This is a genomic window from Kitasatospora sp. NPDC059146, from assembly GCF_042786665.1.
In the GTDB taxonomy this organism is placed as follows: Bacteria; Actinomycetota; Actinomycetes; order Streptomycetales; family Streptomycetaceae; genus Kitasatospora.
This window is the reverse complement of sequence record NZ_JBHZCY010000059.1, coordinates 1-44,785: the sequence shown is the minus strand read 5'-3', so window position 1 is coordinate 44,785 and position 44,785 is coordinate 1. Positions and strand designations below refer to the sequence as shown.

Here is a 44,785-nt window from a genome sequence, read left to right as displayed (position 1 = left end):
CTCCCGGACGGTGTTCGGGAGGGAGCGCCGGCTCGCCTCGCCTCTCTCCGCCTCGCTAGCTCTGCTTGATCGCGGAGATGTCGAACTCCAGCACCACCTTGTCGCCGACCAGCACGCCGCCGCCCTCCAGCGCCGCGTTCCAGGTCACGCCGAACTCCTTGCGACTGATCGTCACCGAACCCTCCAGGCCCACCCGCAAGTTGCCGTACGGGTCCACCGCGTTGCCGGTGTACTCGAAGTCGATGGCCACCGGGCGGGTGGTGTCCTTGATGGTGAGGTCACCGGTGACCCGGTAGTCGGTGTCGGACTTGGCCTCGACCGAGGTCGAACGGAAGGTGATGTCCGGGAAGTTGGGGGCGTCCAGGAAGTCGTTGGTGCGCAGGTGCTGGTCGCGCTGCTCGACTCCGGAGTCGATGCTCTCGGCCTTGATCACCACCTGGCCGGTCGACCGCGTCGGATCGGCGCCGTCCAGGTGCGCGGTGCCCTCGAACTGCCCGAACGCGCCCCGCACCTTGGTCACCATGGCGTGCCGGGCGACGAAGCCGATCCGGGAGTGCGCGGGGTCGAGGACGTAGTCCCCGGTCAGCTCGGGAAGCGAAACGGTCATCAAGTACCTCCAAGGGGTGGCCCGGGGTCCGGGCGTCAGCTTGCAAGGTGTCAGCCCAATGCAGTATCACCCCGCCCGCCGCGCGGCACCACCGTGCCAAGTTCCCGCCAACGGGTGAAGCCCTCTCAGTCCCGGTACGGGACCAGCCGCGCCAGGTCCAGCTCGAAGCCGAACGGCTCGGGGATCCGGATCGTCTCGCCGAACTCCCGCTCGGTACGGGTGTGGTAGCGGTCGCGGTTCGGCTCCGAGAACAGGGTGACGGTCTTCTGACGCGGGTCGATGATCAGATAGAGCGGGAAGCCCATCCGCGGGTAGTCCCGGACCCTCCCCGTCCAGTCGTTCTCGGGGTTGGACGGGGAGACGACCTCGACCGCGATCAGCGCGAGCTCGGCCGGAATGGTGTGGCCTGCCAGGTCGATGACGCCCTCCGGCAGGTAGGTCAGGTCGGGATTGCGGACAGCACCGACTTCCGGCCACCGTACGGCAGCGGACCGAGCGGACGGGCGAGCCTCCAGCCGGACCGGGGTCAGGCGTTGGCCTGGGCGTAATGGAGGCTGCCGCCCTGCGGGAGGAGGTAGCCGACGGTGCGGTGGGCCGGTGGGCGGCCGGCGAGGGTGGCGGCGTCGGTGCTGCCGGAGACCTCCCAGCCGACCAGGGCGAGGGGGAAGGACACGGTGCGGTGGGCCTCGGTGGCGACGGAGGCGAGCCAGTCGTCGAGGACGGCCGACCGGTAGGACATCAGACCGGCCCGGGCCGGCACCCCGGCCGCGTCCAGGGCGCCGGTCGGGACGTAGAAGTCGAGCCAGTCGCTGCCGTCCTCCTCCCGGACGACCATGCACCCGCACACCACCAACTGCCCCTCCGGCAGCCGGACCCGGCCCTGGAGATGGCCGGTCCCGGCCAGCGAGGCGAGGGTGCACGGGGCCTCCGGCTGCTCCTCGGGTTCGGCGTCCCGGCCGGTGACGCAGCCCTCGACGCCCGCTGCGGTCCAGACGGCGGCGAGGGCGGCCGCCAGCCGGTCGTCGTCACCGGTGGGGCCGACCTCGATGGCCAGTTCGTAGAACCCGCCGAGCCAGTTGCCGGGCTCGCGGAAGGAGGCAGCGTTCGTCATCCCCCGATGATGCACCAGGACTGACCTGCGGCGCAGCCGCGTTCCGGGCCCCTCAGCCCTCCGGGGGCGGGGGTGGGCCCTGGGCCGGGAGGCGGCGGGCGAGGAGGGCTCCGGCGGCGACCAAGGTGGCGGTGAGGGCCAGGGCGAGCCGGTAGGGGGCGGGGTCGGCGCCGTCGCCGAGGGCGCCGATCAGGGCGGCGGTGGCGGCGATGCCGATGGCGCCGCCGAGGGTGCGCAGAATGGTGAACAGGGCCATCGCCCTGCCCATGGCGGGCGGCGGGACGTCGGCGAAGCCGGCGATCTGGACGGTGAGCACGGCAGTGCCCAGCACCAGTCCGACGGCGAACATCAACGCCCGTACGGCCCAGGGGTTCTCGGCGAGGCCGAGGGCGGCGAGGATCGCCGCGGCCAGCAGCAGGGCGGGCAGGGCGAGGCGGCGCGGGCCGAGCCTGGGCAGCAGCCGGTCGACCACCTGGGAGGCGGCCATCAGGCCGATCGCCTCGGGGAAGACGCTGAGCCCGGCGTCCAGGGCGGTGGCGCCGCGGGCGGCCTGGTAGAGCAGCGGCAGCACGAACAGGGCGCCCATCAGACCGGCCGAGGTGAGCAGCGCCAGCCAGCTCGCCGCGCCGTAGGAGCGGTCGGCGAGCAGCCGCAGGTCCACCAGCGGTTCAGGCGAGTGGAGCTGGTTGCGTACCGCGAGCCCGAGCAGGGCGGCTCCGGCGAGCCCGCTGAGCCAGACCGCGGGCGCCGTCCAGCCGTGCGCCGGGCCGAAGCCCAGGGCGTAGGTGAGCAGGCCGAGGCCCGGGGTGGCGAGCAGGAAGCCGCAGGTGTCGAAGCGGCCGGCCGGGGGTTCCGGTTCGGTCCGCAGGGCGGCCAGGCCGAGTGCCACGGCGGCGATGCCGACCGGCAGGTTGACCAGGAACAGCCAGTGCCAGGAGAGGTGTTCGGTGAGGAAGCCGCCGAGGGGCGGTCCGAGGGCGGGCATCAGGGCGGTCGGCACGATCAGGATCCGGCCCAGGCGCGGGCGCTCCTCCGGCGTGAAGGCGCGGAACAGCAGGGTCATGCCGACCGGGGTGAGCAGGCCGCCCGCCACGCCCTGGACGGCGCGGGCGGCGGCCAGGGTGCCGAGGCCGGGGGCGGCGGCGCAGAGTGCGGAGGCGAGGGTGAAGACGGCGAGCGCGCCGAGGAAGACCCGCTTCACGCCGTACCGGTCACCGAGCCAGCCCGCCACCGGCAGGCCGAGGGCGAGGCCGATCAGGAAGGCGGTCTCGACGGAGTTGGCCGCCGGGACGGGCCGGCCGAAGTCCTCGGCGATCCGGTACAGCGCGGGGTTGACGATGGTCGAGTCGAGGCCGTTCATGCACATCGCGGCGGTGTACACGACGACCACGGCGGCGCGCCCCGCGAGCAGGGGGCGCGCCGGGGACGCGACGGCGGGAGGGGTCACAGGTCGGTCCAGTGCGCGGTGATCCAGGCGAGGGCGTCGGGGCGGGCGCAGGGGCCGTGGGCGACGCCCCAGCCGGGCGGGACGGCGGCGAAGGCGGGCCACAGGGAGTGCTGGCCCTGGCCGTTGACGAGGGCCAGGAACTCGCCGTCGGCGTCGAAGGGGTTGGCGGGGGCGTCACTCATGGTCGGGGTTCTCCAGGTGGTCGGCGATCACGCTCGCGATGTGCGCGATCGGGGCGGGCAGGGTCATGTCCTTGTGCGAGCAGGCCACGTCGGTGTTGTCGATCCGGCCGGTCACGTAGGGGGCCCAGAGTTCGGGCACCAGGGTCTCGTCGATGGTGTCGACGGTGGCGCGGAAGAACCGGACGTCGCCGTGGAAGGGGCGGTGGTCGTAGCCGCGCACCAGGTGGTTGGTGTTGAGGTAGATCTCGTTGAGCGCCGTCACGGTGGACCGGTCCAGCCCGGCCAGCGGGCTGCCCTCGCGGCCCAGCAGCTCGATGACGGAGTCGAGTTCGAGCGGCTGCCCGGCGAGGTCGTCGGGCCCGAAGCCGCCCATGGTGAGCAGCGCCTCCAGGGCTTCGGCCTGGTCCGGGACGGGCAGTTCGCGGAAGCCCTCGGCCGGGTAGGCGTCCAGGATCGCGAGCAGTTCGACCCGCTGGCCGAGCTCCTGGAGCCGGACGGCGACGGCGTGGGCGATGATCCCGCCGGTGGACCAGCCGAGCAGCCGGTACGGCCCCTCGGGCTGGACCTCGCGCAGCCGGTCGGCGTAGTGCGCGGCCAGCTCCTCTATGGTCGCGGGCAGCGGTTCGCCGACGGTGGCGGCGCCGACGCCCTGGGCCTGGAGGCCGTAGAGGGGGACGTCGGCCGGGAGGTGGCGGATCAGGCCGGTGTAGCACCAGCTGAGGCCGCCGGCCGGGTGGATCGCGAACAGCGGGGCCCGGCGGCCGGGGGCGGTGGGGCGCAGCGGGAGCAGCACGTCCAGGGCGTCGGCGCCGGGGGCGCCCTCGGACAGGGCGGCGTCGAGCGCGGCCACGCTGGGGGCCTGGAACAGCGCGCCGATGCCGACCTCCAGGCCGAGCACCTCGCGGATCCGGCCGGCCAGCCGGACCACCAGCAGGGAGTGGCCGCCGAGCGCGAAGAAGTCGTCCTCGACCCCGACCGCCTCCAGGCCCAGGACCTCGGCGAAGAGCTGGCAGAGCTGCTGCTCGCGCGGGCTGCGGGGCGGGCGGCCGGCTCCGGCGGCGGGGGCCTCGGGGGCGGGCAGGGCCCGGCGGTCGAGCTTGCCGTTGGCGGTCAGCGGCAGCCGGTCGACCAGGACCACGGCGGAGGGCACCATGTGGGCGGGCAGTTCGGCGGCGGCGTGGGCGCGCAGGTCCTCGGGCGAGGCGGCGGGGGTGGTGGGGGTGGCGGGGGCGGTGGGGGCGGTGGAGGCAGTGGGGGCGGTGGGGGCCGTGGGGGAAGTGCCCACGACGTAGCCGACCAGGCGCTTGTCGCCGGGGGTGTCCTCGCGGACCACCACGGCGGCGTCGGCGACGGCCGGGTGGGCGGCCAGCACGGCCTCGATCTCGCCGAGTTCGATCCGGAAGCCGCGCAGCTTCACCTGCTGGTCGGCGCGGCCGAAGTACTCCAGCACGCCGTCCGCCCGGCGGCGGGCGAGGTCGCCGGAGCGGTACATCCGGGTGCCCCGCTCGCCGAACAGCTCGGCGTGCGGGTCGGCGACGAAGCGGGTGGCGGTGAGTTCGGGGCGGCCGAGGTAGCCGCGGGCCAGGCCGGCCCCGGCGACGTACATCTCGCCGGTGACGCCGGGCGGGACGGGCTGGAGGTGCTGGTCGAGGACGTAGACCCGCAGGTCGGGGATGTTGACGCCGATGGTGCTGCTGCTGGTCGCGGCGGCGCTCGCCCGGTCGAGGGCGATGTACGAGACGTGCACGGTGGTCTCGGTGATGCCGTACATGTTGACCAGGGTCGGGGCGTCCTGCGGGTGCCGGGAGTACCAGTCGTCGAGGCGGCCGAGTTCGAGCGCCTCGCCGCCGAACACCACGTAGCGCAGGGCGAGTTCGCTGCCGGGACGGTCGCGGTCGGCGGCGCTGAGCTGGTAGAAGGCGGACGGGGTCTGGTTGAGCACGGTGACGCGCTCGCGGGCGAGCAGGTCGAGGAAGGCCGCCGGGTCGCGGCTGACCAGGTGCGGGACGACGACCAGTCGGCCGCCGTACAGCAGCGCGCCCCACAACTCCCAGACCGAGAAGTCGAAGGCGTAGGAGTGGAAGAGCGTCCAGACGTCCTGGGCGTCGAAGCCGAACCAGTGGTCGGTGGAGCTGAACAGCCGGGCGACGTTGCGGTGGGTGACGGGCACGCCCTTGGGCCGACCGGTGGAGCCGGAGGTGTAGATGACGTACGCGGTGTCCTCGGCGCGCAGCGGACGGGTGCGTTCGTGCTGGGCGAGCGGGGTGGCCGGGTACCGCGCCGACTCCGGCCCGTCGACCAGGAGTCGGGGGACGTCGTGGACGGGCAGCCGGGGGGCGGTGGCCCGGTCGGTGAGCAGGGCGGCGGGGGTGGCGTCGGCCAGCATGTAGGCGAGGCGGTCGGCCGGGTAGTCGGGGTCGAGCGGGAGGTAGGCGGCGCCGGACTTGGCGACCGCGAGCAGGGCGACGACCAGGTCGACCGAGCGGGGCAGGGCGAGCGCGACGATGGTGCCGGGGCCGATGCCGTGGGCGGCCAGCAGGCGGGCCAGGCGGTCGGCGTGGGCGGAGAGTTCGGTGTAGTCGAGTCGGTCGTCGCCGCAACTGATCGCTACGGCACGCGGGTTGGCGGCGGCCGCGGCCTCGAAGAGCTCGGGCAGGGTGGCGGTCGGGTCGGTGGCGGTCGGGTCGGTGGCGGTCGGGTCGGTGGCCGCCGGCACGGGCGCCGTCGGCACGGCTGCGGCGGACGGGGTGAGGTTCCACTCGACCAGGGCGCGCCGGCGCTCCTCCGCGCTGATCAGCGGCAGCCGGCCGATCGGGGTGTCCGGGGCGGTGGCGGCGGCGGTGAGCAGCCGGGTGAGGCGGTCCGCGAGGGCGGTCGCGGTGGCGGGGTCGAAGAGGTCGGTGCGGTACTCCAGGAAGCCGCCGATGCCGCCGCCGGGCCGCTCCCCCGCGTTGAGGGTGAGGTCGAACTTGGCGGTGCCGCTGGGGATCGCGGCGATCTCGGGGGTCAGGCCGCCGCCGAGCGCGAGGGGTTCGTCGGCGCGGCTCTGCCAGGCGAGCATCACCTGGAACAGCGGGTGGCGGGCGAGCGAGCGGGCCGGGTTGAGCTCCTCGACCAGGCGGTCGAAGGGCAGGTCGGCGTGCTCGTGCGCGGCCAGCACGGTGCCGCGCACGCGCCGGAGCAGCTCCCGGAAGGACGGGTCGCCGGCGGTGTCGGTGCGCAGCACGGCGGAGTTGACGAAGTAGCCGACCAGGGCGGCGGTCCGCTCGTCCTCGCGCCCGGCGAGCGGGGTGCCGACGGGGATGTCGGTGCCGCAGCCGTGCCGGGTGAGCAGCGCGGCGAGGCCGGCCTGGACGGCCATGAACACGGTGCCGCCGGTGGCGCGGGCGAGCGCGGCGAGGGCGGTGTGCGCCGCGGCGCCGAGGGCGAAGGGGACGGTGGCGCCGTCGTGTCCGGCCAGCGGCGGGCGGGGGCGGTCGGTGGGCAGGTCGAGCTGGTCGGGCAGGCCGGCCAGGGCGGTGCGCCAGTGCTCGGTCTGCCGTACGGCGAGCGGGGTGGGTGCGTCCACGGTGCCGAGCAGCTGTCGCTGCCAGGCCACGTGGTCGGCGAACTGGACGTCCAGTGGGGCGAGTTCGGGCGCGCGCCCGGCCTGCCGGGCGGTGTAGGCGGCGGCGAGGTCGTGCAGCAGCGGGGTGGTGGAGGCGCCGTCGCCGGCGATGTGGTGGAGCAGCAGGAGCAGGGTGTGCCGCTCGCGCCCGTGGCCGAACAGCGTGGCGCGCAGCGGGGGTTCGGCGGTGAGGTCGAAGGCGTACCGGACGGCCTCGGACAGCTCGCCCTCGACGTCCGGGAGTTCGACCGGCGCGGGCGGCAGGATCCGCTGGTACGGCGTGCCGTCCGGCTCCTCGCCGTAGACGGTGCGCAGGACTTCGTGCCGGGCGGTGAGGTCGCCGAGGGCGAGGGTGAGGGCGGCGCGGTCGAGCGGGCCGGTGAGGGTGAGGGCGAGCGGGATGTTGTAGGTGGGGCTGGGGCCTTCGAGCCGGTGCAGGAACCAGAGGCCGCGCTGGGCGGGCGAGAGCGGCATCCGCTCGGTGCGGGGCGCGGGCACCAGGGCCGGGCGGGGTTCGGCGGGCCCGGCCTCGGGGGGCCCGTCCTGCGCTGCGGGCCGGACCAGGGCGGCGAGGGCGGCCGGGGTCGGGTGGCGGAAGACGTCGGCGAAGGCGACCGGTGCGGCGAAGGTCTCGCGCAGCCGGGCGGCCAGCCGACCGGCGAGCAGGGAGTGGCCGCCGAGGTCGAAGAAGGACTCCTCCCGGCCGGGTGCGGCGGGCAGGCCGAGGACGTCGGCGAACAGCCCGCAGACCAGTTCCTCCTGCGGGGTGGCGGCGGCCGCGCCGGGGGTGGTGGCGGCGGGCTCCGGGAGGGCGCGGTGGTCCAGCTTGTCGTGGGCGGTGCGCGGCAGTTCGTCCAGCAGCAGGACGGCGGCCGGGACCATGTGGGCGGGCAGGCGGGCGGCGAGCGCGGCGCGCAGGGCCTCGGGGTCGGGGCCGGAGACGGTACCAGTGGGGAGTTGACCGGTCGAGAGTCCACCGGTGGCGGGGACGACGTAGCCGAGCAGTCGTTTGCCCTGCGGCCCGGGCCGGGCGATCACCACGGCCTGGGCCACGCCCGGCAGTTGGGCGAGGACGGCGGCGATCTCGCCGGGTTCGACCCGGAAGCCGCGGATCTTCACCTGGTCGTCGGCGCGCCCGAGGAACTCCAGGGTGCCGTCGGGGCGGCGGCGGGCGAGGTCGCCGGTGCGGTACATCCGGTCGCCGGGCGGGCCGAAGGGGTCGGCGAGGAAGCGTTCGGCGGTGAGGTCGGGGCGGCCGAGGTAGCCGCGGGCCAGGCAGGCACCGGCCACGTACAGTTCGCCGGTCACGCCGTCGGGCGCGGGGCGCAGCGAGCCGTCCAGGACGTAGGCGCGGGAGCCGCGCACCACCCGGCCGGTCGGGGCGCCGTCCGGGCCCGGGGTCCAGGCGTAGGCGTCGACGGTGGTCTCGGTGGGGCCGTAGAGGTCGATCGGGTGCAGGCCGGGGACGGCGGCGAGCCGCTGCCAGAGGGCGGGCGGGGTCGCCTCGCCGCCGACCGCGAGCACCGAGGGGCGGTGCCGGTCCTCGTCCAGCACGCCTTCGGCGAGGAGGACTTCGAGGTAGGAGGGGGTGAGGTCGAGGTAGTCGATGCGCTCGCGGTGGAGGTGGGCGGCGAGGGCGGCCGGGTCGCGGTAGGTGGCGTCGTCGAGCAGGTGGAGCTCGTGGCCGTGGACCATCCACAGCACCGGGTCCCAGGAGGCGTCGAAGGCGAAGGAGGCGCTGTGGGCGATGCGCAGGCGCTCGCGGCCGGTGCGGCGGACGGCGGGGGCGATGTGGTCCTCGCCGTGGCCGGCGTGCAGGTTGGCGAACGAGGCGTGGGTGACGACCACGCCCTTGGGGCGGCCGGTGGAGCCAGAGGTGTGCAGCACGTAGGCGGCGTCGTGGAGGCGCGGGGCCGGCAGGGGCGCCTCGGGGCTCCCGGGGGCCTCAGGGGCCTCGGCGGTGACGGGGGCCGCGGTGGCACCGGGGGCCTCGGTGGCACCGGGGGCCTCGGCGTCGGACGGCCGTACGGTGGGCAGGCCGGGCGGCAGGTCGAGGTCGGCGAGCGCCTCGGGGGTGCCGACGGCGCAGACCGGGCGGGCGTCGGCCAGCACGGCGGCGAGCCGCTGCCGGGGGTGGGCCAGGTCGAGGCTGACGCAGGCGCCGCCGGCCTTGAGCACGGCGAGCATCGCGACCAGGGTGTCCGCGCTGCGCGGCAGGGCGAGGGCGACGGGCGCGCCGCCGTGGACGCCGAGGCCGCGCAGCCGGTGGGCGAGGCGGTCGGACCGGCTCTCCAACTCGCCGAAGGTGAGGGCGGTTTCGCCGCAGCGGACGGCGACGGCGGCCGGGGTGCGGGCGGCCTGGGCGGAGAACAGCTCGGGCACGGTCCGCTCGACCGGGGGTTCGGTGCGGCCCTCGGTGGCGCGGCGCAGGGCGTCGGCGTCCAGCAGGTCGATCCGGGCGATCGGCGTCGTCGGGTCGGTGAGCAGCAGCTCGGTGAGGGCGTCGAGGTAGCGCAGCAGGCCGTCGCGGTGGGCGGCCAGCGAGTCGGCGCCGTGGCGGGCCGGGTCGGCGTCGAGGAGCAGGCGCAGGCCGCCGTCGGGGCCGGGCGAGACGTTCACGGCGAGGTCGTCGACCGGTCCGGCGGCGAGGTTGCGGACCACGCCGGGCAGGCCGGCCAGGTCGAGGTCGGCCTCGAAGGCCTTGATGTTGACCATCGGGCCGAACAGGGCGCGGCGTCCGCCGGTGCGGCCGAGGTCGCGGCGCAGGTCCTCCAGCGGGTAGCGCTGGTGGCGGCGGGCGGTGCGCAGGGCGCGGACCACCTGGCGCAGCAGGTCCTCGGCGGTGTCGGCGGGGCGGACGGCCAGGCGCAGCGGCAGCACGTTGGCGGCGGCGACGGGCGTGCGCAGGGCGGCGGGGCCGCGGCGGTTGGCGAGCGGGAGGCCGAGCAGGACGTCCTGGGCGCCGGTCAGGCGGTGCAGGTAGCCGGCGGTGGCGGCGAGGAGGAGCTCCGCCCAGGTGGCGCGGGCCGCGGTGGCGGCACGCTCCAGGCGCTCGCGGGTTCCGGCGGGGAGGGTGGCGGTCAGCCGCAGCGGGGTCGACTCGGCCCCGGGGCGCCCGGAGCGCTCGGGCCCGGAGTGCTCGGCCCCGGGGTGCGCGGCCCCGGGGTGCGCGGCCCCGGGGTGCGCGGCGGGGGTGCCCGGCAGGACGGCCGGGGCGTCGGTGCCGGCGAGGTGGGCGGACCAGTGGGCGCGGTCGGTGCGGTAGTCCTCGCCCGCGCGGTAGGCGGCCTCCTCGGCGGCGGCCTCGGCGAGGCGGGCGAAGGGGCTGGGGCCGGGGTCGGCGCCGGTGGTGCGGGCGGTGTAGTGGGCGGCGACGCGGTCGCCGAGGAGGGTCAACGCGTAGGCGTCGACGGCGAGGTGGTGGATCCGGCGGTACCAGATCCGCTGGTCGTCGGCGAGCCGGATGAGCGCCTGGGTGAACAGCGGGCCGGTGGTGAGGTCGGCCGGGCGGGCGAGGTCGGCGCGCATCCAGGCCTCGGCCTCGGCGGACGGCTCCTCGGCGGCCCGCAGGTCGAGGCGGTGCAGCGGCCAGCGGTGACCGGGGGTCAGGCGCTGGTGCGGGGTGCCGTCCGGGCCGGTGACGACGACCGCGCCGAGGGCCTCGGCCTCGTCCACCGTCTGCCGCAGGGCCGCCTCGAAGGCCTCCTCGTCGAGCGGTCCGGTGATCTCGACGGCGTCGCCGGTGTTGTAGACCGGGCTGGCGGGGTCGAGCGACTGGGCGTACCAGACGGCGGCCTGGGCGGCGAGCAGCGGGACGTCGGCGGACCGGGCCCCGGTGGGCTGCTGATCGACGGGCTGCGTTTCGACGGCGGGCATGGTGCGGAGAGCTCCTCGGGGGGTCCGGAACGCCTTACTTAGGTTAGCCTAATCTAACTTCATACGATCTGGTCAACGGCCTCGTGCGGCCGCGCCCCTGACATCCCGGAGACGCCCATGACCCAGCCTCGGAATCAGCCCGAGAACCAGGCGCCGAGCGCGGCCAAGCAGGCCGTCCGCGAACGCGTCCACGCGCACACGGCCGACCTGCTGGCGCTCAGCCACCGCATCCACGCCCACCCCGAGACCGCCTTCGAGGAGCACCGGGCGGCCGCCTGGTGCGCCCAACTGCTGCGCTCCCACGGCTACTCGGTCACCGCACCCGCCCACGGCCTGGCCACCGCGTTCACCGCGAGCCTCGGCAGCGGGCCGGTCACCGTCGCGCTGGTCTGCGAGTACGACGCCCTCCCCGGCCTCGGGCACGCCTGCGGGCACAACCTGATCGCCGCCGCCGGCGTCGGCGCGGCGCTCGGGCTCGCCCCGTACGCGGACGAACTCGGGCTCACCGTACGGGTGATCGGCGCACCGGCCGAGGAGCGCGGGGCCGGCAAGGCCCTGCTGCTGGAGGCCGGAGCCTTCGACGGGGTGGACGCGGCGATGATGGTGCACCCCTGCCCGGTCGAGGTCGCCGACTTCCGCTCCTTCGCTCTGGGCACCCTGTCCGTCCGCTACACCGGGCGCGCCGCCCACCCCAGCCTCAACCCGCACGAGGGCCGCAACGCCGCCGACGCGCTCACCGTCGCGCAGGTCGCGCTCGGGCTGCTGCGGCAGCAACTCCCGCCCCAGTGGCGGGTGCACGGCATCACCACCGCGGCCGGGACGGCCCCGAACCTGATCCCCGACAGCGCGAGCGCCGAGTACGAGATCCGCGCCTCGGCGGCCGAGGACCTCGCCCACCTGCGGGCGCGGGTCGAGGACTGCTTCCGGGCCGGGGCGCTGGCCACCGGCTGCGAGGTGCAGCTGACCAGGCCCGAGCCGGACTACCTGGACATGCGCTCCGACCCGGCCCTGCTCACCCACTGGCGCGCCAACGCGGCGGCGCTGGGCCGGCCGGAACCGGTCGAGCGCGCGCCGTTCGCCTGCACGGACATGGGGAACGTCTCGCACGTGGTGCCCTCCATCCATCCGGTCCTGGACATCACCGGGGGCTCCTGCGCACCGCACGAGGCGGCCTTCGCCGAGGCCGCGCTCGGGGCGGAGGCCGAACGGGCCCTGCTGGACGGCGCGGTGGCGATGGCATGGACGGCGATGGACCTGGCGGCGGGGGGCGGCCGACAGCTGACGGCCAACGGCTGATGACTGACAGCTGACGGACAACAGCCGACAGATAACAGATGACAACTTTCAGCGAACAGATTTCATCTTTCATCATCTGTTCGCTGAAAGTTGTTCGCTGTCATCCGTCAGCCGCCGCCCGCCAGCACCACCGCCGCGCCCGTCCGCAGCGGCCAGAGGAAGCCCCAGTGCGGCAGCCGCAGTTGCAGCACCCGGTCGCCCGGCCCGAGCGGGTGGGCGGCCTGGAGCTCGCGCACCCGCCGGTCCGCCTCGGCGTGGGTCAGCCGGACGGCGGCCGGGCGCCCGCCCGGGCCGTACCCGACGCTGAGCAGGTGCTGCGGGGTGAGCGCGCGCGGCGGGTCGGTGTCCAGCTCGCCGGTGGTGTCGAGGCCGCCCGGTGCACCCGGTGCCCCCTCCCCCAGCACGCAGACCAGCTCGTTCTCGGCGCGCAGCCAGTCCCGCCGCCCGGGCGGGTCCGCCGGGTCCAACGACAGCCACGCCGCACCGGACTTGGCCACCGCGAGCACCGCCGTCAGCTGCTCCTCCGGACGGCCGGCGGGCGTCAGCCCGACCACCGCACCCGGCCGGGCGCCGCGCCGGGCCAGGGCCCGGGCCAGCCGGTTGGCCGAGGCGTTCAGCTCCCGGTACGTCACCACCCCGCCGTCCGCGAGCACCAGCGCCGGCGCCTGCGGCGTCCGGGCCGCCTGGGCCTCGACCGGGCCGACCACGGTGGTGGCCGGGTACTCGACCGCCGGACCGGACCGCACCGGTTCCGGCAGGACCAGCCCCTCCGCCGCGAGCAGCCCGGCCGGGCCCTCCTCCACGGAAGGGCCCCCCGCGCCGGCCGGGCCCGCGCCCGCCTCCCGTACGACCGCCTCCATCAGGCCACGCCCAGCAGTTCGGCCCAGGCCTCGACGGACGGCCGCTCCGCCAGCCGTACGAACTCCACCTCGGCGCCCTCGGCCCGCCAGCGCTCGGCCAGGGTCATCAGCCGGATCGAGTCCAGCCCCCAGTCGGCCAGGTTCTCGTCCAGCGGGATGTCCGCCGGGTCCTCGCCGAGCAGGTCGGCGACCTCGCCCCGGATCCGCTCCACCGTGAAACCGGTCGCGTCCACGCCCGTCACTTCCCGTCCGTCCCGTCCAGCGCCGCGCGTACGACGTCCGCGGTGGTGACCGCCCCGCACCGCCCGGCGATCCACTCCAGTGCGGCGCGGTGCTCGTCCGGTCCGAAGTCGGCGACCGCGTCGGCCACCACGAAGGCCCGGACGTCCCGCATCCAGGCGTCGCAGGCGGTGGCCTGCACGCCGATGTGGGCGTAGACCCCGGTGATCACCAGCTGGTCGCGGCCCTGCTCGCGCAGCAGCTGCTCCAACTCGGTGCGCACGAAGGCGCTGTACTTCCACTTGGTGAGGACGGTGTCGCCCTCGGCCGGGGCGACGGCGTCGGCGACCGCGGTGGCGCGCGGGTCGTCGGGGATGCCGGGGCCCCAGAAGTCCTGCTGGAGTCCGCGTTCGGCCGGGCTCTGCCCGCCGCGCTGCGCCGAGTAGAGGACCGGCACCCCGCTCGCGCGGGCCGCGGCGGTCAACGCGGCGACGTTGTCCAGGAGTTCGGGCAGGGGCGCGGCGTCGCCCGGGAAGGCGTCCAGGAAGTGGTTCTGCAGGTCGTGCACCAGCAGCACGGCGCGGGCCGGGTCCACCGTCCAGGAGACCCGGTTGGCGGGCAGCTCCCCGGCGGTGGGCAGCGGGTAGGAGGGAATGCGGGGCAGGCCCACGATGGTCGAACTCCTCGGATTCACGGGGGTGATGGGGGGTAGACGGGGGGCTGTCACGATGCGGGGAGGGAGGCCGCGATGGCGGCCCGCAGGTCCTTCTTGCTGACCTTGCCGATCCCGGTGGCGGGGAAGGCGTCGACGAACTCCACCCGGTCCGGCACCTTGTACTCGGCCAGTCCGCGCCCGCGCACGAAGCGCTTCAACTCCACGCCCTTCGGCGGCTGTTCGCGGTGTTCGGCACGGAGCACGACGTACGCGCAGGTGCGTTCGCCGAGGTACGGGTCGGGCATCGACACCACCGCCGCGTCGTGCACGGCCGGGTGGGCGAGCAGGTGGTTCTCGATCTCCTCGGCGGCGACCTTCTCGCCGCCCCGGTTGATCTGGTCCTTGGCCCGGCCCTCGACCACCAGGTGGCCGCTGGGGAGCCGGCGGACCAGGTCCCCGGTGCGGTAGTAGCCGTCCGCGGTGAAGGACGCCGCGTTGTGCCCGGGGGCGTTCCAGTAGCCGCGGATGGTGTACGGGCCGCGGGTGAGCAGGTGCCCGGTGGTGCCGTCGGGCAGGTCGCGGTCCTGGTCGTCGACCACCCGGACCTCGTCGTCGGCGGAGATCGGCCGGCCCTGGGTGGTGGCGATCAGCTCCTCCGGGTCGTCCAGCCGGGTGTAGTTGACCAGACCCTCGGCCATCCCGAACACCTGCTGGAGCGTGCAGCCCAGCACCGGGCCGACCCGCCGGGCCGCCTCCTCGCTGAACTTGGCGCCGCCGACCAGCAGCACCTCCAGGCTCTCGTGGCCGCGGGCGCCGCGCTCCACGGCGTCCAGCCACAGCAGCGCGAGCGGCGGGACGAGCCCGGTGACGGTGACGCCCTCGCGCGCCATCAGCGGGAAGGCCGTCTCGGGGCTGGGCTGCGGGCAGAGCACCACCCGGCCGCCGGCGTACAGCGTGCCGAGCGAACCGGGCGAGCTGAGCGGGAAGTTGTGGGCGGCGGGCAGCACGCACAGGTAGACGCTGCGCCCGTCCAGCGCGCACAGCTCGACCGAGCCGCGCAGCGAGTAGATGTAGTCGTCGTGGGTGCGCGGGATCAGCTTCGGCACCCCGGTGCTGCCGCCCGAGAGCTGGAGGAACGCGACGTCCCCGGGCTCGGGTTCGCGCGCGGGTCCGGGGCCGTCGCAGGGCACGTCCGCCAGCCGCAGGTGCTCGCCCGGGTCCTCGCCGGCCACCAGCACCAGCCGCAGGTCCGGGTTCTCCTCCCGTACCCGGGTGGCGAGTTCGCGGTGGTCGAAGCCGCCCTCGACGCCCGGGACGACGTACGCCACGGCGCCCGTGAACGCGCAGAAGTGCGAGATCTCCGCGTAGCGGTGCGCGGGCAGCGCGAAGACCGGCAGCGCACCGATCCGGAACAGGGCGAAGACCACCTCGAAGAACTCGGCGGCGTTGGGCAGTTGGACCACCACCCGGTCCCCGGCCCGGAGCCCGCGGGCGAGCAGCCCGGCGGCCATCCGGTCGGCCCGGCGGTCGAGTTCGGCGTACGTCCAGCGCCGCTCGCCCGCCGCCACCGAGTGGCCGCCGGGGTCGACCACGGCGATCCGGTCGCCGTGCGCGGCGGCGCGCTCGCGCAGCATCCGCCCGAAGGTCTCGCCGCGCCAGTGGCCGGCCGCCCGGTAGCGCTCGGCGAAGTCGGCCGGGTACGGGGTGAATCCGTCCAGCACCTCGTCCAGGGGCGTCACAGCGCCACCCCCGCGGCCTCCAGGAAGGTGCGGAACTTGGCGCTGGTCTCGGCGAGTTCGGCCTCCGGCCGGGACTGCTCGACCACCCCGGCGCCCGCGTACACCCGCAGCGTGCGGTCCTGCGCCTGCGCGCAGCGGATGGTCACCACCCACTCGCCGTCGCCGCTCTCGTCGCCCCAGCCGACCATGCCGGTGTACAGGCCCCGCTCGAAGGGCTCGATCTCGCCGATCACCCGGCGGGCGACGTCCGTCGGCGTGCCGCAGACCGCCGGGGTCGGGTGCAGCGCGCAGGCCAGCTCCAGGGCGGAGACGGCCGGGTCGGCCAGCTCACCGCTGATCGTGGTGGCCAGGTGCCACATCGCCGCCGTCCGCACCAGGGTGGGCCGCTCCGGCACGTCCAGGTTCCGGCAGTAGGGCGCCAGCGCCGCGCGGATCGCGTCCACCACCACGGCGTGCTCGTGCAGGTCCTTGGGCGACTCCAGCAGCGCGGCGGCGCGCCGGACGTCCTCGCCGAGGTCCTCGCTGCGCGGCACCGAGCCGGCCAGCGGGTTGGCCAGCACGGCCGTGCCCCGGCGGGAGAGCAGGAGTTCGGGGCTGGCGCCGATCAGGGTGCTGCCGGCGCCGGCCGGGACGGCGAAGGTGTAGCCGCCGGGGTCGCGCCGGGCCAGGCGCTGCAGCACGGCCGGCAGGTCGAGCGGCCGGTCGCTGGTCAGCTCCAGCGTGCGGGCCAGCACCACCTTGCTCAACTCCCCGCCGCGCAGCCGCTCGACGGCCGCCGCGACGCCCGCACCGTACGCCTCCGGCTCCGGGACCGAGCGGATCCGCCAACCGGCCTGCGCGGCCCGCGGCGCGGGCAGCGCGATCAGCGGGTCGTCGCGCAGCGCCCCGGCGGACCGGACCCGGGCGGGGACGGCGAGTTCGTCCCGGCCGCCGTGGTCGAAGGCCACCGCACCGACCACCAGGGGCCGTTCGACCCCGTCGCGGCGTGCCCCGGCCAGCGTCTCGGCGACCCGGACGGGCAGCGGGCGGGCGTCCTGCGGCACCCGGGCGTGCACGCCCGCGGCGAGCAGGGTGCGGGTCGGTGAGGCGAGGAACGCCTCGTCGTCGGCGGCCCGGTACTGGCCGAGCAGGCCGCTGGCCGCGCCGATGGCGGTTCGGTCGGGGCCGCCGTCGGTGGGGGTCGGCGGGGCGTGGTGCACCGTGGTCACGGTGGTCTCTCCAGTCTGGGACGGGTCTACGGTCTGCGGTCGGCGGATGCCCGGGGGTGCCTCAGGCGCGCAGGGTCGCGCCGCCGTCGACGTACAGGTCGTGCATGGTGATGTGCCGGGCCCGGTCGGAGGCCAGGAAGAGCACGGCCTCCGCGACGTCGGCGGGCTCGGCGATCCGCCCGAGCGGGATGCCGACCCGCCAGGCCGCCAGGTCGCCCTCGATCACGCGCTGTTCGGCCGCCTCGGCGTCCTCGCCCCACAGCCCGCGCTGCATCCGGGTGTCGGTCGACCCGGGCGAGACGACGTTGCAGCGCACCCCGGAGCGGGCCAGCTCCAGGCCGAGGCAGCGGGTGAACATGGTGGCCGCCGCCTTGGACGCCGCGTAGGCGGCCATCCCGGCCCGCGGCACCCCGGCGGCGTTGGAGCCCACGGTGACGACGGCGCCCCGCCCCCGCTCGGCCATCCGGCGGCCGACCGCCCGGCCGGTGTGGAACACCCCGGTGCTGTTGACGGCGAAGGTCTCCGCCCAGTCGGCGTCGGACAGTTCGACGACCGGGCCGGGTCGCAGCACTCCGGCGACGTTCACCAGTACGCCGATCGGGCCGAGTTGACGCTCCATCAATTCTACTGCGCTGTCGACCGCTCGGGCGTCGGAGACGTCCAGGGCGTACGGGTGCAGCGCCTCGGATTCCGCCGCGACCCCGGCGAGCGGGCCGGCCTCCCGGTCCACCGCCGCGACGACGGCTCCCTCGGCGACCAGCGCCCGGGCCACGGCCGCGCCGATGCCCTGTCCGGCCCCGGTGACCATCGCGACGACACCGGCGAATTCGGACCGTTCCACAGGACTTCCCCTCCGACCAGCAATGTTAGGCAAGCCTAACCTAACACATCTGTTCGCCTACGCCGATAGCCCGTTCGACAGATTCCGACACCTGGGCCGTCGTCAATCCGCCCGGCCGTCCTGCTGCGTCCCGATCCGCCCGGGCACGCGAAGAGGCCGCCCGCCCCGACGACGGGACGAGCGGCCTCAGGGGCTCCAGGGCCCGCCTTCGGACTCCCGTCTGCGGGAGTCCGAATGCGGGCCCTAAGGGGTTCGCGTCGATGCCGCCCTCGACCGGGCGTCGCAACGATGCTCTACGGGTGGTCAGTTCCAGTTGACCGCTCACCCGTTGATGTACGGACCGCCGTCTCGGTGGACGGCCGTCGCCGGTGGACGGCCGTCGTCAGTGGGCGGCCGGGGGCGGGGTGAGTCCGGCGCAGCCGCGCAGGCCGTCGCGGCGCTTGAGGGCGGCCTCGGCGGCGGCGCCGGTGACCGGCTGGGGGATGCCCTTGTCGTCGATGGTGGCCGGGGCGAAGGCCTCGCCCTTGACCTTGCCGTCGGCGGCGAGGGTGAGGGTGGTGACGCCGGTCTCGTTGGAGAAGGCGTAGTTGGAGGTGCCGTACCAGAGGAAGTTGCCGAAGCCGTACCCGATGTAGGTGTTGCCGAGCATGCCCGAGCCGACCATGGTGTGGGCATGGGTGCCGACCACCGCGGAGGCGCCGACGGCGGCGAGCTTCTTGGCCACGGCGGTCTGGGCGGCGGTCGGGCAGGCCTTGCCCTCCTCGCCCCAGTGCAGGTAGACGAGGACGACCGGGGCCTGCTGCTTGGCCGCCTGCACGGCCGCGACCAGCGCGGGGACGTCCAGGGCGGAGGCGATGCCGGGCTTGTTGGCGCCGGCCCGCCACTTCTGGTTGGTGATGTCCTCGACCTGGCTGGCGGCGACCACCGCGACCTTCACCCCGCGCACGGTGGTCACGTACGGGGCGTACGCCTCCTTGGCGTTGTGCCCGACGCCGATCACCGGGACGGGCGAGGAGTCCTTGGCGGCCAGGGTGTCGGTGAGGCCGTCGGCGCCGAAATCGACGGCGTGGTTGTTGGCCATCGAGACGACGTCCACGCCGGAGTCCTTGAGCACGGACAGCGCCTTGGGCGTGGTGCGGAAGGTGTAGGTCTTCGGTTCGGGTGCGCCGCGCCCGGTGATCGCGGTCTCCAGGTTGAGCACGGAGAGGTCGGCGTCGGCGAGGGTGCGGGAGATCGGGCCGAGGGCCTGCTCGGGCGGCTGGACGGACAGCCGGGGCTCGGTCCGGCCCTCGAAGTGGACGTCTCCGGCGAAGGCGACGGTGATGGTGCCGTCCGGGCGGGGCGCGCCGCCCTTGGTGGGGGCGGCTGCGGGGGCCGTACCGGTGGTCGCGGCGGCGGAGGCCGGGGGCGCCGCGGCGGACGGGGCGGTCGACGCCGAACCGGGTGCCGGGTCGTCCGGCCCGCAGGCGGTGGCGACGGTCAGGCCGACGAGCACGGCGACGGCAGCCGCGGCACGGCGCATGAGTGGTTCCCCCCGAGGTCGATGCAAGCGGTCAGCCTACGCCACCGAATCGGCACCGCTTGTGCCCGCATCCACAACATTCCGGACACAGGAGGACACCAGCGGGCCGACAAGCGACGACCCCGCGCGAACGCGCGCGACGCGTGGGCGCCCGCCGCCTGCGGTAGGACATGCTGGACCCGCCCACCCTCACCCCCGCCGGAGCCACCCCGCCGATGACGACGCCCGAGCCCACCCCAGCGCCAGCCCCAACCCCCGGCGCGACCCCCGCACCCGACTTCACCCCCGCCGAGCGCGCCCGCGGCCGCGCGCTGCGCCGCGCCCAGCTGCCGTGGGCGCTCGGCGGCCGCCTGGCGGGCCTGGCGCTGACCCTGGTGCTGGGCCTGACCCCGGCCGGTGCCGCGCTGGTGACCGCCACCGGCCGCTGGTTCGGCGGTTCCCGGACGGCCGGGGTGCTGGCGGGCGCGGCTGCCCTGGTGGTGCTGGGCCAGGCGCTGCAACTGCCGTTCGGGGCGGGGGCGCGGGCCGTCCGGGCCCGGTTCGGCCTGGTGACCCAGGGCTGGGCGGGCTGGGCGCTGGACGCCGTGCGCTCGCTCGGGCTGACCCTGCTGCTGGTCCTGCCGCTGGTGCTCGGGCTGTTCGCGCTGACCGGGTGGTCCCCGCGGCACTGGTGGCTCCCGGCGGCGGGGGCGGCGGCGCTGCTGACGGCCGCGCTGTCCTTCCTCCACCCGCTGCTGATCGAGCCGGTGTTCAACCGCTTCACCCCGATGCCGCCGGGCGAGCTGCGGACGGCACTGCTGGCGCTGGCCGAGCGGGACGGCGTGCGGGTGCGGGACGTCCTGGTGGCGGACGCCTCCCGGCGGACCACCGCACTGAACGCGTACGTCTCCGGGTTCGGCGCGACCCGTCGGATCGTCGCGTACGACACCCTGCTGACGGCGGCCGAGCCGCGCGAGGTGGAGCTGGTGGTGGCGCACGAACTGGGGCACGTCAAGCACCGGGACGTGCCGGTCGGTACGGCGCTCGGGGCGCTGGGTGCCGCAGTGGCGGTGGTACTGCTGGGCCTGCTGGCGAACTGGCGGCCGCTGCTGGCGGCGGCCGGGGCCGCGGACGCGGCGGATCCCCGGGCGCTGCCCCTGCTGGCCGCGTCGGCGGCGCTGATCGGCGCGCTGTCGGGGCCGGTGCAGTGTGCGGTGAGCCGCCGGATCGAGGCCAGGGCGGACCGGCACGCCCTCGAACTGACCGGGGACGCCGAGCAGTTCGTGGCGATGCAGCGCAGACTGGCGGTGGTGAACGTCTCGGATGTCGACCCGCCGAGGCTGCTTGAGCTACTGTTCGCCACTCACCCGAGTGCGACCCGCCGGATCGCGGCGGCCCGCGCCTGGCAGGCAGGGCGGGTAGGGCAGGACCCGCCGGACCCCGCGAACGGCGGCCCGGCGGCGGAGAGACGCGCGACCCCGGGGTAAATCCGTTGTATAGTGCAACAAATCCCGAGGAGGTAGGAACGCCGTGCCCGGCCGCGAGTCGTCCATCGACACCATCCAGCGCGAGCTGACCGCCTTCGCCCGCCGTGCCCGGCACAAGGCCTCCCAGCTGCACCCCGACCTCTCCCTGGTCACGTACAGCATCCTCGACCTGATCACCGAGCGCGGCGGCTGCCGGGCCGCCGACGTGGCCGCGTACTTCATGCTCGACAAGTCCACCGTCAGCCGCCAGGTCACCGCGCTGGAGAAGCTCGGCCTGCTGCGCCGCGAGACCGACCCGGACGACCAGCGCGGCCAGATCCTGCGCGCCACCGAGGGCGGCCTCACCCTGCTGCGGGACGCCAACGAGCAGCGCCGGACGGCCTTCACCGCCCGCTTCACCGAATGGTCCGACGAGGACGTCGCCCGCTTCGCCGCGTACCTGGCCCGCTACGGCCAGGAGGACTGACCGGGCCCGCACCCGCGCCCCGGCCCCCCTCGCCGGCCCCCCTCTCCGGCCTCTCGCCGGCCCCTCCTCACCAGCGCCTCCGCCCCCGGCCCCGCCCGCCCCGGGGTGCGCCCCACCGCCCCCACGGTGTACAGAGGAGAGGTGCCCCTCCGGCAGCGTCCCGATGACCCCCGTCCCCGCGCCCGCCGCCGCTCCTGGCGACCCGACCGCCGAGTGATGACGGCACTGCCGCTCGCACTGATCGTCGTGATCACCGTCGTCGACATCCTCTCCCCGCCGTCGATCCACCTCGGCCCGCTGCTGATCGTCGCCCCGGCCCTCACCGCCTCCTTCGCCGGCCCGCGGGCCACCGCCGGGGTCGCCCTGCTGGCCCTCGCCGCGCTCACCGCCATCGGCGCCGTCCGGGACGGCCTGACCAGCGCCAACATCGAGACCCAGCTGAGCGCCCAGGTGGTCGTCTCGGCGCTGATCGTCGGCCTGCGGGTGCTGCGCGACCGGCACGAACGCGAGCTCGCCCGGGTGCGCTCGGTCTCCGAGGCCGCCCAGCGGGTCCTGCTGCGCCCGCTGCCGGAGCGGATCGGACCACTGCACCTGGCCTCCTTCTACCTGGCCGCCGAGGCCGAGGCCCAGGTCGGCGGCGACCTGTACGCGGCCGCCCGGACCACCGACGGCACCCGGCTGCTGGTCGGCGACGTCCGCGGCAAGGGGCTGTCCTCGCTCGGCGACGCGGCCCTGCTGCTCGGCGCCTTCCGCGCCGCCGCCCACCTGCACGCCGACCTGCCGGGCCTGGCCGAGTACCTGGACGGCAGCGTCTGCTGGGACCTCGCCCAGCTGGCCGAGGCCCGGCGGGCCGAACGCTCCCGGCACCAGCGCCCGGCCGAGGAGGCGCCGGACGAGGGCGGCGAGTCCTTCATCACCGCCGTGCTGATCGACATCCCCGACGACGGCTCGCACGTCCACCTCATCGACTGCGGCCACCCGCCCCCGCTGCTGCTGCGCCCGGACGGCGTCACCACGCTCACCACCCGCAACCCGGCACCGCCGCTCGGCCTCGGCGAACTCGCCCCGGTCTCGTACCAGGTGCAGACCTTCCCGTTCCACCCGGGCGACCGGCTGCTGATCTACACCGACGGGGTGATCGAGGCCCGGGACGCCCAGCGCCGCTTCTACCCGCTGACCGAACGGGTCACCGCCTGGCAGGCCGAGCGCCCCGGCGTCCTGCTGAGCCGCCTGCGCCGCGACCTGCTGGCACACGTCGGCCGCCGGCTGGACGACGACGCGGCGATGGTGATGGTGGAGCGGCTCCCTTAGGACGCGTCCGCCCCTCGCCGGGACCCGTCTTCGGCCACGGGCCCCGCCGTCGGCCACGGGACCCGCCGTCGGTCACGGCCGGTACGGCAGCTGCGGCACGTCGAAGCAGTCCGTGGTCATGGCCGGCACCTGGGTGACCCAGCCGCCCCGCCCGCCCCCGGCGGAGTCCTGCCAGCGGGCGACGTTCAGACAGGCCCGGGTGGGCCCGCTCGGCGGCGGCTGCGGCACGAAGGACGCGGGCAGGATCAGCCCGTGCGCGTCGTAGGGCTCGGCGCGGTTCAGGAAGGCCTCGACGCAGACCCGGGTCGGTGCGGCGCCGCAGGAGTCCAGGGCGTCGGCGAGCCACTGGGCGCCCGCCCAGCCCTCCAGCTCCCACGCGGACAGCCGGTCGGCCCGGTCCGGGTAGGAGCGGGCCATCGCGGCGCGGAAGTCGTGCACGGCCGGGTGCCGCTCGTCCTCGTAGTTCTGGCTGGAGGACGTCGCCCAGAGCGCGTTGCGGCAGTTCGGCGAGGCGGCGTAGTCGGTGCGCACCGACTCCGACCAGTTCTGCACCGTGGTCACCTTCGCCGCGACCGACACCCCGGCCTCGTCCAGCGCCCGGCAGAGCGCCGCGTTCCCGCGCGAGTCCATCGCGTCGAACAGCAGCTGCGAGCCGTCGGCGCGCACGGCCGCGGCCACCGCCTGGAAGTTCGGCAGCGCGAAGTCCACCGTCTGGAGCAGCACCCGGTAGCCCTCCGCCTCCAGCCCCGCCTTGAGCTGTCCGGCGTAGCGGGCCGAGTCGGCCTGGTTGTAGGCGACCACGGCGGCGCTGTCGGCGCCCAGGCGCTGCTTGAAGAAACGGAACACCTCGGTGCTCTGGTACAGGGTGCCGTTCCAGCCGACCGCCCGGCCGTCGCGCGGGGCGGCGCTGCCGTAGATCCCGTACAGGTGCGGCCAGCGGTCGTACGCCGTGCCGATCGGCTGGCCGCCGACGTCCGGCACCGCCTTGCCGCTCACGTACGGCGCGCCCGCGTAGTCCAGGACGCTGCCGCTGACGAGGGCGAAGACGTGCGCCTGGTCGACCAGCCGGTGCACGCAGTCCTGGTTGCCGATGCCGCTGCCGCCGTCGTCGCAGGTCACCACCTCGACCGTGCGCCCGTGCAGGCCGCCGCGGTCGTTGAGGGCCTGGAAGAACGCCTGGGCGCCGTACCGGGGGCCGCTGAACACCTCGCTGCCGACCGGGCTGGTCAGGGAGGTGACGATGCCGATCCGGATCCCGGTCGCGGACACGCCGGTGTCGGAGGGCGGGTTGCCGCCGGCCCCCGGGGCGGGCGTGGCGCGGGCGGTGAAGGCGCCGTCCGGCAGCCGGGTGCCGCAGCCGGCGAGCACCGTCACCAGGGCCAGGAGCAGGGCCAGGACCGGGACCAGGACCGGACGCAGGACGGGCGTCGGCCCGCGGCCGTGCGGCAGTGCGGTCAGGTGCCGCCGAGGTGCGGTCAGCCGCATCCGGGGACCGGGGTGGCACTGGCCCCGCCGGCCTGGGTGAGCAGCCCGCACAGGGTCGAGCGGGAGACCTTCCAGGTGCCGTTGTCGAGGACGGCCTGCCCGGTCGCGGCCGGCGCGACCACGGTGCCCTGGAGGGAGAGCGCGTAGGTGACGGTCGCGTCGGCGGCGTCGGTGAACGCGACCCCGCCCACCGTGGCCTTCACCTGGCCCACCCGGGGGTCCTGGGAGAAGCCCTGGAGCACCGGGAGCAGCGTGTCGCCGCCCTGGAGCAGCTTGGCCTTGTCGGCGATCGGGGTGGCCGGGTCGAAGAACTTCTCCCAGTTGGCGGTGACCTCCGCCTGGGCGGCGGCCGGGTCGGCGGGGGCGGTGGCACTGGCGCCGGCGCCGGCGCCGGTGGTGACACTCGCACCGGCGGTGACGCTCGCGGTCGCGGCCGGGGAGGAGGCCGAGGACCCGGACCCGGACTTGGTGCTGCCGCACCCGGCCGCGGTGCCCGCCAGCAGCAGGGCGAGCAGCCCGCCCGCCGTCCGCAGGAGGGCGCTGCCGCCCCGGGAGGTGCCGCTTCGCGTCACGCGCATGGTGTTCCCTCTCGACCGCGCCGCCCGGACTGCGCCCGGCCGGTCGCGGATCCCCGGATGCTGTTCCAGGCCGATCCTGGAAACGTCTCAGGTGACACCATGAAGGCGGATCCATGGACGCATCGCAATCCGACGGAGAAATCACCCGTACCGCCCCGAGGGTTTCCCCCGTCCGGCGCGGTGCCCGCCTGCCGCAGAGCCTCCGGAGCGCGCGCGAGCGGGCCGGGCGCGAGCGGGCCGGGCGTGACCGGGCCGGCTGGCTGCTCCTCGCGGTCGGGGCCGTGCTGTGCGTGCTCGGCTGGTACGGGGTCTCCGGCGAACGCTTCGTCGAGCAGCAGGTCCCCTACCTGGCCTCCGCCACCGTCCCCGGCGCGGCCCTGATCGTGGCCGGCGCCGTCCTGGTCGCGCTGCGGCCGCCGCCCCCGCGCGGGCGCCTGGGGGAACTGACCGACCGGCGGGTCGAGCGCCTGTACGACCTGCTGGTGGAGCCCGGGGCCGAGCCGGGGCCGGGGCCTGATCCGGCCCCGGCGCACCGGTCGGGGCCACTCGCCGTCCCCGAGGGCACCCGCTACCACCGGCCGGACTGCCCACTGGTCACCGGCAAGGCGACGGCCGCACCGGTGGACGCGGCCGCCGTACGGGAGCGGGGTTTGACGCCCTGCCCGCTCTGCTCGCCGGACGCCCCCGGGGCCCCGGACGCCCTGGGGCTCCCGGAGACCCCGAACACCCCGAACACCCCGGACGCCCCGAACACCCCGGACGCCCCGAGCAGGCCCGCCACCCGTCCGGGCGAAGCCGCCCCGCCGAGCGGCTGAACCGATGACCGTCCTGCTCGCCGCGCCCGACTCGTTCGGCCTCACCCTCGACCTCGCCCTCGCCGGGCTCACCGTCGGCAGTGCCGCCGCGCTCAGCGGCATCGGACTGGTCGTCTGCCACCGCGCCACCGGCGTGCTCAACATCGCCCAGGGCGCCCAGGCCATGGCCGTCGCCTACCTGCTGCGCGACCTCGTGGTCGTCCGGCACTGGCCGGTCTGGCCGACCCTCGCCTGCTGCCTGCTGGTGGTCGCGCCCGCCCTCGGCGTGCTCCTCGACGTCCTCGTGCACCGCCCGCTGCAACGGCGCGGCGCCGGACCGGCCGAGACCATGGTCGCCGGGCTCGGCGTGTTCGTGCTGCTCATCGGAGTCGCCGTCCTGCTGTGGGGACCGGCCCCGCTGGCCGGCGCGCCCAGCCCGTTCGGCGGCGCCCCGATCCGGCTGCCCGGCGGCCACACCCTGCGCCCCGACACCGTCGCCCAGCTCGCCGCGATCCTGGTCCTCGGCCTCGCCGTCGCCGCCACCACCCGCTGGACCCGCCTCGGCCTCCACCTGCGCGCCGTCGTCGACGACCGCCGGCTCGCCGCCCTCACCGGCGTCGACGCCGACCGGGTCTCCGCCCTCGGCTGGGCCTTCGGCACCTTCACCGCCGGACTCGTCGGCGTCGCCCTCGCGCCCTACCTGCTGCTCGACCCGTACGGGCTGCCGCTGCTGGTCATGGAGACCATGGCCGTCGCCGTCGCCGCCCGGCTGCGCAGCATCCCCGTCGCCGTCGCCACCGGACTCGGACTCGGCATCGCCCAGTCCGAACTCACCCGGCTCCGCCCGTCCGGCCAACTGCTGCCGCTGGTCCAGGCGGTGCAGTCCAACCTGTTCGTGATCGCGCTGCTCGCCGCCGCCCTGCTCGCGGGGCCCGGCATCACCGGGGGCCGGGCCCCGGACGGCGGGGCGCCGCTCACCTCCCGGAGCCACCGACCCGGAGGAGGACGAGGAGGAGGGCGAGGAGGAGGAGGCGGCGGCGGGCGGTCGGCCGGCGCGGTCTGCCTGGTGCTGCTCCTGTTGCCCTTCGGCTTCCGCGGCAACGACCTGCGCAGCGCCCTGCTCGTCCCCGCCCTCGCCCTGGTGCTGCTGTCCGTCGTCGTCGTCACCGGCTACGGCGGGCAGACCTCCCTCGGCCAGGCCGGGTACGCGGGCCTCGGCGCGCTCGGCACCGCCCTGCTGATGAGCGGTCGCGTCCCCGGCCTGCCGGCCCTCCCGGCCGTCCCCGCACTGCTGCTCGCCGTCCTCGCCACCGCCCCGCTCGGCCTGCTCACCGGCCGGCCCGCGATCCGCCGCCGCGGACTCGCCCTCGCCCTCGTCACCTTCGCCTTCGGCACCGCGCTGAGCCGCTTCGTCTTCCAGCAGCCCTACGCCACCACCGGACTCACCCTCGACCGCCCCGCCCTCCTCGATGGCGACCGCGCCTTCTACCTCGCCGAACTCCTCCTGCTCGGCCTCGGTCTGCTCGCCGTCCGCGCCCTCCACCGCGGCCGCCTCGGCCGCGCCCTCACCGCCATGCGCGACCACGAGGCCGGTGCGGTCGCGGCGGGCGTCGACGTACCGGGCCTCAAACTCCTCGCCTTCGTGGTCGGCGCCGCGCTCGCCGCCCTCGGCGGCGGCCTGATGGGCCTCGCGGGCCGCGCCTTCGACGCGGCGTCCTTCGACCCGGTCCGCGGCCTGCTCTGGTTCGCCGCCGTGGTCGTCGCCGGCGCCGACAGCGCCCTCGGCGCCGTCCTCGCCGCCGCCCTGCTGATCGGCCTCGACGCGGGCACCGTCACCGGCGTCTCGGCCGTCGCGGTCGGCGTCCTCGCCGCCGCCATCGGCCGCCTCCCCGGCGGCCTCGCCGCCCTCCCCACCGCACGGCGCGACCCCCCGCCAGACCTCCCGCCCGGCCGCCTCACCCCCACCGGCCGACGCCTCCGCGCCACCCTGAACCGCCGCCCGTGAACGGAGCACCGGCGCCACCCGAACTCCCTGCGAAGGAAGGCCCGTTGAACAGATCCTCGCCCCCCGCCCGACACTGCGGCCGGATCCACCACCGACTCCCCCGCGCCACCACCCTGCCGGGTGCGGCCCGACCCGACGCCCTACGACCGCGGGCAGGAGCCGAGGCCCCTGCCGGCCGGAGACGGCGGACGACGAGCCACCTCACCTTCCCCGTAGGCCTGTTCAGCTGGACGACGCCCCCCGGTGGGGCGTCGTGACGGCGGCGCGGTTGACCGTGCGGGGGGTGGTGCGGCGGTACGGGGGGATCGTGGCGGTGGGCGGGGTGGACCTGGTGGCTCCGGGTGGGCGGATCACGGCGTTGATCGGGCCGAACGGGGCGGGGAAGAGCACCCTGTTCGACTGTCTGGCGGGGACGGTGCGGCCGGATGCCGGGCAGGTGCTGCTGGGCGGGCGGGACGTGACCGCCGTGGCCGCGCACCGGCGGGTGCGGCTCGGGTTGGCGCGGACGTTCCAGCAGATCGCCGTCTTCCCGACCCTCTCGGTGGCCGACAACGTGCGGGTGGGCGCGGAGCAGCGAGGGGGCAGGGGGGCGGCGGAGCGGACGGAGCGGGCGCTGGGGTTGCTCGGGTTGCGGGGTGTCGCGGACGAGCCGGCGGGGGTGCAGCCCACCGGGGTGCTGCGGCTGGTGGAGTTGGCGCGGGCGCTGGCGGGCGAGCCCCGGGTGCTGTTGCTGGACGAGCCGGCGGCGGGGCTCGATGCCGCCCAGACGGGCCGTCTGGTGGCGGTACTGCGCGCTCTCGCGGGGCGTGGGATGGCGCTGCTGCTGGTCGAGCACGATGCCGAGCTGGTGGCCGAACTCGCCGATGCCGTCTACGCGATGGCGCAGGGCCGGGTGGTGGCGGCCGGGCCGACGGCGGCGGTGCTGGCGGACGCCCGGGTGGCCGAGGCCTGGGGTGGCCGCCCGTGAGTGCCGAACTCCCGTACGGGAAGCCCTGCTTGGACGCCGCCGGGGTGATCGCATGCCGGTAGCCGCGGCCCTGTGCGGCGTCCGGGTCCGGTACGGGCCGCTGGAGGCGCTGCACGGTGTGGACCTCGCCTTTCCGGCCGCCGCCGTCACCGTCCTGCTGGGCCGCAACGGTTCGGGGCGCACCAGTGCGCTGCACGCCCTGGCGGGGGTGGTGCCGCTGTCCGGTGGGCGGGTGTGCTGGCGGGGGCGGGACGTCACCGGGCTGTCGGTGCACCGGCGGGTGCGGCTGGGGTTGGCGCTGGCGCCGGCCGAGCGCGGGGTGTTCGGTTCGCTCACCGTGGCGGAGAACCTGGGCCTGGGCGGTGCGGGGCGGGCGGAGGTGCCGGCGGAGGTGCTGGAGGCGTTCCCGGAGCTGTCCGCGCTGCTGCCCCGCCGGGCGGGCACGCTGTCCGGCGGTCAGCGCCAACTGGTGGCGGTGGGGCGGGCGTTGGGGGCGCGGCCCGATCTGCTGCTGCTGGACGAGCCGGAGCGCGGGCTGGCGCCGGCGGTGGCGGCGCGGCTGCACGCGGTGCTGCTGGCCGGGGCGGCCGGGGGCCGTACGGTGGTGCTGGCCGCGCAGTCCCTGCCCCGCTCGCTGGCGGGGGCGGCGGCGGTGCACGTGCTGCACCGGGGTGAGGTGGTGTTCTCGGGCGAGCCGGGGGAGGCACTGCCGGGGCGGTTCACGCCCACGCCGTGACGCCCCCGGCGCCCGGGCCCTACGGCTGGTACACGTACGGCGTGGTGGTGCTGAGCCGCGCGAAGCCGAGCCGCTCCAGGATGGGGCGGCTCTGGTCGCTCGCGTCGACCTGGAGGTACTCGTAGCCGAGTGCGGCGGCCTGGCGGGCGCGGTGGGCGACCAGGGCGCGGTAGATGCCGCGCCCGCGCCAGCCGGGGACGGTGCCGCCGCCCCACAGGCCGGCGAAGCCGGTGCCCGGGGTGAGCTCCGTCCGGGCGGCGCTCACCGGCTGGTCGCCGGCCATCGCGACGACCAGGAGCAGCGTCTCCGAGTCGTGCCGGAGGTGGTCGAGCAGGCGCCCGCGCAGGGTCGGGGATGCGGCCCCGAAGGCCAGATCGTGGGCGGTCACCATGAGGTCCACCCCGGCCTCGTCGGTCACCGGCTCCAGCCGGACGCCCTCGGGCAGGGCCGCGTCGGTGGGCAGGTCCGCGATCCGGGCGATCATCAGCGCCTCGTCGGGTTCGGCGGTGAACCCGGCCGCGAGCAGCCGCCGGCCGAGGTCGGCGGGGCGGTCGTGGCTGTAGGTCTTCCACTCGAACTCCAGGCCCAGCCCGGTGAAGTGGGCGACCTGCGCGGCGATCGCGGCGTCCGCCCCGGCCTCGTCCAGTCCGGACCAGACGATGCCGTTCCAGGCGTGCTCGCCCCCCACCTGGCGCACCACGGCGCCGTCGCGCTCGACCCGGACGTCGGGGCCGTCCGGCCGCGCGTCGCGCCGGATCCGCTGGTCGAACAGGGCGAGTACATGATCACGATCCATCCGACCACTCCAGCACGCCGCGACGGCCGGGCGCCACCGCTTTTACGGCCCGCCCACGAACGCCCCCGCCCGGCGCGGGCGGGCGCGGGGGCTGGGATACTGCCGCCATGCCCTTGCTCACGTGGATCGCCGAACTCGCGGACGACCCACTGGTACTGGACCCGGACGACCGTCCGGCGGAGCAGCGGACCAACACCTGGTGGATGACCGCCGAGGAGGAGGACCGGCGGACGCTGACCGTCCAGCAGGTGGTGGACGCCTTCGAGCGCACCGCCGCCCTGCTCCGGGAGCGGGTCCGGGCACTCGGCCACCACGGGCCGGCCACCTTCTACGTCTGGCACGACGTGCTGGCCGGGCAACTGCGCTGCTCGACCGGCTCGGTCGGGCCGCGGGACCTGCCGTTCCGCGGGAACTACCTGCCGACCACGGACCTCGGCCCGATCGTCGCGGACCACCTCGCCGACGACGAGCCCGGCACGGTCCTGCGCACCGAACTGGTGGACATCGGCGACCTCGACGAACCCCCGAACGACGGGGACGTCCTGGACGCGGACGGGAACTGGGTCCCGGGGCCGCCCCTCCCGCCGTTGCCCGTCTGGGTCCGCGACGTCGGAACGGCGGGCGGCGCCTGATCGGCCCCGCGCCCCGCCCGCTACTGCGCCAGGTAGCCGCCGTCGACCGGCAGGACGGCGCCGGTGATGAACGAGGCCTCCTCGGAGGCGAGGAAGAGGACGGCGGCGGCGACCTCGGCCGGGTCGCCGAGACGGCCCATCGGGTGCAGCTTCTCGATCGCCGCCAGGTACTCGGGCCCGCCGGGCTCGTCCCGCAGCCGGGCGACCCGCTCGGTGCCGATGGTGCCGGGGGCGACGGCGTTGACCCGGATGCCGCGGTCCGCCCATTCGACGGCGAGGTGCTTGGTCAGCCCGGAGGCGACGAACTTGGCGGGCCCGTACACCGCCTGGCCGCGCTGGCCGGCCTCGCCCGAGATGGAGGACAGGCAGACGATCGAGCCGCCCGGCCGTTCCTGGGCGAGCATCGCCTCGATCGCGTACTTGCAGGTGAGGAACATGCCGCGGCCGTCGACGGCCATCACCCGGTCCCAGTCCTGGGCGCTCGCCTCGGTGATGTCCATCAGCGGGATCACCCCGGCGTTGGCCACCAGCACGTCGATCCGCCCGTGCCGTTCGACGGCCGCCGCGACCATCCGGCGGGCGTCCGCGTCGACGGACACGTCACCGACCACCGTGCTGACGGCCTCCGGGAACCGCCCGGCCAGCCGGTCCAGCCCCTCGGCGTCCAGGTCGGTGGCCACCACCGACGCGCCCTCCCGGACGAAGCGTTCCGCGACGGCCCGGCCGATGCCGCTGGCCGCGCCGGTCACCACGCAGGAACGGCCGGCCAGCCGCCCCGCCGCGTTCAGAGTCACCATGGCGGGACTCTACCGAGCGCGGCGGCGCGGGGCCGGACTTCCGCCCGACGGGCCCGGGTCGACAGCGGACCGGCCCGGACGGCGGCAGCGCTCGGACGGCGGCAGCGCTCGGACCACTCGGACCACTCAGGCCACTCAGGCCGCTCAGACCGTGAGGACGATCTTCCCCCGCACGTGCCCGTCCTCGCTGATCCGGTGCGCCTGCGCCGCCTCCGCCAGCGGGAGCACCCGGTGCAGCGGCAGCCGCAGGGTGCCCGCCCGGTGCAGGGCGAGGGCGGCCGCGAAGGCGCGCCCGTGGTACGACTCGCCGCCCTCGGCTCCGCCGCTGAAACGGATGCCGTGCTCCTGCGCGCCGGGGATGTCGGCGATCGTCAGCACCCGCTCGGCGCTGCCCGCCAGTTCGACGGAGAGCGGCAGCACTCCCTTGCCCGCCGCGTCCAGGACGCGGTCGACCCCGCCCGGCGCGGCCGCCCGCACCCGCTCGGCCAGGCCCTCGCCGTACGTCACCGGGATCGCGCCCAGCTCCCGCAGGTAGGCGTGGTTGGCCTCGCTCGCGGTGCCGATCACGGTGATGCCGCGGGCCCGGGCGAACTGGAGCAGCAGGGTGCCGACGGCCCCGGCGGCGCCGTGCACCAGCAGCGTCTCCCCGGAGCGCACGCCCAGGATGTCGAGGACCCGCTCGGCGGTCTCGGCGGCGACCGGGATCGCCGCGGCCTCCTCCCAGCTCAAGGTGGCGGGCTTGGCCACCACCTGGTCGGCGTCGAGCAGCGCGTGCTCGGCGTAGCCGCCGCCCATCAGGGCGCCGAACACCTCGTCGCCGGGGGCGAAGGCGGTGACCTCCGCGCCGACCGCCTCCACCACCCCGGCGACCTCGTAGCCGGGCACGGCGGGGAAGGTGACCGGGATGATGCCGTCGAACGCGCCGCTGCGCACCTTGTGGTCCAGCGGGTTGACGCCGACCGCGCGGACCGCGACCCGCACCTGGCCGGGCCCGGGGGCGGGCAGGTCGAGCTCGATCGGGCGCAGCACGTCCGCGTCGCCGTACCGGGGGAAAGCGATGGCCTTGGTCATGGAAGATCCTCGGTTCGTCCGGGCGTTGTCCGTCCGGGGGTTGTTCGTTCCGACGGCTCCATCCTGCGGCGCCGGCCGCAGGCCCCCGGCCGGCCGTTCGGACAGTTCCACCTGGCCGAAGGGAGGGGCGGCCGGGGGCGGCCCCGGAACTAGGGTGAAGGGCATGGACGCAGGCATGGAGTCGCACGAAGGCATGGACGCGGTGGACGGCCCCGGCCCCGACGAGGCCTGGCGGGAGTACTGGGGCCGCCCCGAGGACGCGCTGGCGCGGGCCGTCGAGGTGCTGCGCGCGCCCCGGCCCGAGGTGGTGCCGCGGCTGTCGGCGGTGGTCCGCACGCTCGTCCCGCACGTCGCGATCGCCCACCTGAGCGGTGTCTGCGCCTACTCCCCCGCCAACGCCCACGGCCCGCGCGAGCTGGTCGGCGGCCTCTCCGGGCTGGAGCTGGCCCGGCTCGCCGAGCAGGCCGCCGGGACGACCTCGGCCGGCCGCCCCTGGCAGGGCGAGGCCGAACTGGCGGGCCGGACCCGGCCGGTGGTGGTGATCGCCGCTCCGGCCGACGACAAGGAGGTGCTGCTGGTCCTGGTCCGCGGCGACGCCGCGCCGGTGCCGGCCGGTGCGCTCGCCGTCCTCCAGCAGGTGTGCGAGCTGGTGATCGCCCACTCCGAGCACCGCGCCACCGACGCCGCGCCCGGTCAGGCGATGATCTCCCGTACCGCGGCCGTCACCCGGGCCCGGACCATCGCCGAGTTCACCGGCACCCACAGTGCCGCGCTGACCGCCGTCCTGGCGCCGCTGCGTTCGGCCGACCTGGACGACCGCGCCGCCCGCCGGGCCGCCACCGACCTGGCCGTCACCGCCCTGCTCGACCTGCGCCGGGCCGCGGACCTGGACCGCGAGCTCAGCGAGGAGCCCGCCGACGCCGCGTTCGCCCGGCTCGCCCGCGAACTGCGCCCGCTGCTGCGGCACACCGGGGTCCGGCTCGACCTCGCGCCGCCGTCCGACGCCACCCGGTCCATCCCCGCGGACACCGCGCACACCGCCCGGGCCGCCGTGCAGTGCGCCGTCATGCTGATGATGGAGCAGGAGAAGCCCGGTCGGCTGCACCTGAGTTGGCAGTTCACGGCGGACGGCGCGCTGCGCACCGTGGTGCGCGACGACGGCCTCGGGGTGCTCGCCGCGGACGCCCTCGCCGTCCACCGCACCGCCGACCGGATCACCGCCCTCGGCGGCCGCTACGAGGTCGAGTCCGTCCCCAACTGGGGCACCACCGTGACGGTGGAGCTGCCGCTCGGCATGCCCTCGCCGACCGCCGTCACCGACCCGCTGGACGGGCTCCAGCCGCGCGAACTGGAGGTGCTCGACCAGCTCGCCCAGGGCCGCCGCAACCGGGACATCGCCGCGGAGCTGCACATCAGCGAGTCCACGGTGAAGTTCCACGTCGCCAACATCCTGGCCAAGTTGGGTGTCGGCTCGCGCGGCGAGGCGGCCGCCCTCGCCCACCGCGCCGGGATGCCCGGCGGCGCGCGGCTGCACGTGGCATCCTGAACCGGATCCGCCGCCACACCCGTTGACAGGAGTCCCGATGACCACGCCCACCCCACCGCGGACCGTTCTCATCACCGGCTCCACCGACGGCCTCGGCCGCGCCCTCGCCCACCGCCTGGCCGCCGAGGGCGCCACCCTCCTGCTGCACGGCCGCGACCGGGACCGGCTCGACCGCACCGCCCGGGAGGTGGCCGAGGCCCACGGGACGGCCCGCCCGGCCACCCTGCTCGCCGACCTCGCCGAGCTGGAGCAGGTCCGCGCCCTCGCGGCCGAGGTCCGCGCCACCACCGGCCGGCTCGACGTCCTCGTCAACAACGCGGGCATAGGCGCCGGCGAACCTGACGGCCGCACCCGCCGCACCAGCGCCGACGGCCACGAACTGCGCTTCGCCGTGAACCACTTGGCCGGCTTCCTGCTCAGCCTCGAACTGCTGCCGCTGCTGCGCGCCTGCGCGCCCGCCCGGATCGTCAACGTCGCCTCCGCCGGACAGCAGGAGATCGACTTCGACGACCTCATGCTGGAGAACGGCTACGACGGCACCAGCGCGTACTGCCGCAGCAAGCTCGCCCAGATCGCCTGCGGCATGGAGCTCGCCGCCCGGGTGCCGGCCGCCGAAGTGACCGTCAACAGCCTCCACCCGTCGACGTACATGCCCACCAAGATGGTGCTCCGGGAGATCGGCCACAGCATCGACAGCCTGGAGGACGGCGTCACCGCCACCCACCGGCTGGTCACCGACCCGGCCCTGGCCGGCACCACCGGCCGCTACTACGACCGGCTGCGCGAGGCCCGCGCCAACCGCCAGGCCTACGACCTGCGGGCCCGGGCCGAGCTGTGGGAGCGCTGCTTGAAGCTCGTCGGGCACGCCGACCTCTGAAAGGCGACATCAACGACATGACCGAGCACCCCCGCACGAGTTGGGCCCCCGACGCCCCGGGCGTGCTGCGCCTGCCCTCCGGGCGGCTGCTGCGCGGCCGCGGCGTCCTCAACCCGCTGCCGCCGGGCCCGCGCCCCGACTTCGGCATCTACCTGCTGGGGCGCGAACCGAAGCCGCTCCCCTGGGAGAGCCGCTGGGTGCGCTGGCCCGACTTCCGGCTGCCCGCCGACCGCACGGACGCCGCCGACGCCTTCCGGGAGGCCTGGGAGCGCTGCACCGGCGAGCGGGTCGAACTCGCCTGCGCGGGCGGCCGCGGGCGCACCGGCACGGCCCTGGCCTGCATCGCCGTGCTGGACGGCGTGCCGGCGGCGGAGGCGGTCGGGTACGTGCGGGAGCACTACGGCCGGCACGCCGTGGAGACGCCCTGGCAGCGGAAGTTCGTGGAGCGCTGGGCCCGGCCCTCGACCGACTGACCGGTCCTGCGGCGACTGACCGGTCCTCAGCTGCGCGGGTACGCCTTCACGACCGTGCCGTCGAAGTCCGCCCTGAGGTAGGCGGCGCCGTAGGCGTCCGCGACGTACACCAGCAGCGACGGTTCGGTGTCGCCCATCCCCTGGGCGTCGTGCAGGAACACGTAGTGGCTGGTCGGGTGGGTGATGCCGAGTTCGGCGTCGGCCCGTTGCAGCAGCGCGGGGAGGGCGTCCCAGTTGACGGACCGGAGGTCCAGCGGCTTCTCGCCGAAGGCCACGGTGCCGGAGCGGATGCCGGGCGTGGACTTGCCGTCGCGGTAGGAGAGGCTGTCGTAGAGGTTCGGGTTGGCGGCGGTCGCGACGAGGGCGTCGCCAGAGTCCTGCCGGAGCGTGAACTCCAGGAAGGGGCGGCCGCCCGACTTCTGGCTCATGGACTGGACGGCGCCGCGCGCGCCCGTCGGCGTCAGCAGGCCCGGGTAGGCCGCCGGCGGGGTGGCGGTGCTGTCGCCGCCCCGGGCCGCGAAGTGCTGGACGGCGAAGCCGATGCTCACCATCAGCACCGGGACCAGCACCAGGTAGCCGGTGCGCAGCGCGCCGCGCAGCCTGCCGGGCCGGGGCGGGGGCATCGCGTCGCGCGGCTCCTGGCCGAGGGTCTGCGGCGGGCCGTAGGCCTGCCCGGTGGGGTGCCCCGTGGCGTACCCGGTCGGCGGCGGGGCGGTGGCCGTGGCCGTCGGGCCGGTGGCCGTGGCGGCCGCGGGCGGGAGCAGGCGGACCGTGCCGACCGCCCCGGCCTGGGCCTCGGCCGCCGCCGCGACCTCGGCGTCGGCGAGCTGCCGGTCGAGCTGCCAGGCGTCGGGGCGCGCGGCCGTGTCCCGCACCAGCAGGGCGGCGAGCACCGGGCCCAGCGGCCCGGACCGCACCGGGGCCGGTACCGGCTCGTCCAGCACGGCGGCCAGCGTGGCGAGGGTGGTGGCGCGCCGCAGCGGGTGCTGCCCCTCCACCGCGACGTACAGCATCAGGCCGAGCGACCACAGGTCGGAGGCCGGGTTGCCCTCCTCGCCGCGGACCCGCTCGGGGGCTATGTACTCGGGCGAGCCGATCAGGGCGCCGGTGGTGGTCAGGCTGGGCGCCTCCGACAGCGCGGCGATGCCGAAGTCGGTGAGGACCGGGGTGCCGTCCGGGCGCAGCAGGACGTTGCCGGGCTTGACGTCGCGGTGCTGGATGCCGGCCGCGTGCGCGGCGCTCAGGGCGGACAGCACGCCGCGGCCGAGGCGGGCCGCCTCCAGGGGCGTCATCGGGCCGCGTGCGAGCCGCTCGTGCAGCGAGCCGCCGGTCACCAGCTCCATGACCAGCCAGGGGTGCGGGTACTCGGGCCGGTCGACGATGTGGTGGATCGTCACCACATGGGGGTGGTTGAGCCGGGCCAGCGACCGGGCCTCCCGCAGGACCCGCTCGCGCAGCACCGCCGCCGCGCCCGGGTCGCCGGCGAGGTCGGCCGGGTCGGGCGGGCGCACCTCCTTCAAGGCCACCTCGCGCTCCAGGAGGGTGTCGCGTGCCCGCCACACCAGTCCCATGCCGCCGCCGCCCAGCCGCTCCACCAGTTCGAAGCGTCCGTCGATGAGTTGGAGCCCCGGCCCCCCAGAATTCATGACGGTCATCGTAGGGGCGCGGTCCGTCATCGGTGACACCGGCAGTCCCGCACCGGCCTGGCCGACGGGGCGGGCCGGCGCCGCCGGGGCGGAGCGGGTCAGAGGTCCCAGGTCTGCCCGGCGGCCCAGGACTCCAGCGTGCGCCACTGCACGGCCGGGGTCTCGGCGTGCAGGGTGTCGGTGTCGATCTCCAGGCCGACCTCCTGGAAGTAGCGGAACATCGCGGCGAGGTCCTGGGAGTAGGTCTCGACGACGGACAGCGGCACCTCCTGGCAGCGGACCGGCCGGCCGGCCGCCGCCGTGATGGCGGCGGCGATCTGTTCGCCGGTGCACCACTGGGAGGCGATGTCGATGCGCCGCCCCGCGTAGTCGTCCGGGTGGGCCAGGACGTGGGCGGCGAAGTCGCCGATGGTCTCGGCGGCGATCACCGGGAGGGGGACGCCGGGGGGCATGGGCAGCGGGAAGACCCCTTCGCGCAGCGAGGCGAGGGTCCAGTCGTTGGCGTAGTTGTCCAGGAAGGCCGCCGGGCCGATGACCGTCCAGGGCAGGTCGAGGCCGGCGAGGTGCTGTTCGATGCGCTGCTTGGAGTCGAAGTGCGGGATGCCGGTGGAGCGGTCGGCGTTGGTGGCGGAGGTGAGGACGACGTGCCGCACGGTGCCGGCGGCGCGGGCGGCGTCGAGCAGGGCGATGCCCTGGCGGACCTCGGTGTCGAGGTCCGTCCCGAACGGGGTGGACATCGCGAAGAGGCTCCCGGCACCGTCTAGGGCGGCGGCGAGCGAGGCCGGGTCGTCGAAGTCGGCACGGACCGGCTCGGCGCCGAGGGCGGCGAGTTCGCGGGCGGCCGGGGATCCGGGGTCGCGGGTGAGGGCCCGGACCGGGCGGCCGGCCCGGAGCAGGGCCCGGGCGGTGGCGCCGCCCTGGGCGCCGGTGGCTCCGGTGACGGCGACGGGGGGTCGAGATATTATCTGCGTCATGCAGACAACATACGAAGAGATCTCTGCGTGACGCAAATGATTAACGGCCTGCCGGTTACCCTGGCCCCATGACCCCCCACCGCGACGAACTGCTGGCCCGGCTCTGGCCGCTCTCGCGCCGCTACCTGGCCTCCTACGTGCTGTTCAACCAGGCCGTCGCGGACCACCTCGGCATGCACCCGACCGACGTCCAGTGCCTCAACCTGCTCACCCTGGAGGACGGCCCCGTCACCACCGGCCGGGTCGCCGAGCTGACCGGACTGACCAGCGGCTCGGCGACCCGACTGGTCGACCGCCTGGAGAAGGCGGGCCTGGTGGCCCGGCAGCGGGACGAGGCCGACCGCCGCCGGGTGCTGGTCGCCGTCCTCCCCGACGCACTGGCGCGCTTCGGGGAGGTCTGGCGCGAGCTCGGCGGCGACTGGGCCGCGATCTTCGCCGAGGACAGCGAGGACGAGCTGGCCTTCCTGCTTCGGCACATGAACCGCACGGTCGAACTCAGCCACCGGCAGATCGCCCGCCTCGCCGACACGGACCTGCGCCCCGGGGGCGACCGGGACTCCTAGGGCCGCCAGGACTCCGGGCCCGACCAGGCCTCCCCCGCCCGGCAAGGCCCCCGGCCCCCGGCCCCGTCAGGTCTTGCGCAGCTCCGGCGCCGGCGCCCCGATCAGCAGCCGGCGGACGGCGTCCCAGGCGGCCCGCAGGGCGGCGGCGCAGACGCGGGTGTCGGAGTCGAGCAGCCGCAGCCAGGCACCGCTGTCCTGCGGCAGCACGCTGACCCCGTACAGCAGGCCGCGGTCGGCCAGGGCCTCGTGCAGCGCGTCGGCGATCCGGGCGGCGGGGGCGAGCGGGCTGAGCACGTAGAGGCTGGACATCACGTCGTGCCCGCCGAGTACGGCGGGGCCGGTGACGCCGGCCCCGGCGGGCTCCAGCCGGACGGTGTCCAGGGCCACCAACTCGCCGTCGGGGCGCCGCACTTCGAGGTCCGAGGCGAAGACCTGGTAGGCGTTGCGCTCACCCCGGGCGAGGCGGCCGGCGAGGACGGTCTCGCCCGCCAGGACGGTCGCCCCCCGGTCCACGGTGAGCACCGTGCGCTGGTAGAGGCGCGAGTCGACGAAGGGGATCACCGGCTCGGGCAGGTACTCCACGTAGGCGCCGGGCCCGGCCTCCAGATTGACCAGCTGCGTCGCGTAGTCGTACTCCATCCGGTAGACCTTGGTGGCCGCCTGGGTGGTCAGGTGGACCGCCGTGTCGGCCCCGCAGCGGATGTCGGTGCGCAGCCGGTCGGCCTGGAGGATGCCGCCGCCGGTGGACATCAGCAGGGTGACGGCGAGGTCGGGGCGGGCCGGGTCGAAGTACAGCGGGCGCATGATCTGCAGCGGCGACTTCTGGTAGTGGCCGGTGAGTTCGGTGCGCCCGCCGATCCGCTCGAAGGCCAGCTCCAGCAGCCCGACCTTGCCGGGGCGCCCGACCGCGAGGGTGTCGGGCGTCCCGGCGTACCGGCGGACCGCCTGCGGGACCCGGGCCGGCTCGTAGTGCCGGGGGTCGAGCCGGGGCACCGGCCGCCGCCCCTCGGGGGCCCGCGCGGCCACCGTCATGCCGGGACCTTGCGGAAGGTCTCCAGGAAGGTCGCGATCTCCTCCAGCCCCTCCCCCGTCAGGCAGTTGGTGAGCACCACCGGTCCGCCCTCGCGGACCCGCCGGGCGTCGGACTCCATGACGCCGAGGTCGGCGCGCACGTACGGGGCGAGGTCGGTCTTGTTGATGACCAGCAGCTCCGACTCGGTGATGCCCGGGCCGCGCTTGCGGGGCATCTTCTCGCCCTCGGCGGTGTCGAGGACGAACAGGAAGAGGTCGACCAGCACCGGGCTGAACGTCAGGGTCAGGTTGTCGCCGCCGGACTCGTACAGCAGGGTGTCGACGTCGGGGAAGCGCTCCAGCATCTCGGCCCCGGCGGCCAGGTTCATGGTCGGGTCGTCGCGCACGGCGGTGTGCGGGCAGGCGCCGGTCTCGACGCCGACCACCCGTTCCGGGTCGAGCACCCCGGCGAGGGTGCGGCGGACGTGCTGGGCGTCCTCCTGGGTGTAGATGTCGTTGGTGATCACCGCGGGGCGGTGGCCGCGCTCGATCAGCACCGGCACCAGCGCCTCGATGAGCGCCGTCTTGCCGGAGCCGACCGGGCCGCCGATGCCCACCCGGAGCACGTTCTCGGTCATGGGGTCCTCCTCCATTCGTAGGGGTGTCCAGCGTTCAGCGGGTGTTCAGCTCGCGAAGAGCCGGGCCTCGGCCCGTTCGTGCCGTCCGGACATCGCGTCCGCGACCGGTACGCAGCCGCCGAGGTCCGCCGACTCCCGCTCCAGCGCGGCCGCCACGACCTCGCGGATGACCGGGGCGGTGGCCCGCAGCACCACCTGCGCCTTGCGGTGGTCGGTCAGCCGCAGCCGCAGCGCGGCGCCGACGAAGCTGGTGCAGAAGGCGAACAGGTCGCCCGCCACGGCCTGTTCGACGGAGACGGCGGCCGAGGCGTAGGCGACCCCGGCGGCCACCGCCTGGCAGCCGGGGGCGCGCTTGTCGGCGACCAGCGCGGCGTACCGCTCCAGCGGCTCGCCGCCCACCGACTCCCGGGCGATGTCCAGGAGTTGGCGCCCGGTGCGGGTGGCGGCGAGCCTCAGCTCGCGGTTGAGCTTGGTGGCGTGCAGCCGCTGGTCGGTCTCGGCGAGCAGCGCCCAGTCCCCGGCGCCGGCGGCCCGGTGGGCCAGGGCGAGCGCCGTGGCGTCGGCCGGTCCGACGCTGTGCCGCAGCAGGTCGGCGAGCAGCACCGGCATGGTGTCGGCGGTGACGGCCTTGGCCTGGGCGTAGCCCTCCAGGCCGTGCGAGAGGGTGTAGAAGCCGCTGGGGAAGGCCGAGTCGGTCAGCTGGAGGCTGACCAGCAGGGCGTCCAGCCCGGCGTCGGCGGGGCCCGGGTCGGCGCCGCTCACGCGAGGTAGAACAGGTGGTTGAGCGGCAGTTCGCGGGCCGGCTCGATGGTCGCGGGCTCGCCGTCCAGGGTGACCTTGTACGTCTCCGGGTCGACCGCGATCCTCGGCAGCGCGTCGTTGCGCACCATGTGCTGCTTGCCGACCGAGCGGCAGTGCCGCACCGGCAGCACCCGGCTGTCCAGGCCGAGTTCCTTCGGCACCCCGAGGTCGACGGCGGCCTGGGACATGAAGGTGATCCGGGTGGCCTGCCTGGCCCGCCCGAGCGCCCCGTACATGGGCCGGTAGTAGACCGGCTGCGGGGTGGGCAGCGAGGCGTTGGGGTCGCCCATCAGCGCCCAGTTGATGAGGCCGCCCTTGATGACCAGCTTGGGCTTGGCGCCGAAGGAGTTGATCGGCCACAGCACGATGTCGGCGAGCTTGCCGGGCTCCAGCGAGCCGATGTACTCGGCCGTGCCGGAGGCGATCGCCGGGTTGATGGTGAGCTTGGCGAGGTAGCGCAGCACCCGGACGTTGTCGTTGCGCTCACTGTCGCCGTCCAGCTTGCCGCGCTGCGCCTTGCAGTGGTGGGCGGTCTGGAAGGCGCGGGTGAAGGACTCCCCGATCCGGCCCATGGCCTGCGAGTCGGAGGAGAAGATCGAGATGACGCCCTCGTCGTGCAGCACGGTCTCGGCGGCGATGGTCTCGGCGCGCACCCGGGAGTCGGCGAAGGAGACGTCCTCGGGGATGTCGTGGCTGAGGTGGTGGCAGACCATCACCATGTCGAGCAGCTCGTCCACCGAGTTGACGGTGTAGGGCAGGGTCGGGTTGGTGGAGGACGGCAGCACGTTGGGCTCGCCGGCGATCCGCATGATGTCGGGGGCGTGGCCGCCGCCCGCGCCCTCGGTGTGGAAGGTGTGGATGGTGCGGCCGTCGATCGCGGACAGGGTGTCCTCGAAGAAGCCGGACTCGTTGAGGGTGTCGGTGTGGATGGCCACCTGCACGTCGTACTCGTCGGCGACCCGCAGCGCGCTGTCGATGGCCGCCGGGGTGCTGCCCCAGTCCTCGTGCACCTTGAGCCCGCACACCCCGGCCTCGACCTGCTCGCGCAGCGCGCCCGGCAGCGAGCCGTTGCCCTTGCCGAGCAGGCCGACGTTGACCGGGAGGTCCTCGACCGCCTGGTACATCCGCCCGATGTTCCACGGGCCGGGGGTGCAGGTGGTGCCGTTGGTGCCGTCGGAGGGGCCGGTGCCGCCGCCGATCAGGGTGGTGATGCCGTTGCTCAGCGCCTCCTGGGCCTGCTGCGGGGCGATGAAGTGGATGTGGGTGTCGATGCCGCCGGCGGTGGCGATCAGGTGCTCGCCGGAGATCACCTCGGTGCCGGGGCCGATCACCAGCTTGGGGTGCACCCCGCTCTGGGTGTGCGGGTTGCCGGCCTTGCCGACGGCGGTGATGAAGCCGTCCTTGACGCCGATGTCGCCCTTGACCACGCCGAGCACCGGGTCCAGCACGACGACGTTGGTGATCACCAGGTCGAGCGCGCCCTGCGCCGAGGTGGCGGCCGGGTCCTGGGCCATGCCGTCGCGGATGCCCTTGCCGCCGCCGTAGACGGCCTCGTCGCCGTAGTGGCCCTGGTTGAAGTCCTGTTCGACCTCGACCACGAGGTTGGTGTCGGCCAGGTGGAAGCGGTCACCGACGGTGGGGCCGAAGAGGTCGGTGTACTGCTTGCGGGACAGCATGGCCATCAGCGGTCGCCCTCCGAGTGGGTCCGGGTGTGGAAGTCCCTGCCGTGCAGGTCGTCGTCCTTGAGGTCGAGGTTGGTGCCCTTGAAGCCGCGCGCGATGGCCCGGTCGATGGCCCGGGCACGGGTGTCGCGCGCGGTGGTGCCGCCGTCCACCAGGTTGCTGAAACCGACCAGGCGGCGGTGCCCGCCGAACTCGGCCAGGGTGACGTCCTTGGTGTCCCCCGGCTCGAAGCGGACGGCGGTGCCGGCCGGGATGTCGAGGTGCTTGCCGAAGGCGGCGTTGCGGTCGAAGTCGAGGGCGCGGTTGGCCTCGAAGAAGTGGTAGTGGGAACCGACCTGGATCGCGCGGTCGCCCGTGTTGCTGACCGTGATCGTGGCCTTGGCGCGGCCGGCGTTGATCTCCACCGGGTCGTCGCCGTACAGGTACGCAGCGCCACCGGACATGGCTGGCCTTCCTCTCTGCCGGTTCAGTGGGGGGTGTGTGCAGGTGCTCGGGGGTGGGGGTGCGTGGGGGCGTGCGGGTGGCCGTGGTGGTGGTGCGCCTCGCCCGGGCCGTGGCTGTGGGCGTAGCCGTGGCCGTGCTCGGCGTCGAGGCCGGCCAGGATGCCGTCCTCGCCGTGGCCGAGCAGGTGCAGCGCCGCCGCCGTGCGGGCCGCGACCACTCCGGCGATCGCGGCCGGGCGCAGCAGCGGGCCGCCGTCCCGGACGCCCTCGCCGGTCGGGCCCGGGGGCAGCGCGGTGCCGAAGGAGGCCGGGACGACCGTGACCCGCCCGGCGCCGAGCAGCCGGCAGCGTTCGACGCCCTCGGCCGGGTCGGGGTCGCCGCCCGTGAAGGCGACCTCGACCCGGTGGTGGCGCCCGTACTGGCGGACCAGCCGGGCGATCCGGAACAGTTCGGCGTCCTCGAAGGGCCCGGCCGCCGGGGCGGTGACCAGGACGGCGTCCCCGTCGCCGGCCGTGGCCGCGGCGGCGCGCAGCCAGCCGATCAGGTGCTCGGCGGCGCCGAAGGGTGCGGTGAGCGCGAGCCGTCCGCGGCCCTCGCCGGCGGCGAGCCAGCGCAGCGCGCGGGCGGTGTCGGCGATCAGTTTCGGGTCGCGGCCGAGGGTCATCGGGACGACGCACACCGGCCCGTCCCCGGCCGCCAGGGCGGACCGGACGGCTTCGGCGAGCGGGCGCCCGGCGGCGGCCGCCGCGTGCCCGGCGTACCCGTGCCCCTGCCCGCGCCCCTGCCCGACCAGGGCGGCCAGGTCGCGGCCGCCGTCGCTCTCGTGCCCGCCGGCCAGCACGACCGTGGCGGACTGTGGTGCGGTCATGGGTCAGGCACCGACCGGGTCGTGACAGGAGACCAGCTTGGTGCCGTCCAGGAAGGCGGCCTCGACCTGGAGCAGCGGCAGCATCTCACGGACGCCGGGCATGACCTCGGCGTTGCTGACGACCTGCTTGCCGATCTCCATGCACTCGGCGACGGTGCGGCCGTCCCGGGCCCCCTCCATGATGGCCTCGCTGATCAGCGCGCAGGCCTCGCTGTAGTTGAGCTTGACGCCGCGGTCGCGGCGTTTGCGGGCCAGATCGGCCACGACGTAGATGTAGAGCTTGTCCATCTCACGCGGGGAGAGGTTCATCGGAACCACTTTTCCTTTCCGAGAATCCGACGAAATGCAAGTCATAGGAATTGCAGGGGAGTTGGCCGACGGAATACCAGGTTAGGGCGACTACGGGTTCAGATCCGACGCAGCCGGGGAATCGCCGGCACCGCCGCCAGGAACAGCAGGGTGGTCAGGACGAACGGCCAGGTGAAGGCGTGGCCGCCGAACGGCGCGGTGACCGCGCCGAGCGCCGGGGTCAGCACGGTGGCGGCCGCCGCACCGAGCACGGCGTAGGCCGCGCTCCAGCCGTCCGGGGCGATGAACACCCCGCACAGCGCCAGCGCCACCAGCACGCTGCTGTAGCCGAGCAGCCCCTGCTCGACCGCCTCCGCCGGGGCGCCCAACACCCGGGCGGTGAGCAGTGCGGTGGCGCTGCCGACGCAGGCCATCAGCCCGGCGAGCCGGCCGGCCGCGAACAGCCCGGCCAGGAACAGCAGGCCGACGTACCACTGGGGCATGAGGAAGACCTGGCCGATGTTGGCGAAGAACCCGTGCCAGAGGTGTTCCCAGCTCAGGCCGGTGCCGCCGGTGGCCGGTGCGGGCAGCGCGGCCGGGCTGCCGCCCTCCGGCCACAGCCGCCGGAACCCGGGCGCGGCCACCGTGACGGCGGTCGCGACCAGGCAGAACGGAGCGGTCAGCGCGGGCAGTCCACGCC

Annotated in this window: 40 protein-coding genes and 1 pseudogene; 13 read left to right on the top strand and 28 right to left on the bottom strand. The window is 75.5% G+C overall.

Features of this window, described 5'->3' with window-relative positions:
- Nucleotides 1-55: 55 nt before the first annotated feature.
- From ACFXPX_RS24130 to ACFXPX_RS24105, 6 genes are all read right to left on the bottom strand, one after another.
- A complete protein-coding gene (locus ACFXPX_RS24130) occupies nt 56-607 on the bottom strand; it encodes a YceI family protein (RefSeq protein WP_380586928.1) in 552 nt (183 codons plus the stop codon).
- Nucleotides 608-732: 125 nt separating this feature from the next.
- Entirely contained in the window at nt 733-1,122 is a 390-nt protein-coding gene (locus tag ACFXPX_RS24125) for a Uma2 family endonuclease (RefSeq protein WP_380643192.1), read from the bottom strand.
- Between the two features lie 11 nt (nt 1,123-1,133).
- Nucleotides 1,134-1,718, bottom strand: coding sequence for a hypothetical protein (locus ACFXPX_RS24120; RefSeq protein WP_380643178.1), 585 nt, complete (start codon nt 1,716-1,718; stop codon nt 1,134-1,136).
- A gap of 52 nt (nt 1,719-1,770) precedes the next feature.
- Nucleotides 1,771-3,165, bottom strand: coding sequence for a DHA2 family efflux MFS transporter permease subunit (locus tag ACFXPX_RS24115; protein ID WP_380643176.1), 1,395 nt, complete (start codon nt 3,163-3,165; stop codon nt 1,771-1,773).
- A complete protein-coding gene (locus tag ACFXPX_RS24110; protein ID WP_375892016.1) occupies nt 3,162-3,347 on the bottom strand; it encodes an MbtH family protein in 186 nt (61 codons plus the stop codon). Before ACFXPX_RS24110 ends, ACFXPX_RS24115 begins: the two co-directional genes overlap by 4 nt.
- Nucleotides 3,340-10,830, bottom strand: coding sequence for an amino acid adenylation domain-containing protein (locus tag ACFXPX_RS24105; protein ID WP_380643174.1), 7,491 nt, complete (start codon nt 10,828-10,830; stop codon nt 3,340-3,342). Before ACFXPX_RS24105 ends, ACFXPX_RS24110 begins: the two co-directional genes overlap by 8 nt.
- Nucleotides 10,831-10,947: 117 nt before the next feature.
- Between ACFXPX_RS24105 and ACFXPX_RS24100 the strand changes: the two genes are divergently transcribed.
- The gene (locus ACFXPX_RS24100; RefSeq protein WP_380643172.1) at nt 10,948-12,126 is read left to right on the top strand and encodes an amidohydrolase; all 1,179 of its coding nucleotides are present in this window, start codon (nt 10,948-10,950) and stop codon (nt 12,124-12,126) included.
- Between the two features lie 107 nt (nt 12,127-12,233).
- Here the strand turns inward: ACFXPX_RS24100 and ACFXPX_RS24095 are convergent, their stop codons facing one another.
- The 7 genes from ACFXPX_RS24095 to ACFXPX_RS24065 all read right to left on the bottom strand — a co-directional run bounded on the left by ACFXPX_RS24095 (nt 12,234) and on the right by ACFXPX_RS24065 (nt 19,170).
- Nucleotides 12,234-12,929 carry an AMP-binding protein gene (locus ACFXPX_RS24095; RefSeq protein WP_380643170.1) on the bottom strand — a complete coding sequence of 232 codons (696 nt, stop codon included), beginning with the start codon at nt 12,927-12,929 and terminating at the stop codon, nt 12,234-12,236.
- Nucleotides 12,930-12,985: 56 nt separating this feature from the next.
- Nucleotides 12,986-13,219, bottom strand: a complete 234-nt coding sequence (locus tag ACFXPX_RS24090) for a phosphopantetheine-binding protein (protein WP_380523144.1) — start codon at nt 13,217-13,219, stop codon at nt 12,986-12,988.
- Nucleotides 13,220-13,224: 5 nt separating this feature from the next.
- Nucleotides 13,225-13,875, bottom strand: coding sequence for an isochorismatase family protein (locus ACFXPX_RS24085; protein ID WP_380643168.1), 651 nt, complete (start codon nt 13,873-13,875; stop codon nt 13,225-13,227).
- Between the two features lie 53 nt (nt 13,876-13,928).
- The gene (locus ACFXPX_RS24080; protein ID WP_380643166.1) at nt 13,929-15,599 is read right to left on the bottom strand and encodes a (2,3-dihydroxybenzoyl)adenylate synthase; all 1,671 of its coding nucleotides are present in this window, start codon (nt 15,597-15,599) and stop codon (nt 13,929-13,931) included.
- The gene (dhbC, locus tag ACFXPX_RS24075) at nt 15,596-16,807 is read right to left on the bottom strand and encodes an isochorismate synthase DhbC (RefSeq protein WP_380586948.1); all 1,212 of its coding nucleotides are present in this window, start codon (nt 16,805-16,807) and stop codon (nt 15,596-15,598) included. The genes ACFXPX_RS24080 and dhbC overlap by 4 nt, the downstream gene beginning before the upstream one ends.
- Before the next feature lie 61 nt (nt 16,808-16,868).
- Nucleotides 16,869-17,615 carry a 2,3-dihydro-2,3-dihydroxybenzoate dehydrogenase gene (locus ACFXPX_RS24070; RefSeq protein ID WP_380523168.1) on the bottom strand — a complete coding sequence of 249 codons (747 nt, stop codon included), beginning with the start codon at nt 17,613-17,615 and terminating at the stop codon, nt 16,869-16,871.
- Nucleotides 17,616-18,030: 415 nt separating this feature from the next.
- The gene (locus ACFXPX_RS24065; RefSeq protein ID WP_380643164.1) at nt 18,031-19,170 is read right to left on the bottom strand and encodes a CapA family protein; all 1,140 of its coding nucleotides are present in this window, start codon (nt 19,168-19,170) and stop codon (nt 18,031-18,033) included.
- Between the two features lie 170 nt (nt 19,171-19,340).
- Here ACFXPX_RS24065 and ACFXPX_RS24060 point away from each other — a divergent pair, with 170 nt between their 5' ends.
- The 3 genes from ACFXPX_RS24060 to ACFXPX_RS24050 all read left to right on the top strand — a co-directional run bounded on the left by ACFXPX_RS24060 (nt 19,341) and on the right by ACFXPX_RS24050 (nt 22,413).
- On the top strand, nt 19,341-20,636 hold the full coding sequence (locus tag ACFXPX_RS24060) for a M48 family metalloprotease (RefSeq protein ID WP_375892033.1): 1,296 nt from the start codon (nt 19,341-19,343) through the stop codon (nt 20,634-20,636).
- A 43-nt stretch (nt 20,637-20,679) separates the two neighbouring features.
- A complete protein-coding gene (locus tag ACFXPX_RS24055) occupies nt 20,680-21,102 on the top strand; it encodes a MarR family winged helix-turn-helix transcriptional regulator (RefSeq protein WP_375892035.1) in 423 nt (140 codons plus the stop codon).
- Between the two features lie 216 nt (nt 21,103-21,318).
- Nucleotides 21,319-22,413, top strand: a complete 1,095-nt coding sequence (locus ACFXPX_RS24050; RefSeq protein WP_380523139.1) for a PP2C family protein-serine/threonine phosphatase — start codon at nt 21,319-21,321, stop codon at nt 22,411-22,413.
- Nucleotides 22,414-22,485: 72 nt separating this feature from the next.
- Here the strand turns inward: ACFXPX_RS24050 and ACFXPX_RS24045 are convergent, their stop codons facing one another.
- Nucleotides 22,486-23,898, bottom strand: coding sequence for an ABC transporter substrate-binding protein (locus ACFXPX_RS24045; RefSeq protein ID WP_380643161.1), 1,413 nt, complete (start codon nt 23,896-23,898; stop codon nt 22,486-22,488).
- Nucleotides 23,889-24,476, bottom strand: a complete 588-nt coding sequence (locus tag ACFXPX_RS24040; protein WP_380643159.1) for a hypothetical protein — start codon at nt 24,474-24,476, stop codon at nt 23,889-23,891. The genes ACFXPX_RS24045 and ACFXPX_RS24040 overlap by 10 nt, the downstream gene beginning before the upstream one ends.
- A 260-nt stretch (nt 24,477-24,736) precedes the next feature.
- On the opposite strand from ACFXPX_RS24040, the pseudogene ACFXPX_RS24035 reads away from it, so the two are divergent.
- The 4 genes and pseudogenes from ACFXPX_RS24035 to ACFXPX_RS24020 form a co-directional block, all read left to right on the top strand.
- Nucleotides 24,737-25,153: pseudogene (locus ACFXPX_RS24035) on the top strand (hypothetical protein); the annotation flags it as partial.
- 142 nt (nt 25,154-25,295) lie between these two features.
- Entirely contained in the window at nt 25,296-27,275 is a 1,980-nt protein-coding gene (locus ACFXPX_RS24030) for an ABC transporter permease (protein ID WP_380643157.1), read from the top strand.
- A 274-nt stretch (nt 27,276-27,549) separates the two neighbouring features.
- A complete protein-coding gene (locus tag ACFXPX_RS24025; RefSeq protein WP_380587089.1) occupies nt 27,550-28,242 on the top strand; it encodes an ABC transporter ATP-binding protein in 693 nt (230 codons plus the stop codon).
- A 52-nt stretch (nt 28,243-28,294) separates the two neighbouring features.
- Nucleotides 28,295-28,978: an ABC transporter ATP-binding protein gene (locus ACFXPX_RS24020; RefSeq protein ID WP_380643155.1), complete on the top strand. Its 684-nt coding sequence runs from the start codon at nt 28,295-28,297 to the stop codon at nt 28,976-28,978.
- Between the two features lie 19 nt (nt 28,979-28,997).
- Here ACFXPX_RS24020 and ACFXPX_RS24015 read toward each other — a convergent pair whose 3' ends face one another.
- Nucleotides 28,998-29,774, bottom strand: a complete 777-nt coding sequence (locus tag ACFXPX_RS24015) for a GNAT family N-acetyltransferase (RefSeq protein ID WP_380523132.1) — start codon at nt 29,772-29,774, stop codon at nt 28,998-29,000.
- A 107-nt stretch (nt 29,775-29,881) separates the two neighbouring features.
- Between ACFXPX_RS24015 and ACFXPX_RS24010 the strand changes: the two genes are divergently transcribed.
- Nucleotides 29,882-30,406: a hypothetical protein gene (locus tag ACFXPX_RS24010; RefSeq protein WP_380643153.1), complete on the top strand. Its 525-nt coding sequence runs from the start codon at nt 29,882-29,884 to the stop codon at nt 30,404-30,406.
- Between the two features lie 20 nt (nt 30,407-30,426).
- On the opposite strand, the gene ACFXPX_RS24005 is transcribed toward ACFXPX_RS24010, so the two are convergent.
- The gene (locus ACFXPX_RS24005; protein ID WP_380643151.1) at nt 30,427-31,203 is read right to left on the bottom strand and encodes an SDR family NAD(P)-dependent oxidoreductase; all 777 of its coding nucleotides are present in this window, start codon (nt 31,201-31,203) and stop codon (nt 30,427-30,429) included.
- Between the two features lie 144 nt (nt 31,204-31,347).
- Nucleotides 31,348-32,274 carry an NADP-dependent oxidoreductase gene (locus ACFXPX_RS24000; RefSeq protein ID WP_380586973.1) on the bottom strand — a complete coding sequence of 309 codons (927 nt, stop codon included), beginning with the start codon at nt 32,272-32,274 and terminating at the stop codon, nt 31,348-31,350.
- 163 nt (nt 32,275-32,437) lie between these two features.
- Between ACFXPX_RS24000 and ACFXPX_RS23995 the strand changes: the two genes are divergently transcribed.
- From ACFXPX_RS23995 to ACFXPX_RS23985, 3 genes are read left to right on the top strand one after another with little or no spacing between them, the layout of a single operon-like run.
- Nucleotides 32,438-33,820, top strand: coding sequence for a LuxR C-terminal-related transcriptional regulator (locus ACFXPX_RS23995; protein ID WP_380586976.1), 1,383 nt, complete (start codon nt 32,438-32,440; stop codon nt 33,818-33,820).
- 37 nt (nt 33,821-33,857) lie between these two features.
- Entirely contained in the window at nt 33,858-34,697 is an 840-nt protein-coding gene (locus tag ACFXPX_RS23990) for an SDR family NAD(P)-dependent oxidoreductase (RefSeq protein ID WP_375892057.1), read from the top strand.
- Nucleotides 34,698-34,714: 17 nt separating this feature from the next.
- A complete protein-coding gene (locus ACFXPX_RS23985; RefSeq protein WP_380523126.1) occupies nt 34,715-35,170 on the top strand; it encodes a protein phosphatase in 456 nt (151 codons plus the stop codon).
- A gap of 26 nt (nt 35,171-35,196) precedes the next feature.
- Here the strand turns inward: ACFXPX_RS23985 and ACFXPX_RS23980 are convergent, their stop codons facing one another.
- The gene (locus ACFXPX_RS23980) at nt 35,197-36,816 is read right to left on the bottom strand and encodes a serine/threonine-protein kinase (RefSeq protein ID WP_380643149.1); all 1,620 of its coding nucleotides are present in this window, start codon (nt 36,814-36,816) and stop codon (nt 35,197-35,199) included.
- 98 nt (nt 36,817-36,914) lie between these two features.
- Nucleotides 36,915-37,790, bottom strand: a complete 876-nt coding sequence (locus ACFXPX_RS23975) for an NmrA/HSCARG family protein (protein WP_380523124.1) — start codon at nt 37,788-37,790, stop codon at nt 36,915-36,917.
- Nucleotides 37,791-37,858: 68 nt separating this feature from the next.
- Between ACFXPX_RS23975 and ACFXPX_RS23970 the strand changes: the two genes are divergently transcribed.
- Nucleotides 37,859-38,353, top strand: a complete 495-nt coding sequence (locus ACFXPX_RS23970) for a MarR family winged helix-turn-helix transcriptional regulator (protein WP_380523123.1) — start codon at nt 37,859-37,861, stop codon at nt 38,351-38,353.
- Between the two features lie 66 nt (nt 38,354-38,419).
- Here ACFXPX_RS23970 and ACFXPX_RS23965 read toward each other — a convergent pair whose 3' ends face one another.
- From ACFXPX_RS23965 to ACFXPX_RS23930, 8 genes are all read right to left on the bottom strand, one after another.
- A complete protein-coding gene (locus tag ACFXPX_RS23965) occupies nt 38,420-39,385 on the bottom strand; it encodes an urease accessory protein UreD (RefSeq protein WP_380643147.1) in 966 nt (321 codons plus the stop codon).
- On the bottom strand, nt 39,382-40,002 hold the full coding sequence (gene ureG / locus ACFXPX_RS23960) for an urease accessory protein UreG (RefSeq protein ID WP_375892068.1): 621 nt from the start codon (nt 40,000-40,002) through the stop codon (nt 39,382-39,384). Before ureG ends, ACFXPX_RS23965 begins: the two co-directional genes overlap by 4 nt.
- A 45-nt stretch (nt 40,003-40,047) precedes the next feature.
- Entirely contained in the window at nt 40,048-40,764 is a 717-nt protein-coding gene (locus tag ACFXPX_RS23955; RefSeq protein ID WP_380643145.1) for an urease accessory protein UreF, read from the bottom strand.
- On the bottom strand, nt 40,761-42,485 hold the full coding sequence (ureC, locus tag ACFXPX_RS23950; RefSeq protein ID WP_380523120.1) for an urease subunit alpha: 1,725 nt from the start codon (nt 42,483-42,485) through the stop codon (nt 40,761-40,763). The genes ACFXPX_RS23955 and ureC overlap by 4 nt, the downstream gene beginning before the upstream one ends.
- Complete coding sequence (locus ACFXPX_RS23945) at nt 42,485-42,928, bottom strand: urease subunit beta (RefSeq protein ID WP_375892073.1); 444 nt, start codon at nt 42,926-42,928, stop codon at nt 42,485-42,487. Before ACFXPX_RS23945 ends, ureC begins: the two co-directional genes overlap by 1 nt.
- A 23-nt stretch (nt 42,929-42,951) precedes the next feature.
- Complete coding sequence (locus ACFXPX_RS23940) at nt 42,952-43,797, bottom strand: sirohydrochlorin chelatase (RefSeq protein ID WP_380523118.1); 846 nt, start codon at nt 43,795-43,797, stop codon at nt 42,952-42,954.
- Nucleotides 43,798-43,800: 3 nt separating this feature from the next.
- Entirely contained in the window at nt 43,801-44,106 is a 306-nt protein-coding gene (locus tag ACFXPX_RS23935) for an urease subunit gamma (protein ID WP_188310190.1), read from the bottom strand.
- A 98-nt stretch (nt 44,107-44,204) separates the two neighbouring features.
- A partial coding sequence (locus tag ACFXPX_RS23930) for an urea transporter (protein ID WP_380643143.1) occupies nt 44,205-44,785 on the bottom strand: 581 nt, incomplete at its 5' end.

Bases quoted from the DNA above. Each gene is read 5' to 3' on its own strand.
- ACFXPX_RS24130 (WP_380586928.1), bottom strand. From the start codon at position 607: ATGACCGTTTCGCTTCCCGAGCTGACCGGGGACTACGTCCTCGACCCC.
- ACFXPX_RS24120 (WP_380643178.1), bottom strand. From the start codon at position 1,718: ATGACGAACGCTGCCTCCTTCCGCGAGCCCGGCAACTGGCTCGGCGGG.
- ACFXPX_RS24110 (WP_375892016.1), bottom strand. From the start codon at position 3,347: ATGAGTGACGCCCCCGCCAACCCCTTCGACGCCGACGGCGAGTTCCTG.
- ACFXPX_RS24105 (WP_380643174.1), bottom strand. From the start codon at position 10,830: ATGCCCGCCGTCGAAACGCAGCCCGTCGATCAGCAGCCCACCGGGGCC.
- ACFXPX_RS24100 (WP_380643172.1), top strand. From the start codon at position 10,948: ATGACCCAGCCTCGGAATCAGCCCGAGAACCAGGCGCCGAGCGCGGCC.
- ACFXPX_RS24070 (WP_380523168.1), bottom strand. From the start codon at position 17,615: ATGGTCACCGGGGCCGGACAGGGCATCGGCGCGGCCGTGGCCCGGGCG.
- ACFXPX_RS24065 (WP_380643164.1), bottom strand. From the start codon at position 19,170: ATGCGCCGTGCCGCGGCTGCCGTCGCCGTGCTCGTCGGCCTGACCGTC.
- ACFXPX_RS24060 (WP_375892033.1), top strand. From the start codon at position 19,341: ATGCTGGACCCGCCCACCCTCACCCCCGCCGGAGCCACCCCGCCGATG.
- ACFXPX_RS24050 (WP_380523139.1), top strand. From the start codon at position 21,319: ATGACGGCACTGCCGCTCGCACTGATCGTCGTGATCACCGTCGTCGAC.
- ACFXPX_RS24045 (WP_380643161.1), bottom strand. From the start codon at position 23,898: ATGCGGCTGACCGCACCTCGGCGGCACCTGACCGCACTGCCGCACGGC.
- ACFXPX_RS24040 (WP_380643159.1), bottom strand. From the start codon at position 24,476: ATGCGCGTGACGCGAAGCGGCACCTCCCGGGGCGGCAGCGCCCTCCTG.
- ACFXPX_RS24030 (WP_380643157.1), top strand. From the start codon at position 25,296: ATGACCGTCCTGCTCGCCGCGCCCGACTCGTTCGGCCTCACCCTCGAC.
- ACFXPX_RS24020 (WP_380643155.1), top strand. From the start codon at position 28,295: ATGCCGGTAGCCGCGGCCCTGTGCGGCGTCCGGGTCCGGTACGGGCCG.
- ACFXPX_RS24015 (WP_380523132.1), bottom strand. From the start codon at position 29,774: ATGGATCGTGATCATGTACTCGCCCTGTTCGACCAGCGGATCCGGCGC.
- ACFXPX_RS24010 (WP_380643153.1), top strand. From the start codon at position 29,882: ATGCCCTTGCTCACGTGGATCGCCGAACTCGCGGACGACCCACTGGTA.
- ACFXPX_RS24005 (WP_380643151.1), bottom strand. From the start codon at position 31,203: ATGGTGACTCTGAACGCGGCGGGGCGGCTGGCCGGCCGTTCCTGCGTG.
- ACFXPX_RS24000 (WP_380586973.1), bottom strand. From the start codon at position 32,274: ATGACCAAGGCCATCGCTTTCCCCCGGTACGGCGACGCGGACGTGCTG.
- ACFXPX_RS23995 (WP_380586976.1), top strand. From the start codon at position 32,438: ATGGACGCAGGCATGGAGTCGCACGAAGGCATGGACGCGGTGGACGGC.
- ACFXPX_RS23990 (WP_375892057.1), top strand. From the start codon at position 33,858: ATGACCACGCCCACCCCACCGCGGACCGTTCTCATCACCGGCTCCACC.
- ACFXPX_RS23985 (WP_380523126.1), top strand. From the start codon at position 34,715: ATGACCGAGCACCCCCGCACGAGTTGGGCCCCCGACGCCCCGGGCGTG.
- ACFXPX_RS23980 (WP_380643149.1), bottom strand. From the start codon at position 36,816: ATGAATTCTGGGGGGCCGGGGCTCCAACTCATCGACGGACGCTTCGAA.
- ACFXPX_RS23975 (WP_380523124.1), bottom strand. From the start codon at position 37,790: ATGACGCAGATAATATCTCGACCCCCCGTCGCCGTCACCGGAGCCACC.
- ACFXPX_RS23970 (WP_380523123.1), top strand. From the start codon at position 37,859: ATGACCCCCCACCGCGACGAACTGCTGGCCCGGCTCTGGCCGCTCTCG.
- ACFXPX_RS23965 (WP_380643147.1), bottom strand. From the start codon at position 39,385: ATGACGGTGGCCGCGCGGGCCCCCGAGGGGCGGCGGCCGGTGCCCCGG.
- ureG (WP_375892068.1), bottom strand. From the start codon at position 40,002: ATGACCGAGAACGTGCTCCGGGTGGGCATCGGCGGCCCGGTCGGCTCC.
- ureC (WP_380523120.1), bottom strand. From the start codon at position 42,485: ATGGCCATGCTGTCCCGCAAGCAGTACACCGACCTCTTCGGCCCCACC.
- ACFXPX_RS23945 (WP_375892073.1), bottom strand. From the start codon at position 42,928: ATGTCCGGTGGCGCTGCGTACCTGTACGGCGACGACCCGGTGGAGATC.
- ACFXPX_RS23940 (WP_380523118.1), bottom strand. From the start codon at position 43,797: ATGACCGCACCACAGTCCGCCACGGTCGTGCTGGCCGGCGGGCACGAG.
- ACFXPX_RS23935 (WP_188310190.1), bottom strand. From the start codon at position 44,106: ATGAACCTCTCCCCGCGTGAGATGGACAAGCTCTACATCTACGTCGTG.